We start from the raw sequence: 57,671 nt of genomic DNA on the forward strand, positions 1-57,671 counted from the left end.
AAGGAAACCCTAAAGAGTGGCGCGTCCTGGAGGATTCGAACCTCCGACCGCCTGGTTCGTAGCCAGGTACTCTATCCAGCTGAGCTAAGGACGCGCAGTAATCTTTATTTTACTTTGTATAACCCGTTTATCAAACGAATTATTAAATAGTGGCGCGTCCTGGAGGATTCGAACCTCCGACCGCCTGGTTCGTAGCCAGGTACTCTATCCAGCTGAGCTAAGGACGCGCAGATCTTCTTGCTAAGAAGTTGTGAAGTAAATCACATTCATTTCTTACGAAACAAAAAAAAGGCCGTTGGGCCAGTCAATGAATGGCGGTGAAGGAGGGATTCGAACCCTCGATACGGGATAAACCGTATACTCCCTTAGCAGGGGAGCGCCTTCAGCCTCTCGGCCACCTCACCGTTTTCATTGTTATATCTCAAAAGAGATATGGCGCGTCCTGGAGGATTCGAACCTCCGACCGCCTGGTTCGTAGCCAGGTACTCTATCCAGCTGAGCTAAGGACGCACTTTTTGTTGATTTCTCAACGTTGCAAGAATGGCGGTGAAGGAGGGATTCGAACCCTCGATACGGGATAAACCGTATACTCCCTTAGCAGGGGAGCGCCTTCAGCCTCTCGGCCACCTCACCGTCTTGCGGAGGCACATATTACGTTTTACCGAAAATATGTCAAACACTTTCTTTGAAAAAAAACGCAAAAATCGCTTAACCGATGCGGATTTAATCAAAGTGACTATTAAACAAACTTTACCACCCTATTATGATGAAAAAAAGAGAGTCTTCTCTTAAAAAATGACATTAATCAGAAACTAAAAAGGCTAGCCCTTCGGCTAGCCTTTTTCATTCAAACTAAGCTCTGTAAACAGGAGCAGCTTAGTAGTTACCAGAAGCAACGTTACCATTGCCTTTTTCAGCTTGAATGCGCATGTAGATTTCTTCACGGTGAACAGAAACCTCTTTCGGAGCGTTAACGCCGATACGTACTTGGTTACCTTTAACACCTAGTACAGTTACAGTCACTTCATCACCAATCATAAGTGTTTCGCCTACGCGGCGAGTCAAAATTAGCATTCTTTGCTCCTTGAGTAATCTCTAAATTTTCTTGCTACAAAGCTATTATCCAACAAAAGTTATATTTTCGTAAACTACCTTGTCACTGAAAATTAGCCCAAAAAGGCATGTTTTTGCTGAATGTTCAATGCTTCACTAGATGTAACGTAAGCATCATGAAGAATGTTTGCTGCTGCATCCACACACATAGGTGGTAAGACTAGCATCATAGTGAGTGCATTCGTTGAACAGAAATTGATTGCAATATCTTGCTGTGCCAACAATTCACAGGCATGGTCAACCATTCCATTGGCTTCTAGCCCCACAGCGGTCAACAGGCTTACAGCTTCACTATTACGGATTTTATCGCTGAACACCAGATCCAACTTGGCACATGCATCTTGTTTTATCATGATACCTGTTCGTTCTGTTTCCTCGATCACATTCCAAATGTCGATACCCAACATCTGACATTGCTTTGTAATGCTAGACAAATGTTCGTTGTCGACTTCAATAATGGCAAGGTCACGTTGAATAGCTATACCAGAGACGGCTTTTGAGCCTACTTCCCCTTTTACCAAACTGCCTTCGTTCAAATCAAATGTCGAAAGCACGCGTAGCGGTACATTGTTCTTCCACGCATACTGCACAGAAGGAAGATGTAATACCTTTGCTCCGCGGCTAGCCATCGCTTCCATCGAAGGAAAATCAATAACTGCCATCTTTTGAGCGTTTTTTACTACACGTGGGTCACAAGTATAAATACCATCAACGTCGGTAAAGATTTGACACTCATCAGCGCTTAACGCGCCAGCCAGTGTCACTGCGCTCGTATCTGAGCCACCTCGACCTAATGTGGTGATATCCCCATTTTCATTCACACCTTGGAATCCTGCTACGATCACGATTTGGTCTTGTTCAAGTAAATCCAGAATCGTAGAAGTATCAATGTGTTTAATCGTCGCGTCATTGTGTTGATTGTCCGTCACAATGTTCGCTTGTGCTCCGGTAAGTGAGCGTGCAGCGTAACCCAATTTATTCAGAGTCATTGCTAGCAGTGCCATCGACACTTGCTCACCAGCAGAGAGCAAAACATCAAGTTCTCGAGCAGTTGGAACGCTATCTACTTGCTTAGCCAGTTCCATTAGTCGGTTTGTTTCGCCTGACATTGCAGACACAACAACGACAACTTGATTACCATCATTCTTCGCCTTAATGATGTGTTCAGCTACCTGGTGGATTCTTTCAATTGAACCCACAGAGGTTCCACCAAACTTTTGCACGATAAGGGGCTTTTTCACCAGTCTTCACCTTCCCAAGACCAAAGTCTCATTAGGACCACTCATACTCCATTGAGATAAATTATATAAGCGGTAGTTACAATAAAAACCAAGCGGCGTAAATGACCTGGTTAAAATACGGTCAATTAAACCACTTGGTTACCATAAAAAAATTACGCCCAATCAAAGAAGCTTGATTGAGCGTAAATCATTTTTTAAAAGCTTATAGGCGTTCTTCTAGCCAAGGCTGTACAGATTGAATCGCCGCAGGTAGCGCTGCAACATCAGTACCACCTGCTTGCGCCATGTCAGGACGACCACCGCCTTTACCGCCAACTTGCTCAGCAACCATCTTAACTAGGTCACCCGCTTTCACTTTGCCGATAAGGTCTTTGGTTACACCTGCAATCAGACCGATCTTGTCATCGTTCACGTTTGCAAGAAGGATAACGCCGCTACCGACTTGGTTTTTGATGTCATCAACCATAGTACGTAGGTTCTTGTTATCTGCGCCTTCTAGAGCAGCAATCAGTACTTTAGTACCGTTGATATCCTGAACTTTACCCATGATGTTTGCGCTTTCTGCCGCAGCCATCTTGTCTTTCAGTTTCTGGATTTCTTTCTCTAGAGATTTTGCTTTCTGTGCTGATTCAGCCAGTTTCTCTTCGTACTTAGCCGCTTGAGCTTCGATTGCATCTAGTGCACCTTCACCCGTTACCGCTTCGATACGACGGATACCTGCTGCGATACCACCTTCAGATGTGATCTTGAATAGACCGATATCACCTGTGTTTGAAGCGTGGATACCACCACAAAGTTCAGTAGAGAAGTCGCCCATAGACAGTACGCGTACTTCGTCGTCGTACTTCTCGCCGAATAGTGCCATTGCGCCTTTCTTCTTCGCAGACTCAATGTCCATCACGTTAGTTTCAATCGTGTGGTTGCGACGAATTTGCGCGTTGACTAGACGCTCTACTTCTTTCAGCTCTGCTGCCGTTACGGCTTCTAGGTGTGAGAAGTCGAAACGTAGGCTGTCAGCTTTCACTAGAGAGCCTTTCTGCGTTACGTGCTCACCAAGAACTTGGCGAAGTGCTGCGTGTAGCAAGTGCGTTGCTGAGTGGTTTAGAGAAATAGCTGCGCGACGCTCTGCGTCAACGATAGTTGCTACTTCGTCACCTTTCGCTAGAACGCCTTCTGCCATTACACCGTGGTGTGCGATTGCGTTACCTAGTTTTTGAGTGTCTTCAACACGGAATACACCAGACTCAGTGCGGATTTCACCAGCGTCACCACACTGACCGCCTGACTCTGCGTAGAATGGTGTTTCACCAAGCACGATGATTGCTTTGTCGCCTGCAGATAGAGATTCTACTTCGTTGCCTTCAACGAACATCGCCGCTACAGAGCTAGAGCCTTTAGTGCCTGCGTAACCACAGAATTCTGTTTGCGTATCAACTTTGATTGCTGCGTTGTAGTCAGTACCAAAGTTACCAGCTTCACGCGCACGTTGACGCTGCTCTTCCATCGCTTTCTCGAAACCTTCTTCGTCGATTGCAAACTCACGTTCACGTGCAACGTCGTTAGTTAAGTCAGCTGGGAAGCCGTAAGTATCGTAAAGTTTAAATACGGTTTCGCCGTCTAGAACTTTACCGTCTAGGTTATCTAGCGCTTCGTTTAGAATCGCCATACCGCGCTCAAGTGTACGACCGAAGTTTTCTTCTTCGATACGCAGTACTTTTTCAACCACAGCTTGTTGACGCTTCAGCTCTTCACCAGCCGTACCCATGATTTCCGCTAGTACACCAACCAGTTTGTGGAAGAATGCACCTTGTGCGCCTAGCTTGTTACCGTGACGAACTGCACGACGGATGATACGACGTAGAACGTAACCACGACCTTCGTTTGAAGGCATAACGCCATCAACGATCAGGAATGAACATGAACGGATGTGGTCAGCGATAACGCGTAGCGATTGGTTTGATAGATCTTCGTAACCAATCACTTCAGCAGCAGCTTTGATAAGAGCTTGGAATACATCGATTTCGTAGTTTGAGTGAACGCCTTGCATGATTGCAGAGATACGCTCGATACCCATACCAGTATCTACCGATGGTTTTGGTAGCGGTTCCATAGTGCCGTCTGCGTGACGGTTGAACTGCATGAATACGTTGTTCCAGATCTCGATGAAACGGTCACCATCTTCTTCAGGTGTGCCAGGACGGCCACCCCAGATGTGCTCACCGTGATCGTAGAAGATTTCAGTACATGGACCACAAGGACCCGTGTCACCCATTTGCCAGAAGTTATCTGACTCGTATGGTTTACCACCTTTCTTGTCGCCGATGCGAATAATGCGGTCTGCTGGAACGCCTACTTTTTTGTTCCAGATATCGAATGCTTCGTCGTCTGTCTCGTAAACTGTTACAAGTAGACGGTCTGCTGGCAGCTTAAGGGTTTCTGTTAGGAATTCCCATGCGAAAGAAATTGCGTCTTCCTTGAAGTAGTCACCAAAGCTGAAGTTACCTAGCATTTCAAAGAAAGTGTGGTGACGAGCTGTAAAGCCAACGTTTTCCAGGTCGTTGTGTTTACCACCAGCACGTACACAACGTTGAGCCGTAGTCGCTCGAGTGTAGGCTCGTTTTTCTAAGCCTAAGAAACAATCTTTAAATTGGTTCATACCCGCGTTTGTGAACAGCAGGGTTGGGTCGTTATGTGGAACTAACGATGAACTTTCTACGATTTGGTGTCCTTTGCTCTCAAAGAACTTGAGGAACGCGTTACGAACCTCATCAGTGCTCATGTACATGCAGCTCTTCCTGAAAATAGTCGAGTTAGAATTTTGCCGTATTGTAGATCATGCAATCAGCTACGACTAGTTTTCTTGCGGAAAAGAGGCATTAGAAGAAAAAATTTGAAGCAAAACAAAAAACAGTGCGAACGACTGACCGTTAATCTTCGTCCTCAAAGCTCAGCGCATAGCTAATTTGGTCAAAACTGTAGCCACGATATTGCAGAAATCGCACTTGTTTAGCGTACTCTTTCTGGTCTTTGGCTTTTATTCCTTTGAATTTCTTCTCAGCAGCCATTCTTGCCAGTTCAAACCAGTCTTGTGGCTCTTCTGCCATTGCCATATCGATGATGGATTCTGCTACACGTTTTTGGTTCAATTCTTGACGAATTCGGCGCTCGCCATGCCCTTTGTAAACATGTTGACGCACTTGGCTTTTGGCATAGCGCAGGTCATCCAAATAGTTGTGGTCGAGACAAAAATTGATTGCCGATTCTATGTCTGCCTCTTCATAGCCTTTTAGAGCCAGCTTTTGGTATAACTCGTATTGCCCATGGTCTCGACGGCTCAATAATTGAATAGCCGCTTCTTTGCTAGATAGAGTCGGCGCTTGACGCTTTTGGTACATGGTGATCCTAAAACTATTTTTGCTGTACAGGATTTATCTCAATCGTAGTAAATAACCGCTTACTCTAACCTACTAACACGCTAGTTCTGATCGCTTGCCTACCCTAATTGATATAAGCCCAGCCTTTGTTTTTTCGATTTTTATTTCAGCAGATACAACAAAGCCCCGCATAGCAGGGCCTTGTTCAATATGACTCAGTAAGAAGATTAAAACTCTTCTTCTTGCTCTGATTTTTCACCTGATTCTGGTGCTTCAGGTAGTGCTGGTGAAAGTAGCATTTCACGCAGTTTAGTATCGATAGTCTTACCGATTTCTGGGTTTTCGCGTAGGTAGTTACAAGCGTTTGCTTTACCTTGACCAATCTTGTCGCCTTGGTAGCTGTACCATGCACCTGCTTTTTCAACTAGCTTGTGCTTCACGCCTAGGTCAATCAGCTCACCTTCACGGTTGAAACCTTGGCCGTACATGATTTGCGTGTTTGCTTCTTTAAACGGTGCAGCAATCTTGTTCTTAACAACTTTGATGCGCGTTTCGTTACCTACTACTTCGTCACCTTCTTTGATTGCGCCAGTACGACGGATATCTAGACGAACAGAAGCGTAGAACTTAAGTGCGTTACCACCAGTCGTTGTTTCTGGGTTACCGAACATCACACCAATCTTCATACGGATTTGGTTGATGAAGATACACATACAGTTAGATTGCTTTAGGTTACCCGTTAGCTTACGCATCGCTTGAGAAAGCATACGTGCTTGAAGACCCATGTGGCTGTCACCCATCTCGCCTTCAATTTCTGCTTTTGGTGTCAGTGCTGCAACTGAGTCGACAACCATAACGTCGATAGCACCAGAACGTGCAAGTGCGTCACAGATCTCTAGCGCTTGCTCACCCGTATCAGGCTGAGAAACCAATAGTGCGTCGATATCAACGCCAAGTTTCTTCGCGTATACAGGGTCTAGCGCGTGCTCTGCATCGATAAACGCACAAGTTTTGCCTTCACGTTGCGCAGCAGCAATAAGCTCAAGAGTTAGCGTTGTTTTACCTGAAGATTCTGGACCGTAGATTTCTACGATACGACCCATTGGTAAACCACCAGCACCCAAAGCGATATCAAGAGAAAGAGAACCCGTTGAGATGGTTTCTACGTCCATTGCGCGGTTATCACCAAGGCGCATGATAGAGCCTTTACCGAATTGCTTTTCAATTTGACCTAGCGCAGCGGCGAGCGCTTTCTGTTTGTTCTCGTCCATTACTTTCTCCGATTTATTCATCTTGTTTTGGGCGACGAATAGTAATTCATTTTTCTTAAGCAGAAGAACTGCTCAGCAATGAAAGTTATTATACTGTTGATTCATACAGTGTCTATACCTGTATGAAAAAAATTTGACTGGCCTAAAGTCATGATTTGCTCTAGCCCTTATCAAATCTGGGCTAAGGCAATTTCACAAATTCTAAATCAGATGTTGATACAATTGAGTCAGTGCGTGTTCGACCGCTTTTTTGCGAACTTGAGCACGGTCACCAGTGAAATGCATGATATCCACTTGCTGCCAGTTTTGGTTATCAGCGAAGGCAAAACAGACCGTACCGACAGGTTTCTCTTCACTGCCTCCTCCTGGTCCAGCAATACCACTGATGGACACGCCGATAGTAGCATTCGAATTACGAATGGCACCTTGTACCATTTCAATCACGACAGGTTCGCTCACCGCACCATGTGCTTCCAACGTTGAAGCTTGTACACCAAGCATCTCCATTTTGGCTTCATTACTGTAAGTGACAAACGCCCGGTCAAGCCATGCAGAACTGCCAGCAATATCAGTAATAGCAGTTGCAACACCGCCACCCGTGCATGATTCTGCCGTCGTTAAAACATGTCCATGCTTAGCCAATAATGCACCTAAATCGGCACTCAATTTTGTTGCTCGTTCCATAGCCAAAAATGCCCTTTGTCTCTTTTTACTTGATAGGGATTCACGTATCCTAAGCCGCTACGGAAATAAACAAAAGTACTTACCTGTGAAAGCTGAACAAAAACACACTCCGATGATGCAGCAATATCTCAAGCTAAAGGCTGAGAACCCAGAAATCTTGCTGTTTTACCGCATGGGCGACTTCTACGAACTCTTCTACGACGATGCTAAACGCGCATCTCAATTGCTTGATATTTCGTTGACTAAACGTGGTGCATCGGCAGGTGAACCTATCCCGATGGCTGGCGTTCCATTCCACGCCGTTGAAGGTTATCTAGCCAAACTTGTTCAGCTTGGTGAGTCTGTCGCGATCTGTGAACAGATTGGCGATCCTGCAACAAGCAAAGGTCCAGTTGAACGTAAAGTAGTACGCATTGTTACACCAGGTACAGTAACCGACGAAGCATTGCTGTCAGAGCGTATCGACAACCTGATTGCGTCTATTTACCATCACAATGGTAAGTTCGGTTACGCGACATTGGATGTGACTTCGGGTCGTTTCCAATTAGTTGAGCCTGAAACCGAAGAAGCAATGGCTGCTGAACTGCAACGTACTGCACCTCGTGAATTACTCTTCCCTGAAGATTTTGAACCCGTACATCTGATGTCGAACCGTAACGGTAACCGTCGTCGTCCTGTCTGGGAATTTGAGCTAGATACCGCTAAGCAGCAGTTGAACCAACAATTTGGTACGCGCGACTTGGTAGGCTTTGGGGTTGAGCACGCTTCACTGGGTCTGTGTGCTGCGGGTTGTTTGATCCAGTACGTAAAAGATACTCAGCGTACTGCCCTACCACACATTCGTTCATTGACGTTTGATCGCCAAGATCACTCAGTCATTCTTGATGCGGCAACACGTCGCAACTTAGAGTTGACGCAAAACCTATCTGGTGGGACCGATAACACGCTAGCCGAAGTACTCGATCACTGTGCGACCCCAATGGGCAGCCGTATGCTGAAGCGCTGGTTACATCAACCAATGCGCTGTGTCGATACTCTTAACAACCGTCTTGATGCAATTGGTGAGCTCAAAGATCAGAGCTTGTTCACCGACATTCAACCAATTTTCAAACAAATTGGTGACATCGAGCGTATCCTAGCCCGTTTGGCGCTGCGCTCAGCACGTCCGCGTGATATGGCTCGTCTACGCCATGCGATGCAACAGTTGCCAGAGTTGGAAGCAGTCACTTCTTCTCTAGCTCACCCATACCTTAAAAAGTTGGCTCAATTTGCTGCGCCAATGGATGAGGTATGCGACTTACTTGAGCGCGCAGTCAAAGAAAACCCGCCAGTGGTTATTCGCGAGGGAGGCGTGATTGCAGAAGGCTACAATGCGGAACTTGATGAATGGCGAAAGCTTGCAGACGGCGCAACCGAGTATCTTGAAAAACTCGAAGCAGACGAGCGTGAACGTCATGGTATCGACACCCTAAAAGTTGGCTACAACGCTGTACACGGTTTCTTCATTCAGGTTAGCCGTGGTCAAAGCCACTTGGTTCCACCACACTATGTACGTCGCCAAACACTGAAAAATGCAGAACGCTATATCATTCCAGAGCTGAAAGAGCACGAAGATAAAGTTCTGAATTCAAAATCAAAAGCGCTAGCAGTTGAGAAAAAACTGTGGGAAGAGCTATTTGATTTGTTGATGCCAAACCTTGAGAAGATGCAAAACCTTGCTTCGGCGATCTCTCAGTTGGACGTACTACAAAACCTAGCCGAGCGTGCAGATTCACTTGATTACTGTCGCCCAACATTGGACAAAGAAGCGGGCATTAGCATTCAAGCGGGTCGTCATCCTGTCGTGGAGCAAGTAACAAGCGAACCATTTATAGCTAACCCAATTGAACTGAGCTCAGATCGTAAGATGCTGATCATCACCGGTCCAAACATGGGTGGTAAATCGACCTACATGCGCCAGACTGCATTGATTGCTTTGATGGCTCACATTGGTTCATACGTTCCTGCAGAATCAGCTCATATTGGCTCTCTAGACCGCATCTTTACTCGTATCGGTGCATCTGATGATTTGGCATCTGGCCGTTCAACCTTCATGGTAGAAATGACTGAAACAGCCAACATTCTTCACAACGCCACTAAGAACAGCTTGGTGCTGATGGATGAAATTGGTCGCGGTACCAGTACTTACGATGGTCTGTCTTTGGCATGGGCAAGTGCAGAATGGCTTGCAACTCAGATTGGGGCAATGACTCTGTTCGCAACGCACTACTTCGAGCTGACTGAGCTGCCAAACTTGCTGCCAAATCTCGCTAACGTTCACCTTGATGCGGTAGAACACGGTGACAGCATTGCCTTTATGCATGCAGTTCAAGAAGGCGCGGCAAGCAAGTCTTATGGTCTAGCGGTTGCTGGTTTAGCGGGCGTTCCAAAACCAGTCATCAAGAATGCACGTCACAAACTGTCGCAGCTTGAACAATTAGGTCAAGGTAATGACTCACCTCGTCCGAGTACCGTTGATGTGGCAAACCAACTCAGCCTGATCCCTGAACCTAGTGATGTTGAACAAGCATTGTCGAATATCGATCCTGATGATTTAACGCCACGTCAGGCACTGGAAGAGCTATACCGCTTGAAGAAGATGCTCTAGTTCTTGGGCTAACTGGTATAGTAAAACGCAAAAAGGCTATGGTCACCCATAGCCTTTTGTTTATTCTGATCTAGCCTCTATCGCTGCCTACGTTTAGTCGTCTTCTACGTTGAACAAGTTTTCCATGTTCAGACCTTGTTTAATCAAGATCTCGCGTAGTCGACGTAAGCCTTCCACTTGGATCTGGCGAACACGTTCGCGTGTTAAACCAATTTCACGTCCCACTTCTTCAAGCGTTGATGGCTCATAACCAAGCAGACCAAAACGACGTGCCAGCACTTCTTTCTGTTTTGGATTCAGCTCTTCTAGCCAATGGATCAATGAAGATTTGATGTCATCGTCTTGAGTGGAAACTTCAGGATCCGAGTTGTTTGCATCAGGAATAATATCCAGTAACGCTTTCTCGCCGTCACCACCGATTGGAGTATCGACAGAGCTAATACGCTCGTTAAGGCGAAGCATTTTGCTTACGTCTTCTACTGGGATATCTAACTGTGCAGCAATCTCTTCTGCTGTTGGTTCATGGTCGAGCTTCTGAGAAAGTTCACGCGCTGTACGCAGATAAATGTTCAGCTCTTTAACCACATGAATTGGCAGACGGATTGTACGAGTTTGGTTCATCAACGCACGTTCGATCGTTTGGCGAATCCACCACGTCGCGTAAGTTGAGAAACGGAAGCCTCGTTCTGGATCAAACTTCTCGACCGCACGGATCAAACCTAGGTTACCTTCTTCAATAAGATCAAGAAGCGCAAGACCACGATTGCTGTATCTGCGAGAGATCTTCACTACAAGACGCAAGTTACTTTCGATCATGCGTTTGCGAGCGGCTTCATCGCCACGCAGTGCACGTCGTGCATAAAGTACTTCTTCTTCTGCAGTAAGTAGAGGTGAGAAACCAATTTCACCTAGGTAAAGCTGAGTCGCGTCTAGGCTCTTGCTGCTCGCATCAAACTCTTCGCGTGCTGCTGTTTTGGTTCCGTTAGATGGTTTTTCAAGTCCGTTAGAAATGCCTTCCGATTGTGCATTATCATATTCGAACTCTTCAACTTTGGTTACTGTGTTGCTGATACTCATAACGCCTCCCCCTGGCGAGTTAGCAAGACATGACAACTCAATATGTCGCTAAATGATGTCGCAAGTTGTTATTCAAAGTTCTACGGTAAATAGCGCTTTGGATTCACTGATTTACCTTGATAGCGAATTTCAAAGTGAAGTTTGACGGATTTAGAACCAGAACTACCCATGGTCGCTATTTTTTGTCCGCTCTTAACACTTTGTCCTTCTGAGACCAGCAATCTGTCATTGTGTGCGTATGCGCTTAAATAATTGTCGTTATGCTTCACTATAATTAGGTTGCCATAACCTCGTAGCGCATTACCTGAGTACACGACTGTGCCGGCTGCGGTTGAAACGATTGGCTGACCACGCTGTCCTGCGATGTCTATGCCTTTATTTCCTTGTTCTCCCGCTGAGAAGTTCTTGATTACTCTCCCTTTTGTTGGCCATAACCACTTCGATACTTTATCGTTTTTCGCGGTAGTTACTGGCGGTTTCGGTTTAACATTCTGATTACCTTTTGACCCAACATACTCCTTTGGTTTGGATTGTTCAACCTTCTTTGGAGGCTGTTTTTGTGCAACTTGAGTCTTAGTCGGTTTAGGTTTTTGAGTAGAGCTTTTACTTGAATTTGACGGCTTTGACGCTGTTGATGTTTTAGTCACTGGAACAGGTTTCGCCGCAACTACAGGAGCAACAACGGGTTCCACTTTATGACCATATTTAGGCGCAACATATTTCGGAGCCCAAAGTTTTAACTTCTGCCCCGGGAAAATCGTGTAAGGCGCAGACAATTCATTGTAACGAACAAGATCATTTACATCCTTATCTGTGACGTAGGCAATAAAATAAAGGGTATCACCTTTCTTTACTTCGTAATAACTCCCTCTATAACTACCACGCTCAACCGTCGAGTAATCTTTATTTAGGCTTGAAACAGGTGCAGGTGAATGAGCCGCGCAACCAACCAGTCCCGCAGCCAATAAACAGCTAATACCAAAACGACGTAATAACTTCTTCACCTAGTCTTTAACCCTTAAGCTAAATCACCTGCAACTAATGGCACAAATCTTACCATTTCTACCACGGTCGACAGATATTGTTCACCCTGACGTTCAATTTTTAATAGTTGTTGTTCATCTTCACCAACAGGAATGATCATCTTACCGCCCTCTTTCAGCTGGGATAGAAGTGCTTGGGGAACACTTTCCGCTGCCGCAGTGACAATAATCGCATCGAATGGACCTTTCGCTTCCCATCCAAGCCAACCATCTCCATGTTTGGTAGAGACGTTATAAATATCCAGTTGTTTCAGACGACGCTTAGCATCCCATTGCAAAGACTTAATGCGTTCAACGGAATAGACATGATCGACAATTTGCGCAAGCACTGCAGTTTGGTAACCCGAGCCCGTGCCGATTTCTAAAACATTACTGTCCGATTTTAGATCAAGCAGCTCTGTCATTTTTGCAACGATATAAGGCTGAGAAATAGTTTGTCCCTGACCAATCGGCAGCGCATTGTTGTCGTACGCTTGGTGCATCATTGCTTGTGAGACAAAGCTCTCACGCGGTAGTCGATAAATCGCATCCAACACACGTTGATCACTGATGCCACTGGAGATAAGAAACGCTATCAACCTGTCAGCATGTGGGTTACTCATTAACTCTCTTCCTTTAACCAACTGTCCATTGCGCGCAGCGACTCATGAGCGGTGAGATCGACTTGCAGCGGCGTGATTGAAACAAAACCATGTTCAATGGCATAAAAGTCCGTACCGATGCCAGCATCTTGCTCTTTACCCGGAGGACCAAGCCAATAAATATCATGTCCGCGTGGATCTTTCTGCTTAATCATATTCTCAGCGTGATGACGCGCACCCAAGCGAGTCACTTCTATCTCACCAAGTTCTTCAAACGGAAGATCAGGAACGTTTACATTCAATAGACGGTTAGTTGGGATTGGGCGAATCAGATGCTGCTCAACCAACTGGCGAGCAATTTTAGCAGCAGATTCAAAATGTTGTTTACCGACTAGAGAGAAAGCAATCGCCTGCACGCCAAGGAAGTGTCCTTCCATAGCAGCTGCCACCGTGCCGGAGTACAAAACGTCATCACCTAGATTTGCGCCATGATTGATGCCTGACAACACAAGATCTGGCAAATCATCTTTCATCAACTCATTCAGCGCAAAGTGTACACAGTCTGTTGGCGTACCTTGCACAGAGAATGTCTTTGACGCAATCTCGGTGACACGCAGCGGTTGCTCCAGCGTCAATGAGTTAGATGCACCAGAGCGGTTTCTGTCTGGTGCGACAATCGTTACTTCGGCAATGCTTCTCAGCTCATCAGCAAGCGCATGAATTCCTTGAGCATGAACACCATCATCATTGCTGAGCAGTATTCTTAATGGCTTCGCGTTGTGTGAATCCATTTCCATTAATATTCTCTTTCTACCTTTTCTTCGATGACCAGCTCACGCACGATTGAGGTCGCAAATGAACCCGCATCCAGCGAGAATGTCATCGTGATGTTATTACCATCGACCGTCCAAGCTAGGTCTTGTGGCTTGAGTGCGATATCGCGGCGGTCGTGACGCATACGGTTACCGCGAATCAGTGCCATCAAATCTGGTTCTTCATCTAAGAACGGTTGTTCTAAGGTTAGCGCATCCGCTTGAGTTGGTAGTGCGTTATCGCCCGCCATTGCCGCGGTGATCGCCACTTCGCCTTGAGCAAATTGTGCTTGTAACTCGGCGATGTTGCTTGCATCAACTAACTGAGTGCCAGAAGCTGTCTGCGCAACATCACCGTCGATGAACTTGTCAAATACACCATTCTCTAGGCGAGCTGAAACAATGCGGTTGAAGATCCACGAACGAGCCGCTGACAGATACATGCTGCGTTTGTTTTGATTGCGAGTACGAACGTTCTCGCGTCCCCATCGACGTGCTTCTTCAAGGTTGTTGCCATCGTTACCAAAACGCTGACTACCAAAGTAGTTTGGTACACCCACTTGTTTCACTTTTTCAAGACGTTGTTCAACATCCGCTATATCTGTCACTTCAGACAAAGTAACCACGAACTCGTTCCCTACTAAGTCACCAGGGCGCAGTTTTTTATTGTGACGATCCGTTGCTAGGATCTCGATGCTCGGGTATTGCGCCAAAAATGCTGAAAAATCTGGCGTTTCACCTTTTGGTAAATGCACACTTAGCCACTGTTCAGTCACAGCATGACGGTCTTTAAGACCCGCCCAGCTAACGTCTTTCGACTTAACACCACAGGCTTTTGCTAGTTCGTTAGCAACGAAACTGGTGTTCTCACCTGTTTTACGGATACGAACCATTAAATGCTCGCCTTCACCCGTAAAGGCAAAACCTAAATCTTCGCGAACCTGAAAGTGCTCTGGCTGCGCTTTGATTTTTGCAGATGCAACTGGCTTACCTGTTAGGTAAGCCAATGAAGATAAAATGTCTGACATGATGTATTTCCGCTGATATCACAGCTTAGAGGAGCAAATTGCTAATTATTGCTTAAACAGAAGTACAACTGCTTCCGTTGCAATGCCTTCTTTGCGTCCAGTAAAACCAAGACGTTCTGTCGTCGTTGCTTTTACGTTAATGTTGCTAATGTCGGTTTCAAGGTCTTCGGCAATAGCAGCACACATTGCGTCAATGTGCGGTGCCATCTTCGGCGCTTGTGCCATGATAGTGACATCGGCATTACCAAGACGGTAGCCTTGCTCTTTGACTCGGCGATAAACGTCTTTCAGTAGTTCACGACTGTCTGCACCTTTCCATTTTTCGTCCGTATCAGGGAAGTGACGACCAATATCGCCTGCAGCAATAGCGCCAAGCAGGGCATCCGTTAACGCATGCAGCGCTACATCACCGTCAGAGTGTGCAATCAAACCTTGTTCGTAAGGGATCGCTACACCACCAATGATTACCGGACCTTCACCACCGAATTTATGTACGTCGAAACCATGACCAATTCGAATCATTTTCTATCCTTTCTTTATTCGCCGCGCTCACGGCTTAGATAAAACTCGGCTAACGCAAGATCTTCTGGCTGAGTAATTTTTATATTATTCGCATTCCCTTGAACAAGTGCCGGCTTTTCACCTAACCATTCCAAAGCCGAGGCTTCATCAGTGATGGTTGCACCTTGTTCTAATGCGTCAGTCAGTGCTTGAGTAAGCTGCTGAGTTTTAAACATTTGTGGAGTTAATGCATGCCACAATGCTTCTCTATCTACCGTATGATCAATATCTTGTGCTGCGTTTGCTCGCTTCATTGTGTCTCTCACTGGAGATGCGAGGATGCCACCCGTTGGGTGCGCGCTACAAACGTCGATCAAATGGTCAATGTCGGATGTTAATACACACGGTCTTGCAGCGTCGTGGACTAATACCCACTCGCTTTCCAGATGTGTACTTACATAGTTTAGCCCTGATAACACAGAGTCTGCCCTTTCTTTACCACCAGCCACACGAATCACATCAGGGTGCTGAGCAATGGAGAGTTCAGGGTAGTATGGGTCGCCGTCGGTAATAGCCACGACAACCTTAGAAATTTTTGGGTGAGAAAGCAGTTTCTCTACGGTATGTTCCAGTACCGCTTTGCCGTCAATCAACAGGTATTGTTTTGGGCGATCTGCCTTCATGCGGCTGCCAACACCTGCGGCTGGCACGATAGCAATATGGGTTGGAGTGTTAGTATCCAACATATTAATGCTCTTCCTCATCGACAATTCGGTAGAAGGTTTCGCCATCTTTAACCAAACCAAGTTCATGACGTGCACGTTCTTCGATTGCATCAAGACCTTGTCGTAAGTCATCAATCTCAGCGAACATCTCGTTATTACGAGCTTGCAGCTTGCTGTTTACTTGCTGCTGCACTTCAATTTCATCTTCTACTGTGTAGTAGTCAGACACCCCGTTTTTGCCAAACCAGAGGGTATATTGAAGCCAGCCAAACAGTAACGTAAGGGCTATAACAAAGATTCGCATATCGTTGCTAACATTCTGTACCGGAAGGGATTAGATAATGTGACATATATAGCATAAATGCGTGGTTGGCTCTAGGGTAGAAAAAGAGACTCACACGCTCCTTACAGGAAAAAAGCAGCAAAATGAAACAAAGAGATTCCCTACTCTCTCCTTCGTCGTTCTTGGGAATGACAAATCAACGCAAGCGAAAGACATCCAAAAGCAAAGCCTGTTCTCATGTATCCAAGTGAAGTGCTCTCGAAGGGCGAAGCCCGTTCTCATATCTCAGATACAAAAACACCCCGCCAAGGCAGGGTGTTTTAAAAGCTTTAAGCTAAGCGGTTAATTCAGTTAAGAATTAAGCTTGACCTTTAACTTCTTTGAGACCGCTTCCTTGAAACATGGAGGAGCGCGCTCACTTAGAGCTTCCGCCATATAAAAAAACACCCCGAAAGTGCGAGGCGTTTTCAAAAGCTTTAAGTTAAACAGTTAACTCAGTTAAGAATTAAGCTTGACCTTTAACTTCTTTGAGACCGCTTCCTTGAAATATGGAGGAGCGCGCTCACTTAGAGCTTCCGCCATATAAAAAAAACACCCCGAAAGTGCGAGGCGTTTTCAAAAGCTTTAAGTTAAGCAGTTAACTCAGTTAAGAATTAAGCTTGACCTTTAACTTCTTTGAGACCGCTTCCTTGAAACATGGAGGAGCGCGCTCACTTAGAGCTTCCACCATATAAAAAACGCCCCGCAAGTGCGAGGCGTTTTCAAAAGCTTTAGGTTAAGCTGTTAATTCAGTTAAGAATTAAGCTTGACCTTTAACTTCTTTAAGACCGTTGAAAGGAGCGCGCTCACCTAGAGCTTCCTCGATACGGATTAGTTGGTTGTACTTAGCAACACGGTCAGAACGGCTCATAGAACCAGTCTTGATTTGACCTGCAGCTGTACCTACCGCTAGGTCAGCGATAGTTGCATCTTCAGTTTCGCCAGAACGGTGAGAGATTACTGCTGTGTAACCTGCGTCTTTAGCCATCTTGATTGCAGCTAGAGTCTCAGTTAGAGAACCAATTTGGTTGAACTTGATAAGGATAGAGTTAGCTACGCCTTTCTCGATACCTTCAGCAAGGATCTTAGTGTTAGTAACGAATAGGTCGTCACCTACTAGTTGAAGCTTGTCACCTAGTAGTTCAGTTTGGTGCTTGAAGCCAGCCCAATCAGACTCGTCTAGACCGTCTTCGATAGAAACGATTGGGAATTGGTTAGCTAGCTCAGCTAGGTAGTGGTTGAACTCTTCAGAAGTGAAAGTTTTACCTTCGCCTTTCATGTTGTAGATGCCAGCTTCTTTGTCGAAGAACTCAGATGCTGCACAGTCCATAGCTAGAGTAACGTCTTTACCTAGTTCGTAACCAGCAGCTGCAACAGCTTCTGCGATAACTTCTAGAGCTTCAGCGTTAGACTTAAGGTTTGGAGCGAAACCACCTTCGTCACCAACTGCAGTGCTGTAGCCTTTAGACTTAAGAACTTTAGCTAGGTTGTGGAATACTTCAGCACCGATACGTAGACCTTCTTTAAGAGTCTTAGCACCAACTGGTTGGATCATGAACTCTTGGATGTCAACGTTGTTGTCTGCGTGCTCACCACCGTTGATGATGTTCATCATTGGTAGAGGCATAGAGAACTGACCAGCTGTACCGTTTAGCTCAGCGATGTGCTCGTATAGAGGCATGCCTTTAGCCGCTGCAGCAGCTTTAGCGTTTGCTAGAGAAACAGCTAGGATAGCGTTCGCACCGAACTTAGATTTGTTTTCAGTGCCGTCTAGTTCGATCATTACTGCGTCGATTGCAGCTTGGTCTTTAGCGTCTTTGCCAACTAGAGCTTCAGCGATTGCGCCGTTTACAGCTTCAACAGCTTTAAGAACACCTTTACCTAGGAAACGTGCTTTGTCACCGTCACGTAGCTCAAGAGCTTCGCGAGAACCAGTAGATGCGCCAGATGGAGCTGCCGCCATACCTACGAAACCGCCTTCTAGGTGTACTTCAGCTTCTACAGTTGGGTTACCACGTGAGTCGATGATTTCACGACCTAGAACTTTAACGATCTTAGACATTAATGTTTCCTCTCGTTCAAATATAAATGTCAATTTTAAAGGGCAGCAGCACAACCTTCGCCGCCGCCCGTATCCTTTTACTTCTCGAATTCGCCGCGAGCGTTTTGACCAGCAGCTTTAACGAAACCTGCGAATAGTGGGTGACCATCGCGAGGAGTCGAGGTGAATTCTGGGTGGAATTGAGCCGCTACAAACCATGGGTGAGCTGGGTTCTCAATCATTTCCACTAGTTTCTTGTCCGCTGATAGACCAGATACTTTCAGACCTGCTTTTTCGATTTGCGGACGAAGAACGTTGTTTACTTCGTAACGGTGACGGTGACGTTCGTGAACTGTCGCGCTACCGTATAGTTCACGAGCTTTCGTCCCTTTCTCTAGGTGACATAGCTGTGAACCAAGACGCATCGTACCACCTAGGTCAGACGTTTCAGTACGTTCTTCAACTTTACCTTCGCCGTCTACCCATTCAGTGATCAAACCTACCACAGGGTACTTAGTGTCTTTGTTAAATTCTGTTGAATGTGCACCTTCCATACCCGCTACGTTGCGCGCGTATTCGATCAGTGCTACTTGCATGCCTAGACAGATACCTAGGTAAGGTACTTTGTTTTCACGAGCGTATTGTGCTGCGCGAATCTTACCTTCGATACCACGGTCACCGAAGCCGCCAGGTACTAGGATTGCATCTAGACCTTCAAGTACTTCTACGCCTTTCGTCTCAACATCTTGAGAGTCTACGTATTTAATTGTGACGTTTAGACGGTTTTTCAAGCCTGCGTGTTTAAGTGCTTCGTTTACTGACTTGTAAGCATCTGGTAGTTCGATGTATTTACCGACCATACCGATAGTTACTTCGCCAGTTGGGTTCGCTTCTTCATAGATAACCTGTTCCCATTCAGACAGGTCAGCTTCTGGTGCGTTGATACCAAAGCGAGCACAAACTAGGTCATCTAGACCTTGAGACTTAACAAGTTGAGGGATCTTGTAGATTGAATCTACGTCCTTCATTGAGATTACCGCTTTCTCAGGAACGTTACAGAATAGCGCAATTTTCTTACGCTCGTTCGCTGGGATCATACGATCAGAGCGGCAAACAAGAATATCTGGTTGGATACCGATAGATAGCAGCTCTTTAACAGAGTGCTGAGTTGGCTTAGTTTTCACTTCACCAGCAGCGGCTAGGTAAGGAACTAGCGTTAGGTGCATGAACATTGCGCGCTCACGACCTAGTTCTACAGCAAGCTGACGGATAGCTTCCATAAATGGTAGTGATTCGATATCACCTACCGTACCACCGACTTCAACGATAGCAACATCATGGCCTTCAGAACCTGCGATTACGCGGTCTTTGATAGCGTTAGTGATGTGAGGGATAACCTGAATGGTTGCACCTAGGTAATCGCCGCGACGTTCTTTACGTAGTACGTCTGCATAAACACGACCAGCAGTGAAGTTGTTACGCTTAGTCATCTTGGTGCGGATGAAACGCTCGTAGTGACCAAGGTCAAGGTCAGTCTCTGCGCCATCTTCCGTAACGAACACTTCACCGTGTTGAGTTGGGCTCATTGTGCCTGGATCAACGTTGATGTAAGGGTCAAGCTTCATCATAGTCACTTTAAGACCACGAGCTTCTAGAATAGCTGCAAGAGATGCTGCTGCAATACCTTTACCTAGAGAGGATACAACCCCGCCAGTAACAAAAATGTAATTTGTCGTCATGTTTAACCTGAAATTGGTTGAATGAGGGAAATGGAGTGCTTCTGGACGGGACGTAAATATACCAGAAGCTCCTAACCGCCACAACGTGAAATCTATCACACCGTAATTTTTTATTTTTTGCTTCAAATCAAAGTCGAGTATTCATGCAATTTCAGCTTCGCTCTTCTCGTTTCACTTCATCCCACATGGAATCGAGTTCATCTAGAGTAAAGTCTGTCAGCTGTTTACCGTGCGCTGCAACTTTAGTTTCCACGCCTTTAAAGCGTTTCGAGAACTTTAAGTTGGCTTTTGCCAGTGCCACTTCAGGGTCTTTCCCTAGGTGACGAGACAGGTTCACGGTAGCAAATAAAAGATCGCCTAATTCGAGTTCAACTTTCTCCTCATCCGGAGTACTTTGAAGCACTTCTTCCATTACCTCTTCAATTTCTTCCTGCACTTTTCCGACAACGGGACCAAGCGAGTCCCAATCAAAGCCGAATTTTGCGCACTTTTTCTGGATCTTTGTAGCACGCGAAAGCGCAGGTAGAGAGTTTGGTATTGAGTCTAGGATACTTTCTTCAGCTTTGCCTAATTGTGCTTTCTCTTTGGCTTTTTCCGCTTCCCAGTTGGCGTTAATCGCTTCTTCAGAATCGAATTCTACTTCTGAAAAAACATGCGGGTGACGACGCGTCAGCTTCTCGTTAACGGTTTCCACCACATCAGAAAACTCGAACAATCCCTGCTCTTTCGCCATTTGGCTGTAGAAAATCACTTGGAACAATAAGTCCCCCAACTCTTCTTGCAAGTTCGACCAATCGCGGTTTTGAATCGCATCCACCACTTCGTAGGTTTCTTCAATAGTGTGAGGAACAATGGTGTCGAAGGTCTGCTTTAAGTCCCAAGGGCAACCGCTTTCTGGGTCACGCAACTTCGCCATGATTTGTTCTAACTGTTCAATTGGATGACTCATTTTCTGTTCCTTTAAACCTTTCTATCTAAAGAAAAAGGTGAGCAGCCAAAACCACTCACCTTCTAGATTATTTTATTTTCTCAGCGGCTTTCACTAAGTAATTGTTACTTTGACAAGGCAACAAGTTTTCGCGACTCCTGAGCATAGCTCGCCTATGTGATGGAGCAAGAAAACGCAGTTAACGCAGTAAAAGTGACAAGTACGACGTGAAAGTTAGCCTAAGCGTTTCACCGACATTACATCCTTGATCTGCTCAACACGTTTCGAAACGCGTGAGAACACCTCAAGGTTGGTCACTTCAAGGTCAAAGTCCATGATCGACATTTGCGTGCGGTAATCGACGCGACTCTTCATGCTGGTGACTTTGATTTTCTCGTTCGCAAATAGCGTTGTGATGTCTTTTAGTAGACCACCACGCTCCATCGCTTCAACACGAACCGTCAAGATGTAAGAGCCGACAAAGCCGCTCCCCCAGACGGTATCAATGATACGTTCTGGTGCGTGATGACGAAGTTCTTCTAGTTGCTCACAGTCACTACGGTGCACCGAAATACCACGACCTTGAGTGATGTAACCTGAGATCTCATCACCTGGGATCGGCTGACAACAGCGCGCTAGGTGCGTCATTAAGTTATCGACACCTTCTACCACAACCGCATCTTTCTTCGGACGGCTTTGCGCTGGCGCGCGATTTTCTGCTTCTTGCAGTTTTTCCAGCGCTTGCTGGTCTTCCTCTTCCGCGGTTGGCTTGTTCACTAACGCGTTGATGTGGTTGATGATCTGGTTAATGCGCAAGTCACCACTACCAATACCAACATACAATTCATCGGCGCTATTAACGTTAAAGCGTTTTAGTGCGTAGTGATCTGCGTCTTTCAGTGTCGCGCCGATTTTCGCCAATTCGTGCTCTAGGATTTCACGACCCGCTTCTAGGTTCTTCTCACGACTTTGTTTGCGGAACCATGCGTTGATTTTCGCACGTGCTCGGCTCGACGTCACAAAGCCCAGAGTCGGGTTCAACCAGTCACGTGAAGGGTTTGGTTCTTTCTGGGTGATGATTTCAACCTGATCACCCATTTGCAGTTTATGGGTGAACGGTACAATACGACCCGCAACTTTAGCGCCGATACAACGGTGACCCACTTCGGAGTGAATGTGGTAAGCGAAATCGAGCGGTGTTGCGCCCATTGGTAGGTCGACAACATCGCCACGTGGGGTAAAGGCATACACGCGGTCATCAAATACCTGACTACGTAGCTCGTCCAACATCTCGCCAGAGTCAGACATCTCTTCTTGCCAATCGAGTAGCTTACGTAGCCATGTTATCTTCTCATCGTAACCGCTGCGGCTGCTTGCACCTTCTTTGTATTTCCAGTGCGCAGCAACACCTAGCTCAGAATCTTCGTGCATCTCTTTAGTACGAATCTGGATCTCAATGGTCTTGCCTTCAGGACCAAGAATCACGGTATGGATAGACTGGTAGCCGTTTGGTTTCGGGTTCGCTACGTAATCGTCGAACTCGCTTGGTAGGTGTTTGTATTTGGTGTGAACCACACCTAGAGCGGCATAACAGTCTTGAAGTTTGTCAGCGATGATACGTACTGCTCGTACGTCAAATAATTCATCAAACGCCAGACTCTTCTTCTGCATTTTGCGCCAGATACTGTAGATGTGCTTTGGACGACCACTGACTTCTGCGTTGATGCCGCATACGGTCATTTCTTGGGTAAGGTCGTCGACAAAGTCTTTGATGTATTGTTCACGGACAATACGACGCTCAGCCAATTGCTTCGCGATTTGCTTGTAGGTTTCTGGTTGTTGGTAGCGGAAGGCGTAATCTTCGATTTCCCACTTCAACTGACCAATACCAAGGCGGTTTGCCAGAGGCGCATAGATGTTTGCACACTCTTTTGCCGCAGCACGACGAACTTCGTCCGGCGCTTTTTTTACTTCAATCAGGTTGCAGATACGTTCCGCCAGCTTGATGACCACGCAGCGGAAATCATCCACCATTGCCAACAGCATGCGACGAACGTTATCTACTTGAGACGAGGCAGCACCACCATCCATTGTTACATTTAGTTGACCAATTGCCGCCATTTCGTCGACACCATCGATCAGCTTAATGATTTCTTTGCTGTATTTTTCCTCAAGGAGCTCTCTATCAAAAGCACCGCTTGAGACCAAAGGGAACAGTTGCGCCGCGACAAGTGTCGCTTTGTCCATCGACAAGGTGATCAAGATTTCGATCATCTCTCGTCCACGCCACAACAAAAGCTCCGCCTGTTCGTTATCCGCCAACACAGATTGGCAGTCACGATACACTTCGGTTAAGCGTTTCGCTGTGTTCTTCTCTTGACCTAGGCTAGCCACCCAGTTTTCAAGTTCAAACTGTTCATCTTGGTTTAAATGCGCGCTTCTTACCGCAACCATCTCATCATCCTAATTATTATATTTGTGTGGTTTGACTAACACCATCCAGGTTAGTTCTTTCGCCAAGCTTTAAGCGTTGGCTTATTGACCCCCCACCACGTGTAAGTGATCAACAAAGTCCCAATTATCAGGACTTTTCAAACAGTGCCATCGATTCTAGATGGCTGGTATGAGGGAACATGTCCAGCATACCTAATTTGGTCAATTGGTAGCCTTGCTCCAGCAAGCTCTGGCTATCCCTTGCAAGGGTAGCAGGATTACACGAAACATAAACTACACGCTGTGCGCCAAGCGCAGAAACTTGATCGATGATCCCACTCGCGCCCGCACGTGCCGGATCAAGCAGCACTTTGTCGAATTGTTCAGCCGCCCAAACTTGCCCTTCAAAATCCTGCTCAAGGTTAGCGTGATAAAATTGCGCGTTATTGATTTGGTTCAAAGATGCATTATTTGCCGCCTTTTCCACCATTTCTGCCACGCCTTCTACGCCAACCACGTGTTTTGCACGTTTTGCGATTGGCAAACTGAAGTTACCTAAACCACAGAACAAATCTAACACTCGCTCGTCACTTTGTGGGTCTAACCACTCCACTGCCTGAGCGACCATTTTCTGGTTTACCGCTTGGTTCACTTGAATAAAGTTATTTGGCGTAAATGGTACGGTGACACCTGCTTCTTGATAGAAAGGCACTTCACCTTCAATCAAATCAAGCTGATCCGTTTCTGGCATCAGGTAGAGCGATGCATGGTGACGCTTCGCTAATTCCACCAAGGTGTTGGTTTCTTTTTCAGTCAATTTGCTCAGATGACGCAATGTTACGCATGGACCATTGTCGCCTAGCACCAACTCTACGTGACCAAGTTGCTCTGGCTTCTTAAACGCTTTTAACGTCGAGTAGATTTCTGGCAATAGCACATTCAACTCAGGCGCGAGCACTGGGCAGTCTGTCACTTGCGCGATTTGCTTACTCTGTTTCTTACGGAAACCAAAGTGCAACTGACGAGTCTTTTTATCCACGAACAAGCTCACACGAGCACGGCGACGGTAGCCAAGAGATTCACCCAACACAGGCGCATCCAACTCGATATCACTGCCGGCAAATTTTCTCATCAACTGACGAAGCGTTTGCTGCTTGTGCGTCAATTGTTGGTCATAGTTCAGATGCTGCAGGTCACAGCCACCGCATTCATGGTAATGCGGACAAAATGGCTCCACGCGAGCTTCACTCGGTTTAAGGATTTTAATCAACTTACCGCGAGCGAACTTGCTCTTTTCTTCCACCAATTGGGTTACCACTTCCTCACCCGGTAGCGCACCATCGATAAACAATGGTTTCTTCTTAAGGTAAGCAATGCCTGCGCCGTGGTGATCCAAACGCTCTACTTGTACCGCTTGGTGACGGGTATTCAGTTGCGTTTTCTTTTTAGGTTGAAAGATACGTGCCATGCTCTGTGCCTGATTTGTGTCTAATTGCTCTACTGCTTCACTATTCTTGATTGCAGCCGTTGTGTGATTCGAGTGACTTGATTATGCTTACCATTTATCCGGTGACGTCACTTCTTTGCTCAAGGCTTTATCGTGCGCTTGAGAAATAATGCGTTATTTTCCCATATCCAGACTCCGATGTAATTAGATAACATGACCAGATATGGCTTAAGAGCACGTGTAATTACACTAACTCTCGCTCCCACTCTCATTATTGGTTTATTACTGAGCGGCTTTTTCTCATTTAACCGCTACCAAGACCTCGAGAAACAAGTTATCACCACAGGCAATAGCATTATCGAACCGCTTGCGATTGCCAGTGAAACTCACCTACTTTCCGAAAGTCGCGAAGCCGTTCGTCGCCTTATCAGTTACGCCCACCGCAAGAACTCAAAACTGGTTCGTAGTATCGCGGTGTTCGATGAAAATCATGAGCTTTTCGTCACTTCTAACTTCCACCCCAATTTTGAAGCTCTGATGTTCCCGAAGGATAAGCCTATCCCTCAGTTGGGAGACTCGGAAATCTTCGACAACTCGCTTATTCTGCGCGTGCCGATTCTATCTGAAGGTCACTATCTTTCGGAGCTCTCAAATGAGAATCAGGGCACAAAAGCCATCGGCTACATCGCAGTGGAAATGGATCTTTCGTCACTTCGATTGCAGCAATACCAAGAAGTGTTCTCTGCGTTCTTGGTGTTGATCCTCGGTCTTGGTCTCGCGAGTGTGTTCGCCTCTCGCCTCATGCATGACGTAACCCAACCGATCACCCACATGAAGAACGTGGTTGACCGCATTCGTCGTGGTCACCTTGATGTGCGTATCGAAGGCAAAATGCACGGTGAGTTAGACCAGCTGAAAAACGGTATCAACGCCATGGCGGTCTCGCTGTCGGAATACCACGTTGAGATGCAGCACAGTATAGACCAAGCGACTTCAGACTTGCGTGAGACTCTGGAACAGCTAGAGATTCAAAACGTGGAGTTGGACATCGCGAAGAAGCGTGCCCAAGAAGCAGCCCGTGTGAAATCCGAATTCTTGGCGAACATGTCTCACGAGCTTAGAACCCCATTGAATGGCGTAATTGGCTTTACCCGTCAAATGCTGAAAACACAGCTTTCAAACAGCCAAACGGATTACTTGCAGACTATTGAGAAGTCCGCAAACAACCTATTGAACATCATCAACGACATCCTCGATTTCTCGAAACTGGAAGCCGGTAAGCTGGCACTGGAAAACATTCCGTTTGAATTCCGCGAGAGCTTAGAAGAAGTAATCAACCTACAAGCTACCAGCGCACATGAGAAAGGTTTGGAAATCACCTTGAAAGTGGATCCGAAGATCCCGCAAGGCTTGGTGGGTGACCCACTTCGTATCCAACAAATCCTCACTAACTTGGTCGGCAACTCCATCAAGTTTACTGAGCGCGGTAACATCGACATCAGCGTTGAGATGCGCTCACAATCTGGTGACTCGGTCGAACTGCAATTCATGGTGCGCGATACTGGTATTGGTATCTCCGAACGTCAGCAAGCGCAGTTGTTCCAAGCGTTTAGCCAAGCGGATGCGAGTATTTCACGTCGCTATGGTGGTACCGGTCTGGGTCTGGTTATCACTCAAAAACTGGTAAGCCAGATGGGCGGCGAAATCAGCCTAACCAGTCGCCTACACCAAGGTTCAACCTTCTGGTTTACGGTTCGCTTGCACTCAACTGAAATGCCAATGAGCGATCTGATTGAAGTCGAACTACTAACTGGTAAGCAATTGCTGTTGGTTGAACCAAACATGCAAGCGGCGTCAGTGACACAGCAGATCCTGAGCCAAGAAGGCATTCTGGTGACCTACCGCTCTTCGTTGCCAGAAAACGACGAGAACTACGACTACGTATTGTTGAACTTGGCTGCCAACCAAACCTACGACGATCAATCGGTAGCAGCTTGGATTGAGCAAGCCAAACGCATGGCGCCGAGTGTGATCATGGGAACGCCGAGTACCGAACTGGCACTGGCAGATCAAGTGATGAACGACCATCAGATCCAATGTCTGACCAAGCCATTATCGCGTCGCAAGCTTCTACAAAGCCTCATCACGGACCATGTTGAAACACCACAAGCAGTAATTGCACCAATTGAGGCAGTGGTGAATGAACGCTTACCACTGACGGTGCTTGCGGTTGATGATAACCCGGCCAACTTGAAACTGATCTCTGCGCTACTAAAAGAGCGTGTAGAAACGGTAACGGCGTGCAGCAATGGTCAGCAAGCAGTGAATCTCGCGACTGAGAAAAAATACGATCTCATCTTCATGGACATTCAAATGCCGTTGATGGACGGCGTGACCGCTTGTCAGCACATTAAAGAGCTAGAGCTGAACAAAGACACCCCAGTAATTGCGGTGACCGCGCATGCCATGGCGGGTGAACGTGACCGACTACTGGCAGCGGGTATGGATGACTACCTAACCAAGCCAATTGAAGAGCATGTACTGCAACAGGTATTAGTTCATTGGAATCCAAATACCTGTACTGAAAGTGTCGACAAGATCGCGCCTTCTTATGTCGAACCAGTTGTGGAAACTGCGCCACCAGCACCAGAAAAACCACAGCAAGATGTCATCATCGACTGGCAAGCAGCGTTAAAGCAGAGTGCCAACAAAGAAGACTTAGCCAAAGACATGCTGCGCATGCTGATTGATTTTATTCCTGAGGTGGAAGAAGTGGTCGATCAAGCACTAGAGCAAGAAGACTTCTCGCGTGATGACCTTATCCATGTGGTGCATAAACTTCACGGCAGCAGCTCTTACTGTGGCGTGCCGAGATTAAAGTCTCTGTGTGCAACCTTGGAACAAGCACTGCGCTCGGGCGCTGACATCGAAGACATCGAACCGGAAATGTTCGAACTGCAAGATGAGATGATTAAAGTCACCACGACGGCGAAACTCTATCTTGAACAGTAGAAAATAACGGATTAAATCAGAGACATAAAAAAGCCAGAGCATCGACTCTGGCTTTTTCGTATTCGGTTATTAATCCGTAATCAGGCTAAGTTAGGATTCAAAAATCACCGTCGCGACCGCGTAATGACGTTCATCCGAAATCGACAGATGAACATGATTGACGCCCATCGACTCGGCGATTTGCTTCGCCACACCGGATAAGGTCAATATCGGTTTACCGAACTCATCATTCGAAACTGTAAAATCATGGAAGGTCACGCCTTTTGCGATGCCTGTACCTAGCGCTTTTGAGGCAGCCTCTTTTACTGCGAAACGCTTCGCAAGGTAGCGCCCTTTTTGCTTCAATTCAGCAAACTTTACCATTTCATCTTGCGACAAAATGCGTTTTGCGAAGGGCTCACCCGTTCGACCGAGCGCTTTTTCAATGCGCTCAATCTCTGCGATGTCAGTGCCTAATCCTAAAATTGCCATGCTTAAATCTGATTACTTACGAGCCGCAACCATGATGGCTTTCATTTCTGCCACAGATTTTTCTAAACCATCGAAAACCGCACGACCAATGATCGAGTGACCGATGTTAAGCTCGTAGATTTCTGGCAGTGCCGCGATTGGTGCAACGTTGTGGTAAGTCAGACCGTGACCTGCGTTTACGATGATACCTAGGTCATCTGCGTAGCTTGCGCCAGCTGCGATCTTCTTCAGTTCATCTTGCTGATCTTCTTCTGTTATCGCGTCTGCGTAGTGGCCTGTGTGAAGCTCAATGTAAGGTGCGCCACAAGCTTTTGCCGCATCGATCTGTTGACGGTCAGCATCGATGAATAGAGAGACTTTAATGCCCGCTTCAGTTAGCTTTTGCGTTGCCGCTTTCACTTTCTCAAGTTGAGCGACAACATCCAGACCACCTTCTGTTGTCAACTCTTCACGTTTTTCAGGAACCAGACAAACGAACTCAGGCTTAGTTTGTAGCGCAATCTCAACCATCTCGTCCGTTACTGCCATTTCAAGGTTCATACGAGTTTGAATGGTTTCACGTAGGATACGTACGTCACGATCTAGAATGTGGCGACGGTCTTCACGTAGGTGGATGGTAATACCGTCAGCACCGGCACGCTCTGCGATCTCAGCAGCATGAACTGGATCTGGGTATTTAGTACCACGTGCATTACGTAGAGTGGCAATATGGTCGATATTAACGCCTAAGTAGATTGAGCTCATTTTCCGTTACTCCGTGCTCGATATGTCTGAATAAATAATTCGCGACTTTTTAAAGGTTTGCCGCCAAGATACGGCTTTAATGCCATACGTGTAAAGCGTTTCGCCGCTTTTAATTGCTCTTTAGTGACGAATCGCCGTTCACTAATCGCAATCAATTCATTACCTAAAAATGTCAGATTGTCGCGCCTTACTGAAGCTATGAATCCCTTTTGTTCACGATAACGGTAAGTCATCTCAGGATCGACAGGCTCACCCGTCCCGGCACAATGCAAGAAATCAACGCCATAGCCCATTGAAGACAGCAGAGCCAGTTCAAAACGACGCAAGCCCGGTTCAGGGTTATCACTCTGAGCCAATTCCGTTAGTGCATGCAGGTAATCATGAAACAGCGCAGGCATCGGCACTTCCGCCATTAACACGCGCCCGACTAATTCATTTACGTACATTGCGGAGTAAAGGTTTATCCCAAACAACGGCAAACCCAAACTGATTGGCTCAGCCTGACGTAAGGTTTTCATTGAACCTTTGCCGGACCATTTCAGCAATAGTGGCGTGAAGGGCTGTAATGCCCCTTTAAGATTAGAGCGTTTGCTGCGCGCACCTTTCGCCATCAACGTGATACGACCATACTCCTCGCTGAATACATCAAGGATCAAGCTCGATTCACTGTAAGGGCGTCGGTGCAATACAAAGCAGCGTTGGAAGCCTTCTGAAGACTGGTTGCTCATTTCAATCTGTGTGCCTAAGTCGGTAATAAAAAATAAGGAGCCAAGCGGCTCCTTATTCTAATCGATATTATATTTTAGTCGATGTTGGAACGAAGTGTCTTCGTTACCAAACTTACAAGCAACCAAGCTTATAGATCGTCAATGTAACCTAGTGAGCGCAGTGCACGTTCGTCGTCTGCCCAACCAGATTTCACTTTTACCCAAGTCTCTAGGTAAACCTTACGACCGAATAGCTCTTCCATATCTAGGCGCGCTTCACGACCAATTGTCTTGATCTTCTCGCCGCCTTTACCAATCACCATTTTCTTCTGACCATTACGTTCAACAAGAATCAGGGCGTTGATATGGAAACCGTCCGTTTCTGGGTTGTAATCGAAACGCTCAATCTCAACCGTTACCGAGTATGGCAGCTCTTCACCAGTAAAACGCATCAGTTTTTCACGCACGATTTCAGACGCCATGAAACGCTGAGAACGGTCTGTTACGTATTCTTCTGGGAAGTGGTGCGTTGCTTCTGGCAAGTGATCGCGAACGTGCTTACGCAGTACGTCGATGTTCTTACCTTGCTTTGCAGAGATTGGCACAACGTCAACGAAGTCCATCTTCTTCGACATCTCGGCCATGTGCATCATCACTTCGTTACGATCTTGCACGTTGTCTACCTTGTTCACACAAAGCACAACAGGGAAGTTCGACTTTTGAAGCTTAGTCAGCACCATCTCGTCGTCTTTGGTCCAATGCGTACCGTCGACCAAGAAGAATACTAGGTTCACATCACTTAGAGATGAGTTGGCTGCACGGTTCATCAAGCGGTTAATCGCACGCTTCTCTTCAATGTGAAGTCCCGGCGTATCTACGTAGATCGCTTGGTAATCACCATCTGTATCCACACCCATGATGCGGTGACGCGTCGTTTGCGGTTTACGAGACGTGATCGAAATCTTCTGACCCAAGATTTTGTTCAGAAGCGTCGATTTACCTACGTTTGGACGACCAACAATCGCAATGAAGCCACAGTGTTGGTTCTCTGGTGAACTTACTTCACCGTGTGATGCGAAAAACGCATCAATGTCGAATTCGTTATCAGCCATTCGTTAATTGCTCAAGTGCCGTTTCTGCAGCCGCTTGTTCTGCCTTGCGGCGGCTGGTGCCTTTACCGATTACAGGCTTATCCACACCTGCTACGTCACACTCAACCGTGAACTCTTGGTTGTGCGCTTCACCTTTAATATTAGTCACTGTGTAGACAGGCAGCGGTTTTCTTCTGCCTTGCAGGAACTCTTGTAGGCGAGTTTTTGGATCTTTTTGTGATACACCAGGCTTAATCGCCTCAAGACGCGAGTTGTACCAGCTCAGTACGATACCGCGAACTTGTTCAATATCACTATCAAGGTAAATCGCACCAATAATGGCTTCTACCGCATCGGCTAGAATAGAGTCTCGGCGGAATCCGCCACTCTTCAATTCACCTGGACCTAATTTTAAATAATCTCCTAGATCGAATTCACGACCCAGTTCCGCCAATGTGTGCCCACGAACCAAGGTCGCGCGCATACGGCTCATGTCACCTTCGTTCACTTTCGGGAAACGATGGTACAGATCATCAGCGATGACAAAACTTAAAATTGAATCGCCCAGAAACTCAAGACGTTCATTGTGCTTACTATTGGCGCTGCGGTGAGTCAGCGCCAAGTTGATAAGCCCAGCATCCTTAAATTGGTAGCCGAGCTTTCTCTCTAGTTTCTCAATTGGAGAATTCATACTCTCTCGATATGTAATGGTTAGTGAATGCCACCGACGCGGTTAAAACGCACACCAGTTGGAATCCATGAAGGTAGAACACTATCTGCGCCACGATCAAACTCGAAGCTGATCCAGATCGCAACAGCTTTACCGACTAAGTTTGCTTCTGGAACAAAGCCCCAGTAACGGCTGTCAGCACTGTTGTCACGGTTATCACCCATAACGAAGTACTGACCTTGTGGTACAACCCACTCGTTAACACCTGGACGTGGTTGGTAGTTCTGCACGCGGTCACGAGTTAATGGGTTCACCAAAATTTGGTGCTCAACTTCACCCAGTTTTTCATTCATCTGAATCAGAGGAATACCGTTTTGGATGAATTGACTTTCTTCAACATTGTTCAGCTTAACTGGCTTACAAGATGACTCACCTTTCGATTGAATACATACCTGCTTATCCGCAGAGTAACGAACGGTATCACCAGGCAAACCTACCACACGTTTAATGTAGTCAACGTTTGGCTGTGGTGGGTACTTGAATACCACGATGTCGCCACGCTCAGGCTTGCCAGTTTCCACTAGCTGCGTGCGCCATACCGGATCTTTCAATCCGTACGCGTATTTCTCCACCAAAATGAAGTCACCTACTAGTAGGGTTGGCATCATTGAGCCTGAAGGGATTTGGAACGGTTCATAGATAAAAGAACGTAATACCAATACAAATGCAATCACTGGGAAGATAGAAACGCTGTTCTCTACCCACCACGGTTGGCTTTCTACTTTTTGTAGCGTCACCGCATCCAGACCATTGGTTGTTTGCGCTTGGATCTCCGCTACTTTCGCTTGACGTTTTTTCGCAAACACCAGCTTTTCTAGTAGCCAAACTACGCCAGTTACCAAAGTCACGATAACTAGAATCAGTGAGAATGTATTCGCCATTAAATTCCCTTATCTAAAAATACGAAAGTGAAAGAGCCGAAACCCTTTCACTTATTTTACTATCTAACGTCTTATGACAGACAAGAGCACGAGATAGTTCAACTCTAGTCTTTACCAACGTGAAGAATTGCTAGGAACGCTTCTTGAGGCAGCTCTACGTTACCGATCTGCTTCATACGTTTCTTACCTTCTTTCTGTTTCTTCAGAAGTTTCTTCTTACGGCTCACGTCACCACCGTAACATTTCGCGATTACGTTCTTACGTAGCTGTTTCACTGTAGAACGTGCGATGATGTGGTTACCGATAGCCGCTTGGATCGCGATGTCGAACATCTGACGAGGAATGAACTCTTTCATTTTCTCAACAAGCTGACGACCACGAGTCTGAGACTGATCTTTATGCGTAATCAGCGCTAGCGCATCCACTTTGTCGCCGTTCAGTAGTACGTCTACACGTACCATGTTCGATGCTTCAAAGCGTTGGAAGTTGTAATCCAGAGACGCGTAGCCACGTGATGTCGACTTCAAACGGTCGAAGAAGTCCAGTACCACTTCTGCCATTGGGATGTCGTAAGTGATCGCAACTTGGTTACCGTGGTAAACCATGTCCACCTGTACGCCACGCTTCTCAACACATAGTGTGATTACGTTACCTAGGTAGTCAGCTGGTACTAGGATGTTACAGCGCGCGATAGGCTCACGGATCTCTTCGATGTCGTTAACCGCTGGCAGTTTTGCAGGGCTATCAACGTACAGAGTCTCACCGTTAGTTTGTTCTACTTCGTAAACTACCGTTGGTGCCGTTGTAATTAGGTCAAGATCGTATTCACGCTCTAGACGCTCTTGGATGATTTCCATGTGCAGCATACCAAGGAAACCACAACGGAAACCAAAGCCAAGTGCTGCTGAGTTTTCTGGCTCGTAGAATAGCGATGCATCGTTTAGGCTAAGTTTACCTAGTGCGTCACGGAAGTTTTCGTAATCATCAGAAGATACTGGGAACAGACCCGCGTATACCTGAGGTTTTACTTTCTTAAAGCCTGGAAGTGGCTTCTCGCTGCCGTTTTTCGCTAGTGTCAGCGTATCACCTACTGGTGCGCCTAGGATGTCTTTGATACCACAAACTACCCAGCCTACTTCGCCAGTACGCAGAACATCAGTGTCCACTTGCTTAGGCGTGAAGATACCTAGACGATCCACACCCCAAGTTTGACCTGTGCTCATTACTTTGATCTTGTCGTTTTTCTTCAGTGAACCGTTTTTAATTCGAACCAAAGAAACAACGCCAAGGTAGTTATCGAACCATGAGTCGATGATCAGCGCTTGAAGTGGCGCGTCTGGATCACCTTCTGGTGCTGGAATTGCTGATACGATGTTTTCTAGAACGTCGTCAACACCTAGACCTGTCTTCGCAGAACAGCGGGTTGCTTCCATTGCATCGATACCAACGATCTCTTCAATTTCTTCCGCTACACGCTCGGGATCAGCAGCTGGTAGGTCAATCTTGTTCAGGATTGGCACAACCTCTAGATCCATTTCGATTGCGGTGTAACAGTTAGCTAGGGTTTGAGCCTCTACACCCTGACCTGCGTCAACCACCAGTAGCGCGCCTTCACAAGCAGCTAGAGAACGTGATACTTCGTACGCAAAGTCAACGTGTCCCGGAGTATCGATGAAGTTCAACTGGTACGTTTCGCCGTCTTTAGCGGTGTAGTTCAGCGTCACACTCTGAGATTTGATGGTGATACCACGCTCACGTTCAAGATCCATAGAATCCAGAACCTGTGCGGCCATTTCACGATCGCTTAATCCACCACAAACTTGGATTAGACGGTCAGATAGGGTCGACTTACCATGGTCGATGTGGGCGATAATCGAAAAGTTACGAATGTGCTTCATAGATTTAGGGTGACTAACTCTTTACAAATAGGGACAGTAAGAAAGCCGTCTGTTGACGGCATTTCAATCAAGTTGGCAGATTCTACCCAATTTCGTTAACGGGCGCACCTTATTTAAAGTCTAGAACTTATTGAATAGGTTCACCGAGAACTCGAATGAGGGTGACTTGGCGTTTTGACTCATCTTCTAGTGGGCGTGACACACGTTTTGCGAGCCACATACCACCAGCTGCGAACAATACCGAAGCTAGGATGGTAATGACCTCACCGCCTGCGGTTAAAGGTACTAGCAGGAAGTTGCCAATTACAGCACCGAGAATCAAACCAAACAAAGGAAGAAGGTAGACCGCCATAGCTGATTTGATCAGGCTTGCTTCGGGGAAACCAATTTCCACGACCTGACCAACTTTGACGGATTTTGGGGTACGCAAATGCCACGACAGCGTTTTGTTACCGATCGCTTTGGTAACCACGCCTGTGCCGCAGCTTTTTTGCGATGAACAGCTGCTGCAACTGGTCTGTTGCTCGCAGCTGATATCGACATCATATTGCTGACCGTGACGGTGAACGCCCGTCACGGTAGCCAATGCAGTCATCATTGCACTTCACTCTTTGTTACATTAAAAGTGACCGATTGTGCGATACGCTGAGCCGTTGCCGGCGGAATATCACCAACAACTGAGATTTCATGGTTTCCGCTGACAAAGCTGTGCAATGTACGGCGACCTTGACGAACCAGTTGACCTTTCAACGAGTGCTCGTCTTTGTCAGCTACATACACTGAAAAGCTAAATAGTCCATCAGAGTAAAGTTGGCTTTCTACCATTTGGTCAGTCACTGCCATGCGGTAACGGTTCAGTTCATTTGGATGGAACCCTTCCGGTGTCCAACCCACGGTCCAGTTACTGGTACCGATATCGCCTTTTGGCATTGTCAGAACCGCGGGTAATTGAACCTCTTCCAAACCACTCATCAGTTCACCAATCTTAGGGTTCACTGAGTAAGAAATAGTACGGTACTGCTCAAGCATTTCACCATCACGATCAACGAGATCAGCACGCAGTGGCAGTTTACTCTTCTCATCAATCCACAATACGTAAGAGTAACGTAGCCCATCTTTTGGCACGATGCGCAGCACTTGTGTTGGAACACCAGCCTCACGGGCACGACCTACTTTTACGTAGTCGTAGTACAAGTTTAGCTCGTCGATGTTAGCGTTCAGCATCGGCATGATTGGAGCAACCATTTTACCCGATTCGATGGTAAACGGTTCTGCGCCAGTTTCGATATAGCTTACTTCTGTGCCGCGACGGATCACTTCACGTACAGGACCACTCAAATACACAAGATGTGCGTACTGGTCTTTGTCGTGAGTCGCGTGACGATACAGCAAAGGTTCAATGCTGTTCTTTTTGATAAGGATATAAGAGAGTTCGTAGCTTAAATTCTTGCTCGCCTCGCTCATTTGATGCAATAAAGCCTCCGCTGGCTTATCACCAGCAAAGGCTTGCGAAGACATCAGACTGAACAGAGCGCAAGCGCTGATCAGAAATTTTTTCATTCAATATCCGGTGTCAGATGTGCATCTTGTTGAGACGCATCACTGTTAATTCTTAGCTGCAGTTCGTAGTCACGAAGCATAGCATGAACGCGTTTGCGTTGCTCTTGCATATTTGCTTCACCAACGGAACGCTCTACGGATTCACGCGTCAAGCTTACTGGTTCAGCGCTGCCCGCAAATGGCACAGTCTGAAGCACAGGAAGTTGGTCAGCTTGCGGCGACATTGGGTCGCTACCGCCGTACTGTTGAACGCCTAATATCACAACAAGTGACACACACGCAGCAACGGCAACTTGACCAAACTGAGTCAACCATGCAGGCAACTGGCGTTTCGCTTTTTGTGGCTCTGGTTGCGACTCTTTTGGCGCGTCGTTAATTGAAATTACGTTAGCACTGCGCGAATCGATAGCACGATGCACAGGCTCGTCTTCTAACGCTAACGCTACGCTTTCAGCAATATTCCACTCAGGCTTTGCTGGCGCTTCGCCTCGCATCACATCACCAATCAGGTGATAGTTCTGCCAAGCATCACGGCTCTCTTGGTCTTGCTCTAATTCTTGAATTAAAGCCTTATCGACCAATTCTCCATCCATGAGAGCTGAAAGTTTTTCTTTGTCAGCCATTATTTTCACCATAGTTATCACTTGTACTAGCGCTGCAAAAGAGGTTTGATTTTCTTTTCCACCGCCTCACGAGCACGGAAGATACGCGATCGTACCGTTCCTACCGGGCAATCCATTACTTCAGCAATTTCCTCGTAGCTCAAGCCATCAAGCTCGCGCAGAGTCATTGCGGTTTTTAAATCTTCAGGTAAGGCTTCGATTGCACTGAACACTACCCGTTGCAATTCTTTGGACAACGTTAAGTTCTCAGGGTTCGAAATTTCTTTAAGTGCATTACCTGTTTCGTAAAATTCAGCTTCTTCAGCATCAACGTCTGTTGCAGGTGGTCTACGACCTTGAGCAACGATGTGATTTTTCGCAGTATTCACTGCAATGCGATACAGCCACGTGTAAAACGCACTCTCCCCACGAAAACTAGGGATAGCTCGGTAAGCCTTGATAAACGCTTCTTGTGCTACATCTGGAACATCGCCAGGATTACTTACGTATCTGGAGATAAGGTTACATACCTTGTTCTGGTACTTTGTTACCAGCAGGTTGAATGCTTGCTTATCGCCATTCTGAACTCGCTCAATCAATACTTGATCGGTCAGCTGCTCGTTCATTCGAGCGGATACTCCTATTTGTTATGCCCCTACTCTTCTCAGATATGGGTACTAATTATGCAAAACGTAGTATTGACACCACTGCTTACTTGAGCACTATTGTGACCCTGACGTGAATGAGAAAGTTCCATGGTTTCTCAAATTTTTTGTCATTGTTTTTTCACAGTGTGATGTCACTAGCCAAATCCCGCTCCTCGTCCGACTTAAGTCTCGTTTTGACAAGCGAGCATACTGGTGGGGAAATGGGTATAATGGATGATCTCTGTCCCAGATTGTGCTGGGTAGAGCATAGAAAAGCAATGGCATTGACAAACTATTACTTTTCATTTGCATGGCTAATGGCTATCAGAACATCGCGTTACAAACAAAACTCAGGAAGCATCTGCATGCCCAAGGCATGGCAAAATAAGAGTGGCTGAAGTCACCAAGGTAACGCCGATTTCGATACGTCTCCCAACTTAGCCCTTAGCGACGGATGTCGCGTTAATGGAATGCACATGGTGTGCAAAATATACACAAGGTAGCCTTGTTACCTTAGCTTGGGATTGTAAAAGTAATATGAACACAAATCGTGAACATGAATGTGATGTGTTAGTGGTAGGGAGTGGCGCCGCGGGCTTGTCGTTGGCTTTGCGTGTCGCAAACCACTGTAAGGTAATGGTTCTAAGTAAAGGACCGCGCAGCGAAGGCGCAACGTATTACGCGCAAGGTGGTATCGCTGCCGTATTCGATGAGTCGGACACTATTGAGTCTCACGTTGAAGATACGCAAATTGCCGGGGATGGAATCTGTGATGAAGAGACAGTTAAGTTCATCGCGGAAAACTCAAAAGAGTGTGTACAGTGGTTGATTGATGGTGGTGTACCATTCGATCGTGAAGATGATGATTCTGACGATGAGCCACGTTATCACTTAACTCGCGAAGGCGGTCACAGCCGTCGACGTATTTTGCACGCTGCTGATGCCACTGGCATGGCAATGCAAACCTCTCTACAAGACAATGCACACAGCCACCCAAACATTCATGTTCTTGAGCGCCATAATGCTCTGGATTTGATCACCGAAGATAAAATCGGCGGCGACAAAAACAAGATCATTGGCGCTTATATTTGGAACCGCAACGAAGAACAAGTTGAAACTGTTCGCGCTAAATTTGTTGTTCTCGCAACGGGCGGCGCTTCCAAAGTTTACCAATACACTTCTAACCCAGACGTGTCATCTGGTGATGGTATCGCAATCGCGTGGCGTGCAGGTTGTCGTGTTGCGAACCTAGAGTTCAACCAATTCCACCCAACCTGTCTTTACCACCCAGAAGCACGTAACTTCTTGTTGACTGAAGCATTGCGTGGTGAGGGGGCGTATTTACGTCGTCCAGACGGTTCACGTTTTATGCCGGATTTCGACGAGCGTAAAGAGCTTGCTCCACGTGATGTCGTGGCTCGCGCTATCGACTTCGAAATGAAGCGCTTAGGTGCTGACTGCATGTATCTCGACATCAGCCATAAGCCAGCAGATTTCATTACTAAGCATTTCCCAACCATCTACTCTCGTTTGATGGATTTGGGTATCGACATGACTAAAGAGCCAATCCCAATCGTACCTGCGGCGCACTACACGTGCGGCGGCGTCATGGTCGATCAAAACGGCCATACCGATCTGAAGAACCTCTACGCGATTGGTGAAGTGAGCTACACGGGCTTACACGGTGCGAACCGTATGGCATCGAACTCACTACTTGAGTGTGTGGTTTACGCATGGTCGGCAGCCAAAGACATCCTAAAACATCACAACGAAGTAGAACTCGCACCGCAGGTTCCATGTTGGGATGAAAGCCAAGTGACCAACAGTGATGAAGAAGTGATCATCCAACACAACTGGCATGAGCTGCGCCTATTTATGTGGGATTACATGGGCATCGTTCGTACCGATAAACGTCTTGAACGCGCACTGCGCCGTATCCAGATGCTGCAACAAGAAACGCACGAGTACTACAGTCACTTCCGCGTATCAAACAACTTGCTAGAGCTACGTAACCTTCTGCAAGTCGCAGAGCTAATGGTGCGTTGCGCGATGCAGCGTAAAGAGAGTCGCGGTCTGCACTACACCTTGGATTATCCAAACCAGCTAGAAAACAGCGGTCCAACGATTCTTACGCCAAACAAATAGCTCTGACACTAAAAGTAACAGTCAGATATAAGATCAAATGGGAGCTTCGGCTCCCATTTTCCATTGTCGTAATATCAAACACAGTTGACGATATGCCACGTCTTCACAACTGTCTCGCCAAATCGTGACTTTCTCACCCGACACTAATTCAAACGTGACTTTGAACGCCGCCGCCGACACATCAACACTCGATATTGTCGAAGTTTGTTTGTCATTGCGTACTGTGCCATCACGATGCAAATACCAACCGCCGCAGGCTGAAGGCACGACAAAGCCACCTTGCAATTGGCAACGGATAATCAGTAGTAACAGATAAGTTGATAAGACGAGTGGGATATCAGAGCAGATAACCGCCCAAACGCAACCTAGGAGAAGAAGTTGGTTGGCAATTTGGGCGTATAAAGAAGTGTTAACCTTAAGATTAACGAACCTTGCTGAGGTTGTGTGCGACAATTTTATCGACCATCGAAGCGTGACCTAGATTTTCGCTACGACCGTGGCCCATCACCCAAGTAAACAGATCGGGGTCATCGCATTCTAGTAGTGAGACGAAATCACGCTGCTCTTGCTCATTTAGTGCATCAAAGCACTCTTCAAAAAACGGCATAATCACCACGTCAAGCTCAAGCATGCCACGACGACAAGCCCATTTAATACGCGCCTTTTCTTCCGCAGTGTACATTCAGTATTCCTTCATAGATGTCTTGTTCTTAGTGCGGAGTGTAACAAGGGATGTGCAACGTCACTAGTGTGCGGGTCACAATATGTAGCCAAGTCGCCGCAAATCCTGAACGCATTTAATAAACAAACGTTCAGCAAAGCCAAACACCTTAAAATTGAGTGGATATATTGAGTGCTGACAAATGCCGATTCTGCATTTAACATATCTGAAAAATATCTTCAAAAGGCATTGTAATCATGGAATGGCAAACTCGCTTTTCACCGCTGAACCTATCGACACAAGACGCACTACCTGAGCTGTCTATCTCGCTATTGGATAACCTGGGTATGATCACCATGATTGGAGACGACAAAAAGTCGTACCTACACGGTCAAGTTACCTGCGATGTGGTTTCTCTTGAGAAAGACCAATCAATGTTGGGTGCACATTGTGATGCGAAAGGTAAAGTGTGGAGTGTCTTCCGCCTATTCCACCATAACGATGGCTATGCAATGGTTCAGCCGAAATCTGCGATTGAAGTGGAACTAAAAGAAATCAAAAAGTACGCGGTGTTCTCGAAAGTGACCATCGAAAAGTCTAGCGACGTTGTGCTGGGTGTTGCTGGTGAGAATGCTGATGCGTTCATCTCAACCCTAAATGCTGATTCTGGCGACGTGCGTACAGTTGAAGGAGGCACTGCAGTCAAAGTGGCTTCAAACCGCTGGTTGCTTGCGCTTACAGCAGAAGCAGCACAATCGTTAGTGGAAGATAGCCAAGCAACACTAACAACCCATGAGCTTTGGACCCGTTTCGATATTGAAGCAGCACTACCATACGTGGCAGCAGACGCGCAAAACGAGCACATTCCACAAGCACTAAACGTACAAGCGCTTGGGGGCATCAGCTTTACGAAAGGCTGCTACACAGGTCAAGAAACCGTAGCGCGCGCGAAATACCGCGGTACCAACAAACGTGCAATGTACATTGTTAAAGGTGCAACCGCTGAAGCCTTAGGTGAAGGTGCAATCGAACTGGAACGTAGCGTCGGTGAAAATTGGCGTTCAGTGGGTGCGTTGCTCACGCATTACCAATTCAGCGACAACCAAGCGATGGGACTCATTGTACTGCCAAACAACCTAGACGATGACACTCGTTTGCGCTTGGTTGCTCAACCTGAGTGTGAATGGGAAATCGCAGCATTGCCGTACAGCCTTGACGATGAGTAATACCATTCATACCCCTTTGATGCAGTTTTTGGCGGACCAAAACATCGAGTACCGCCTTCTTCCTCATCAAAGGCCAGCAACAACCATTGAGGATGCCGCACAACAACGCGGCATTCGCCCCTCTCAAATGGTCAAAGCGATTCTTTTGCGCGATATGGGGAACCAATATGCGCTTGCTTGTACACCAGGTGATCGTAGCGTTGATCCAAAGAAGGTGCGCGCATTACTGCAGTGCCGTCGTATGACGTGCGTTGATCAAGCGGACGTAGAAGCGATTACCGGATACAAGATTGGTACTGTCACACCACTCCTCCTAAAACGCTACATGCCGATCGTATTTGACCCAAGTTTGCTTGAAGAAAAAGAAATCACCATTAGCAGCGGAGATCGTATGGCTGGCTTAGCGCTATCCATCGATGATCTAATCCAATTATGCCAACCAACCATGGCTGATATCTGTCGCTAACATGTAATCAAGCGCAGGATTCTCACTCCTGCGTGATCTCACTCATATCTCTCCGATTACACTTGAGAATTTTTAATCATTTTTAAAACATAAATAGTCACACATAAAAAACTCGTATATGCTGAATTCGTTGGTTAAGTTTTCAACAACGACTTAGCTAACGTAAAGTGAATCTGCTGACTTGTATGACAGCGTTCATTAAGTCAGTCGTCCACTTTTGTGTAATGCATCTGTGACTATTCGCCCGCCGAAGCGGGCTTTTTTTTGCGTGGAACTTTTTCCCTTTTCTTTCCTCTAACTCAATGAAAGCAATGCATTTGAGGTTTCAACCTCGTCAAAACGAACAAAATGCAACCCATTGAGTAAAAACATTTAGCAAACAATCATTTTCCTTCTATTCTTATTTCTGTAACAAAACTGATGCTTAATGCACCACGTAAGAACAGGAGGACTCAAGGACTGGTTCCTTCGATAATGATTTTTTGAGGTAATCCTCACGCTATTTGAGATATGACTCTGTCAATTTGTCTAAGGCAGCACAAATCTCTAAAGCCAAGTACCTCAACTGCACTTAATACTATTGCTGTCACAATAATTTTTACGCGAAAAACGTAGAATAACTGGGCTAGGTAAGAGATAAGGAAGAGTAAATATGAGACTGTTTAAGCGCTATACACCAGGTATGATTGCTAAACACATAAGTCGTCTTTTTAAAGGAAGAATTTATATTTACGGAGTCGGTAAGTTCGAGTTTGATAACGGAAAATTGATGTTGCCAGAGAAAGCTGAGAAACGTCACTTTCAGGCAGTAAAAGAGATTAACCAAGAGATTATGAAGCTCAGATGCGCATACGCTTAGCTTAAACATCGATGTAAAAAGAAAGGCTGGATTAACCAGCCTTTTTTGTATCTTTTGTTTGCGAAGCGAAGAACGTATTTATTGACGCGCTAGTTCCGGCAGGTTGCCTTTCAAACCTAATGCACGCTTCATGATTTCATCTTTCGCACCCGGCAGTTGTCCTGCTAGGCTCAAACCAATACCACGAACCAACTTCTTGGCAGGATTCTCACCAGAGAACAGATCACGGAAGCCTTGCATTGCCGCTATCATCTTCGCCGCTTCGGCTTTACGCCAACGCTCGTAACCACGTAGATTACGTTTGGTGCCAATGTCTTGCCCTTGCTTCCACAGTGCCAACACTTCTTGCGCTAAGCTTGCTGCATCTAATAAACCAAGATTCACACCCTGCCCTGCCAGCGGATGAATGGTATGGGCAGCATCGCCAACTAACGCCACGCGTTCAACCACAAAGTCACGCGCATAACGCATCTTAAGTGGGAATGCTGCACGTTCGCCAACTACTTCACACAAGCCTAAACGCGCATCGAATTCGCTAGTCAGTGCTTTATTAAACTCTTGCTCGTTCATCGCCAGCAGTTGCTCTGCGCGATTTGGATCGGTAGACCAAACAATCGAACACATGTGAGGATCAGACATTGGAAGGAAAGCTAATGGACCTTGCGGTGTAAAGATCTGACGCGCAACACTGTTGTGTGGGTCAGCGTTTTTCACGTTCGCAACAAGCGCGCTATGACCGTAATCCCAATGCGTTAGTGGGATATCCATTTGGTTACGCAGCCAAGAATTTGCACCATCAGCGCCAACCACTAACTTCGCTGTCATAGCTTGACCATTATCGAGCGTTAGCCAGCTTTCTTGCTCACCCACCGCAAGCGTTGCACAACGAGCAGGCATAAACAGCGTCACGTTATCGAGCTTTTGAACTTGCTCTAGCAGCGCCAATTGAATTACGCGATTTTCAACGATATGACCAAGATCCGGTTGAGCCATGCTCTGCGCATCAAATGCGATATTCGCGAAGCTGTCTTGCTCCCACACTTCCATCGCATGGTATGGTGAAGCGCGACGCTGCTCGATACCTTGCCAAGCACCAAGCTTGCGAAGGATGGTTTCACTTGAACGGCTCAACGCCGACACACGTACATCTGGCAGTTCATTTAGGGTGTCGTTTGGCACTGCACCTTCGATAACGGCTACTCGCAGGTCACTGTCCTTAAAAGCGGCAGCTAATGCTAAACCCACCATTCCACCACCGATGATGGCGATATCTACACTTTGCATCATTGCTTTTGTTACCTAATTCGTTGCCGTTTATCGTTTCACTAGACCAAGTGTATGGCGTAGCAGCGGCTGCTTAAAAGTAGAAAGGTTATCCATCGTTGCGAGAGCAAGGTTACGCCCAATTCGCATCGCCGGTAAATCATTTGAGAAAATATGCACGAGAGAGCTAGTTAACCAAATCGTTTCGCTGCGATCATCTTCACGGCGCTGGCTAAATCGCATCAAACCTTGGTAGCGACCGGCATCTTCAGCTTGCTTAACCACCTCTTCCGCTAATGATGCCACATCACGAATACCAAGGTTGAAGCCTTGCCCAGCAATCGGATGAAGCGTTTGTGCAGCATTGCCGACAATAGCAAAGCGGTGCGAAATGTTCTGCTTACGATGACGCAGAAGAAGCGGATAGCTCGCGCGTTGTCCGACTTTCTGCATCGCACCTAGTCGCCAACCAAAATCGTTCTGCAAGCGCTCAAGAAACTCTGCGTCAGACAAGTTCACGACGCTTTGCGCTTCTTCAGGACGCAGACACCATACTAACGACATACGGTTATCACTCATCGGCAACAGTGCGACTGGACCATTCTCTGTAAAGCGTTCAAAAGCGCGACCTTGATGAGGCTCTTGCGTCACAATATTCGCGATCACTGCCACTTGGTCGAAATCATGCTCAGACAACTCTAAACCGATTTGCTGGCAACATTGCGACACAGCGCCATCAGCAGCCACTAGCAACTTAGCTTCCAGCTTCTCACCGCTGCTTAACTCAATGTGTGCTTTGTCTTTCTCACGCTCGATGTTCGCAACCGAATCAGGGCAAAACAGAGTGATTGCTTTGCTCTTATCCAAGAGTTCTTGGTAGACACGACCTACATCGGCAAGTTCCACTACGTAGCCAAGGGCTTCAACGCCAACTTCGTGCTTGGTAATCTCAGTCATGCCCGCATGAGAGCGGTCAGAAACATGAATATGTTCAATTGGAGTTGCACAAGGCTCGATAGCAGACCACAACTGCAAGTGACGCAGAATGTTAACGGTACCGTAGGACAAAGCAATCGAGCGCGAATCAAAGCCCGGATGTTGATCCGATTGAGCTTTAAAAGGCTCAACAACCGCAATTTGCAGCGCGCCTTTAGATAAACGGTCGATTGCCAACGCAAGTGTGGCACCTGCCATGGCTCCACCAGCAATTACAACGTCATATTGCCTCATGCTAACCTCTAGAAGCTATTCGATAATGGGAAACAAGTGATTAATGAATCGTTGGTTTGTTTTCGTTGCTTTCAGGACGAGCACCAAACTCTGCATGAATAGTTAATACGCAGGCTTTAACGTGTTCGATTACTTGCTCTAACAATAGTGCTTGCTCGCCTAGATCATCATCTTCATCAATGCCCAGTTTGGCAATTTCTTCTAGATCCGCTAAGGCTTCTTTTGCATCGTCTGACGCTTTATCAATCGCAATACCCGCTAAACCCATTCCTGAGATAAAGTGGTTCACAAAATCAGACACACCATCTGCTAGTGCGAACAAACCTTCTTCACCCGCTTCATCAGGAAGCAGCAAAGACAACTCCATAGAAGTGCCAGTTAGCTCGTTAACGGTTACTTGGAACACGCTTTGTGCCAGTGCTAATGCGCTTGATGGCCAGCCCATACCTTCGTTGGTGTAATCAAACAGAATTGGTTGCCAGGTTTGGTCGTTAATCGCCAATCCACCACTGAGCATGCCAACAAGTAGACCATGCAACTCTGCTGGTGTCACAGCAAGGCTTGCAGATTTCAATTCGGCAGCAATAGATTGGTATTCAGGAAGGGTGATTTCACTCATAATCTTGGCTCATTCTTGCGTAATAATGTATCGACATATCCTACCATCAAGCCTAGTCGGCTGAAACGGCTATCAAATTCAATTTTGGACACCATTTGAGCAATTTGCCCAATTCCTGTGTGATCACTTCACCATTTTTCTTTCTGTGAAGGGAAATGCTTGAATCTTAATAGCGGTTTTCCTATAGTTTCCTCCTCGGTAGTTGTATAACGCAACGCCTTAGATAGCGCGAATATAGAGTTTATTCATCATGAGCAATCAAGCGATCGACGTTGAAATCCTTGGCAAAATGACACGAGTGAATTGTCCTGCGGGGCAAGAAGAGTCACTAATTACAGCGGCTAAAGATCTTGATCGTCGATTGAAAGAGATGAGCGAGCGTACTAAGGTAACCAATGAAATTCAGCTACTGACCTTTGCTGCATTGAACATTTGCTATGAATTGCATACCAAATCATACGAATCTAACGGTCAGCAACAAGAAATTACTGAGCGAATGGAAAAGCTCACCGCGTCTTTAGAAAGCGCGCTTAGTAAAGTGAAGCAAGGATAGCAGTAGATACCAAATTTACCCTGGGGTGTGCGTCAGTTGGATTTAAGTCCCTGAGCCGATAAGCAATACCAAAGGGTTAGTACTTGATAGCTATTGAGCAAGCTTGGCATGCACCGAGAAGCCTACGGTTATCATTGCTGATCCGCCTTGAACCAGCTGGTTCAAGGGCCACAATCCTCAACGGCACCCTGGGGTATCCTCTCTATGTCTGACCTATCTCGACAAGAATTCCGCAAACTTATCCGCGAAAAACGCAACGCACTTTGCAGCGATACTCAGTTTCAAGCTGGACTCGATCTCGTTCACCAGTTTTCGCAGTTACCGGAAATCAAAAGCGCACAGCACATTGCTATCTATTTGTCTGCCGATGGCGAGTTAGACACCAAACCTCTGATTGAATCACTATGGCAGCAAGGTAAGTCGATTTACCTGCCCGTCATTCATCCTTTCTCTAAAGGTCAATTGCTCTTCTTGCAATACATCGATGATGAACAGTTGATATACAACAAATACGGAATCTTAGAACCTGCGCTTGATATCCGCTTCCTCAAACCAGTTCGTGAGCTTGATGTCATTTGCACGCCACTAGTCGGATTTGACAGTGTTGGGCATCGCCTGGGAATGGGCGGAGGCTACTACGACCGGACGCTTTCACGTTGGTTTAGTACTGGAGAAGGCGCAAAACCTATCGGCATCGCCCATGATTGTCAGCATGTCGAGCATCTTCCCGTCGAAAGTTGGGATATTCCATTACCTAAGATCGTGACTCCAAGCCAAATCTGGCAATGGGAAAAGTAACGCTTAACCGCTATAATCACGCCGCAAACGTTAACGAACATCTATTCAGGAGATTGGCATGACTCAAGATGAAATGAAGAAAGCGGCTGGTTGGGCAGCACTTAAATATGTTGAGAAAGGCAGCATTGTCGGTGTTGGTACTGGCTCTACCGTGAATCACTTCATCGATGCCCTAGGCAGTATCAAAGATGATATCAAAGGCGCAGTGTCTAGCTCTGTTGCTTCTACTGAGCGTCTAAAAGAGCTTGGTATCGAGGTTTACGAGTGTAACGACGTAGCAATGCTAGATATCTACGTTGATGGTGCAGATGAAATCAACGCAGCGCGTGAAATGATCAAAGGTGGCGGTGCTGCACTGACTCGTGAAAAGATCGTTGCGGCTATTTCAGAAAAATTCGTATGTATCGTTGACGGCACAAAAGCCGTTGACGTACTTGGTCAGTTCCCACTTCCTGTAGAAGTTATCCCAATGGCACGCTCTTACGTGGCTCGTGAATTGGTAAAACTAGGTGGTGACCCTGCATACCGTGAAGGTGTAACAACAGACAACGGCAACGTGATCCTAGACGTACACAACATGCAAATCACTAACCCGAAAGAACTTGAAGACAAGATCAACGGCATTGCTGGCGTAGTAACGGTGGGTCTATTCGCTCACCGCGGTGCAGACGTGGTTATCACTGGCACACCAGAAGGTGCGAAAATAGAAGAATAAATCATTAGATGATTTAAATTTTCTGTTATTTCATTACAGACGGCGCCCTAGGGCGCCGTTTTTTCTTCCTTTTTCTAAGAAAAGCATGCCTTATTCCGTAATTTTCTTACCCAAAGCAAAAATTTTTTGTTACTTTATTGAACAGAAGACGCACAAGGAAACGTTTGTCTTCCGACAAAACTGTTAATTATCCCCTTTTTAATAGTTTTGCTTTATGTGCGCCACATTAGCCCACCTTTCCATTTTAAGGACGAGAAAAATGGCCAAAGTTTCACTGGAAAAAGAAAAGATTAAGATCCTCTTGCTAGAGGGACTCCACCCTTCTTCAGTTGAAGTTCTTCAAGCAGCTGGCTACAGCAACATTGAATATCACAAAGGTTCCCTTCCGGAAGAAGAACTGATTGAAGCAGTAAAAGACGTGCACTTCATCGGTATCCGTTCTCGAACGAACTTATCGGAAGAAGTGATCAATGCAGCGAACAAGCTAGTTGCAATTGGCTGTTTTTGTATTGGTACCAACCAAGTTGATTTAGGCGCGGCAGCAAGCCGTGGTATTCCTGTTTTTAATGCACCATTCTCAAACACGCGCAGTGTTGCTGAACTAGTATTAGGTCAGATCCTACTCCTTCTTCGTGGTATTCCGGAAAAGAACGCACTAGCGCACCGTGGTATTTGGAAGAAGAGTGCAGACAGTTCTTACGAAGCACGTGGTAAGCGTCTGGGCATCATCGGTTACGGTCACATCGGTACTCAGTTGGGTATCATTGCAGAAAACTTGGGGATGCGCGTTTACTACTACGACATTGAAAACAAATTGTCGCTAGGTAACGCTACGCAAGTGTTCACTATGAGTGAGCTTTTGAACAAGTGTGACGTGATTTCTCTACATGTACCAGAAACACCAGAAACCAGGAACATGATGGGCGAAGAAGAGTTTGCTCGCATGAAGCCGGGCGCTATCTTTATCAACGCCGCGCGCGGTACCGTGGTAGACATCCCTGCTCTATGTCATAGCTTAGAATCTGGTCATATCTCAGGAGCAGCGATTGACGTGTTCCCTGTAGAGCCGAAAACTAACGCCGATGCGTTTGAGTCTCCACTGCAGAAGTTCGACAACGTAATCTTAACTCCGCACGTCGGTGGTTCAACGCAAGAAGCGCAAGAAAACATTGGTGTTGAAGTTGCTGGTAAACTAGCGAAATACTCTGACAACGGTTCAACCTTATCAAGTGTGAACTTCCCAGAGGTATCATTGCCTGAGCATCGTGAATGTTCACGTCTATTACACATCCACAAAAACCGCCCTGGTATCCTGACGCAAATCAACACCATCTTTGCTGAAGACGGCATCAACATCGCAGGTCAGTACCTACAAACTGCCGCTGAGATCGGTTACGTAGTTATCGACGTTGAGACTTCTCGCGCAGAAGAAGCACTAGTGAAACTAAAAGGCATCGAAGGCACAATCCGTGCTCGTATCCTTCACTAATCTATTTGAACAAACACAAAAGGCAGGGATTCCCTGCCTTTTTTCGTTTTATTCGTCCGTATTTACTTAAGCATTATTTCAGCCTGTAAACCACATCCACTTGGTCACGAATCACGAGTGTAGAGTCTTGGTAACTGTTTGTACTTTCTCTTGCATCCATTGCCATTGAACGCATCAATACCGGGCGAGCATGCATTTGGTTATAGTTGATCTGCCAAACGTCTCCTAACTTCTTATCAAATCCGGTCGCTAATGAGGCAGCTTTACTCTGCGCGTCTTTAATCGCTGCCATGCGTGCCTTTTGCTGATATTCAGACTGGTTGCTCACTTTTAACTGAATATTGTCGACTTGGTTGATGCCGGCTTTCAGCGCCATGTCCAAGTACTCATTCAAGTTCGCAAGATCATTGACCGTCACGTCAATGCTACGTGATGCACGGTAACCCACAAGTTCCGCCTTGCCCGATTTTGGGTAGTGATATTGTGGAGCCAAGTATAAGTTTGAGCTAGTAATGTTATCTTTTGATAAACCTGCATCTGCAAGGCTCTTAAGAAACGCATCAACTGTATTGTCGACCGATTGCTTCGCTTGCTCTGCTGTCATTGTCGTATCAACTACCTTCACAGAAAAAGTAGCCATATCTGGTGTTGCAACTACCTCACCGTAACCAGTGGTTGATACATGGGCAAAACTTGGTACATCGCTCGCAAACACAGAAATACTGGTAAGGCTTAATGCAGACGCCAATAAACATGAAGACAGTTTCATTCGACAAATCCATCCGTTTTGAAAGATTAAGGTCACTCCAGTGCCAGATCTCATCTCGAGAGATTCGGTGAATACTGTAGCAACTGAGTTGGTATCCTAGCTTCAACGAGGAGAGACACCAATAAACTGGAGTGTATATAGACTCATCATAGAAACTTCTGTCAATTATCCAAGCGCCCTACGCGACTTCTAACACAACTTTGACTGTGTTACTTCACAGTAATTTCAACTTAAAACGCGAGCCAACTGGGAACTTATTGCGGTAAATGTTGTTGAGCGTAACCAATAATCGCTTGTGAAATTTCTTGAAGAACCCCCGTTTCTAACTGCCAGTGGTGCCAGTAAATTCGATAGGACATCAAAAAACCCGGCGTAATATCAATCAACTTACCATTTTCTAATTCATCGGTGATCTGTAATCGAGGAATCAAACAATAAGCCACACCTGCTAACGCCATCTTGAGGAAAGCTTCTGAGCTACTAATGTTGTGATGAATGACACTGTCAGGTCTTACGTTGAAATGTTCAGTCAAAAACTTCTTATGCAGATCATCATATTGGTCGTAAGACACCGCCGGCGCTTTCGCGAGTGTTTGATTGTTAACCCCTTCAGAGAAATAGCGTTGATAAAATTCTGGGTTGGCGACACAGACATAATCGATGCGACCGAGATAGTCGGCACGACAGCCCGGGATGGCTTGAGATTCCAAACTGAGAGCCCCTGCAACCTCACCACTTCTTAGCTTTTCAATTGAGCGCGATTCACCGTAGATGGTTAACTTAAGCTCCACTTGGCGATGCTTCATTACATCCTGCAGCGCAGGTAACAACCATGTTGCGAGGCTATCTGCATTAGTCGCCAAGGAGAGTTGTACAGGGCGAGTGGTAGTGTCGTTCTTCAGTTCAGGGAGGATTTCATGCTCTAGAAGTCTAACGCGGCGATATAGTCCAAGTAACTTCTTACCAATCGGTGTCGGCTTTGGTGGTTGCTCACGGATAAGTACAGGTTGAGCAAGATACTTTTCGAGCTGTTTAATTCGCTGGGAAATAGCTGATTGTGAAACAAATAAGTGTTCTGCTGCTCGGTCAAAACTGCCTTGATGCACGACGGCATCTAAAGCTTCTATCCATTTATAATCCAATCCTCGCACGTGCTTTTCCTCCCTAACAAACGTCAAACACACAAGATAAGTAACACTAATAATATATTAAAATCATTAATTATACTTATTTCAATAAAAGCTTTATCTTCCATTTCTCTGTTGTTCTATTGCTAATTTTTGAGGTGTGTTGTGAGCTTTTGGGTGTTATTACAAGGATTCGGTTTAGGTGCGACGATGATCATTCCAATCGGTGCGCAGAATGCGTACGTCCTTAACCAAGGTATTAAGCGTCAACATCACCTGACGACTGCGACTATCTGTAGCATCCTAGATATGATCTTCATTTCGCTCGGTATTTTCGGTGGCGGTGCGATCCTGTCGCAAAATGAAATCCTACTGACATCGGTGACATTAGGTGGTATCGCTTTCTTGAGCGTTTACGGTTTGCTGTCACTAAAGAGCGCATTCAAACCATCTGATGCATCGGAGTCAAAAAGTGAAGTGGTCGCACGCGGTCGTCGCACTGTAATTCTTGGCGCACTTGCCGTCACCGTTTTGAACCCACACCTATACTTGGATACTGTGGTGATCTTGGGATCCATCGGTGGTCAGTTCGAAGGCAACGATCGCATCGCATTTGCAATGGGAACCATCATGGCATCATTTGCGTGGTTCTACACGCTGTCATTAGGTGCGGCGAAATTAGGTCCGACGCTCTCAAAACCAAAAGTGAAAAAAGGCATCGATATTGCGGTTGCCGTTATGATGTTTACTATCGCTTTTGCTCTCGCAAATGAGCTAATCACCCAATACTGGTAAAGAAAAATAGGAAAGAAATACGACATGGAGTCACCCCAGAAAATCTACCAACTCAATCGAGAGCGGTTTAGTGCGCTCTCCATCCCCTTTCGAGAATGGCAGCATGAAGCCATTCTCGACTTTGAAACCGATATCAAAGTTGCCGCTGAACTCGGCTGGACAGGCACTCACACCAAGAGCCTTTTTCTCAAACTGAAAGGGTTAGGTTACGCCATATACTTGACCGACAAAGACTCGCGTTTAGACTCTAAACAAATCAAAACCATTACCGGCAAACGACCTTCAATTTGTAGTGATGATGAAATGATCGAACAACTAGGCTGCGTACCCGGTGCGGTTTGTCCGATAGGGTTACCAGAGCATGTCACTATCATTGTGGATACTGCACTTTATCAACATGAAGAATTGCTCTATACCCCGGGTTTACCCGAATCGACTTTCGGTTTTGCAGGCAAAGAACTCAAGCGACTACTCCTAGCCGGCAGTAATACTTTATTAGAAATATAAAAGCGCTAGAGATAAAAAAAGCGAGGCAAACGCCTCGCTTTTTATGTTCTCAATCGAAGTGATTAAGCTTCTACTTTGTTCAAGTGAACATCCATTTGTGGGAATGGAATTTCGATGCCTGCTTCGTCTAACGCTTCTTTGATTGCTTGAGTAGAATCGAAGTAAACGTCCCAGTAATCCGCTGTTTTACACCATGGGCGAACCACAAAGTTTACTGAAGAGTCAGCTAGAGCCAGCACACCAATTTGGATTGCTGGATCTTTAAGGATACGCTCATCTTTTTCTAGCACATCACGGATAACTTGCTTAGTTTGTTTAAGGTCAGCGCTGTAAGAAACACCGATAACTAGGTCTACACGACGCGTAGCGTGGCGAGAGTAGTTAGTGATTGCACCACCGATAACTGATGAGTTCGGTACAACAACCATTTTGTTGTCAGGTGTTTTTAGTACAGTTTGGAAGATTTGAATTGCTTCAACACTACCCGCTACACCGCCAATTTCTACGTAGTCACCAGACTTGAATGGACGGAATGCAACAATCAGTACGCCCGCAGCGAAGTTAGATAGTGAACCTTGTAGAGCAAGGCCAACAGCGAGACCTGCCGCACCGATTACCGCAACTACAGATGCAGTTTGAACACCGACACGACCTAGTGCCGCGATAAGTACGATAACGAATAGAAGGTAACGAACTAAACCATTGACGAATTCAACAACAGCTTTGTCCATCTTTTTCTTTTCAAGCACTTTTGAAACGCTGTTTGCTACCGCTTTAACGATAATGTTACCGATAAATAGGATCAGCAATGCAGAAATGATGTTCACACCGTATTGAATAAGAAGATCTGAGTTGTTATTTAGCCATGTTTCAGCTTTGCTCAAACCATCTGTTAAAGAGGTATCGATACCCATCGATTCACCTGCCATAATTCGTATCCTCAAAATAAAGATATTAAATCTAATTGCCGTTAATTTATGAACCTTGTTTTTTATAGGTTCTTATTCACAACAACATCCCTATTGTTTTCCTGAACAGTGTCAGATTTTTGGCACAATATCTCAAAACTGAAATTTTGCAAAGTCAGAGTTTAGCAAAGACCTACAAAACAAAGCTTTATCAGAATTTTCTGATACCGGCATGTTACAGAGTACGCAATGGATTTACATTCCGCCACACTTTTTACTTGGTTTTCTGCCACTTGATGCGGAAATGCGCTGAGTTTCGAAATTTGTACCAACATGAAGGGATATGAAGTGAGGCGATCATATAGCAGCTGACTAAGTTATCAATTGCACGCAGAGGAAGAATAGGATTTGTCTCATTGTTTAGACATAAAAAAACCCGCTCTAAGAGCGGGTTTTTAGAAACTCAGTTGAGACGAATTATAGTACGTCTACTGCGTTTAGGTCAGCAAATGCTTTCTCTAGGCGAGCTACCATTGAAGCTTGACCAGCACGTAGCCATACGCGTGGATCGTAGTACTTCTTGTTTGGAGCGTCTTCGCCAGTTGGGTTACCGATTTGACCTTGTAGGTAATCGTGGTTGTCAGCTTCGTACTGACGGATACCATCCCAAGTTGCCCACTGTGTATCAGTATCGATGTTCATTTTGATAACACCGTAGCCGATAGACTCTTGGATTTCTGCTTCAGTAGAACCAGAACCACCGTGGAATACGAAGTTTAGAGCGTTTGGTGCGATACCGAACTTCTCTGCACAGTATGCTTGAGAGTCACGTAGGATAGTTGGAGTTAGAACAACGTTACCTGGCTTGTAAACGCCGTGTACGTTACCGAAAGAAGCTGCGATAGTGAAGCGGTGTGAAACAGCGCTTAGTTTCTCGTATGCGTAAGCAACGTCTTCTGGAGAAGTGTATAGCTCAGATGCGTCCATGTGAGAGTTATCAACGCCATCTTCTTCACCACCAGTACAACCAAGTTCGATCTCGATTGTCATGTTCATCTTAGCCATGCGCTCTAGGTACTTAGCACATGTTTCGATGTTTTCTTCTAGAGACTCTTCAGAAAGATCTAGCATGTGAGAAGAGAATAGAGGTTTACCAGTTTGAGCGAAGAACTCTTCACCAGCGTCTAGTAGACCGTCGATCCATGGAAGAAGTTTCTTAGCAGCGTGGTCAGTGTGTAGGATTACTGGCACACCGTAAGCTTCAGCTACAGTGTGAACGTATTTAGCACCAGCTACAGCACCAAGGATTTGAGCACCTTGACCTTCAAGTTTCACGCCTTTACCAGCGAAGAAACCAGCACCGCCGTTAGAGAACTGAACAACAACTGGAGCTTTAACTTTTGCAGCTGCTTCTAGTACTGCGTTTACAGAATCAGTACCAACAACGTTTACTGCAGGAAGAGCAAATTTGTTTTCTTTTGCTACTTCAAATACTTTCTGAACGTCATCGCCAGAGATAACACCTGGTTTTACGAAGTCGAAGATCTTAGACATGGATGTAATCCTATTTATCTGTCGTTTTTTAAACAAAACTTGTTAAATTGAAAAATCTTGCAAACGTTTGCTCACAACTGAGGCTATTCTAGCAGAGTTCCACTCTCGTTGCAGCAAACAAGAAAGCGGGAGATGACTCCCCCGCTTTGCGATTATTACTTAGCGCGTGCTTCTAGCATTTCAACTGCTGGAAGTACTTTACCTTCTACAAACTCAAGGAAAGCGCCGCCGCCAGTAGAGATGTAAGATACGTCAGCTTTGATACCGAACTTGTCGATAGCTGCTAGCGTGTCACCACCACCTGCAACAGAGAAACCTTCAGAAGCTGCGATAGCTTCAGAGATACCTTTAGTACCTGCTTCGAAGTTCTTGAATTCGAATACGCCTACTGGACCGTTCCAAAGGATAGTCTTAGCGTTCTTAAGGATTTCTGCTAGTTCAGCAGTTGAATCTGGACCAAGGTCGAAGATCATGTCGTCGTCTTGTACTTCAGAAACGTGCTTGATTTCAGCTTCTGCGTTCTCATCGAATGCTTTCGCACATGCAACGTCAGTTGCTACTGGAATTGCACACTCGTCCATTAGCTTCTTCGCTGTTTCAACTAGGTCTGCTTCGTATAGCGACTTACCAACGTTGTGACCAGCAGCTGCGATGAATGTGTTAGCAATACCACCGCCAACAACTAGTTGGTCAGCGATTTTAGATAGAGACTCAAGAACAGTTAGCTTAGTAGAAACTTTTGAACCACCTACGATAGCAACCATTGGACGAGCAGGCTTGTCCATTGCTTTACCTAGTGCTTCTAGTTCGTTTGCTAGTAGAGGACCAGCACATGCTACGTCTGCGTGCATACCAACACCGTGAGTAGATGCTTGTGCACGGTGAGCTGTACCGAATGCGTCCATTACGAAGATGTCACATAGAGAAGCGTACTGCTTAGATAGTTCTTCTTCGTTTTTCTTCTCGCCTTTGTTAAAGCGAACGTTTTCAAGAACGACTAGTTCACCAGCGTTTAGCTCTAGACCGTTTAGGTAGTCTTTCGCTAGTTTAACTTCGCAGTCTAGTGCGTCGTTTAGGTAGTTAACTACTGGTTGTAGAGAGAACTCTTCTGCGTATTCACCTTCAGTTGGGCGACCTAGGTGAGAAGTAACCATAACTTTAGCACCAGCTTCTAGACAGTGCTTGATAGTTGGAAGAGATGCGATGATACGTGCATCTGAAGTTACTTTACCGTCTTTTACTGGCACGTTTAGGTCAGCACGGATAAATACACGTTTACCTGCAAGATCCAGGTCAGTCATCTTGATTACAGACATGATGTGTCCTCTCAAATATTAAATAATTAAAGTTTTTAAAAACTCGGCAATCCTGCCAAGCCCGTTAATTCTTCAAACTGGTTATTGATATGGAGATACGTCAGATTTATTTCAAGGCTTGAAATAAAAATTTTCTCCATCGCTTATTCACTCTTATTGCTCCACCTGTGAAGAAGCTTGCATTGCTAAAGCGGTATCCAGCATCCGGTTAGCAAAGCCCCATTCGTTATCGCACCAAACGAGCATTTTTACGAGTTGCCCGTTACTCACTCTTGTCTGAGTTCCATCCACAATTGCACTATGGGGATCGTGATTAAAGTCGATGGAAACGAGTGGCGATTCAGTATAGTCAACAATGTCACGTAATGTACACTGAGATGCGTTAACAATGGTTTGATTTACGTCATTAACTTTCACATTTGTACTAATTGTGACACTTAAATCCATCGCAGTGACGTTAACTGTTGGAACTCGAACCGAAATTGCTTCAAATTTGTTAGAAAATTTCGGGAAGATTCTTTCAATTCCTTTATGCAACTTAGTGTCCACCGGAATAATCGATTGACTGGCAGCACGAGTGCGACGTAAATCATTGTGATAAGCGTCGATAACCTGCTGATCGTTCATTGAAGAGTGAATCGTTGTGATAGTACCCGACTCTATGCCGAACGCCTCGTCCAAAACTTTGATGATAGGGACAATACAGTTGGTGGTGCATGAGCCGTTCGACACCACGCGGTGTTCGTCTTTGAGAGTTTCGTGGTTCACACCATAGATAATGGTGTTATCGAGATCGCTTGCGCCAGGGTGTGAGAACAGAACTTTATGAGCCCCCGCTTCAATATGGGCTTGTCCGTCAGCTTGTGAGCCGAAGACGCCAGTACAATCCAGTACGATATCGACTTCTAAGTCACGCCATGGCAAAAGTTCGATTTCAGCAAGGTGGAGGATTCTAATTGGATCGTATTCGCCACTGTCGTGGTGAACGTAGAGGTGTTCTTGGTCATGCGAGATTTTCTTTCCGAAGCGACCATGACTAGTATCATACTGAAGAAGATGTGCCATCGCTTCTGGTTGAGCCAGTTCATTAACTGCAACAACCTTGATCTGCTGGTGCTTACCGCTCTCGTATACTGCTCGCAGTACATTACGACCGATACGTCCAAATCCATTGATCGCAACTTTTAGCATTTATCCTTCGCCTCACCAAAAATTCGTGTCACAGATAGTACCTGATACGAAGACTGAACGCATTAAGTAAGTGATCTCCCTCGCGGTAAACTATCTTTTCACTTCCCGAAATATTCATTTCACTAATATA

53 protein-coding genes, 5 tRNA genes and 1 other RNA gene are annotated in these 57,671 nt (G+C 46.1%); 13 read left to right on the forward strand and 46 right to left on the reverse strand.

Annotation, left to right across the window (positions count from 1 at the left end):
• Positions 1-17 precede the first annotated feature (17 nt).
• From MHO32_RS19555 to pncC, 11 genes are all read right to left on the reverse strand, one after another.
• Positions 18-94, reverse strand: a tRNA-Arg gene (locus MHO32_RS19555).
• A 56-nt stretch (positions 95-150) separates the two neighbouring features.
• Positions 151-227, reverse strand: a tRNA-Arg gene (locus tag MHO32_RS19560).
• A gap of 85 nt (positions 228-312) precedes the next feature.
• Positions 313-404, reverse strand: a tRNA-Ser gene (locus MHO32_RS19565).
• 29 nt (positions 405-433) lie between these two features.
• Positions 434-510, reverse strand: a tRNA-Arg gene (locus MHO32_RS19570).
• Between the two features lie 31 nt (positions 511-541).
• Positions 542-633 (reverse strand) — tRNA-Ser (locus tag MHO32_RS19575).
• Positions 634-876: 243 nt separating this feature from the next.
• Positions 877-1,074 (reverse strand): carbon storage regulator CsrA, encoded by a 198-nt coding sequence (gene csrA / locus MHO32_RS19580; protein WP_004415691.1) that lies wholly within the window; start codon positions 1,072-1,074, stop codon positions 877-879.
• Positions 1,075-1,166: 92 nt separating this feature from the next.
• Positions 1,167-2,354, reverse strand: a complete 1,188-nt coding sequence (locus MHO32_RS19585; protein ID WP_239213541.1) for an aspartate kinase — start codon at positions 2,352-2,354, stop codon at positions 1,167-1,169.
• A 202-nt stretch (positions 2,355-2,556) separates the two neighbouring features.
• Positions 2,557-5,139, reverse strand: a complete 2,583-nt coding sequence (alaS, locus tag MHO32_RS19590; protein ID WP_005452121.1) for an alanine--tRNA ligase — start codon at positions 5,137-5,139, stop codon at positions 2,557-2,559.
• 142 nt (positions 5,140-5,281) lie between these two features.
• Positions 5,282-5,749, reverse strand: a complete 468-nt coding sequence (gene recX / locus MHO32_RS19595) for a recombination regulator RecX (RefSeq protein ID WP_005452120.1) — start codon at positions 5,747-5,749, stop codon at positions 5,282-5,284.
• A gap of 206 nt (positions 5,750-5,955) precedes the next feature.
• Positions 5,956-6,999 carry a recombinase RecA gene (gene recA / locus MHO32_RS19600; RefSeq protein WP_005436413.1) on the reverse strand — a complete coding sequence of 348 codons (1,044 nt, stop codon included), beginning with the start codon at positions 6,997-6,999 and terminating at the stop codon, positions 5,956-5,958.
• A 201-nt stretch (positions 7,000-7,200) separates the two neighbouring features.
• Positions 7,201-7,683 (reverse strand): nicotinamide-nucleotide amidase, encoded by a 483-nt coding sequence (pncC, locus tag MHO32_RS19605; protein WP_101904481.1) that lies wholly within the window; start codon positions 7,681-7,683, stop codon positions 7,201-7,203.
• An 85-nt stretch (positions 7,684-7,768) separates the two neighbouring features.
• On the opposite strand from pncC, the gene mutS reads away from it, so the two are divergent.
• Positions 7,769-10,330 (forward strand): DNA mismatch repair protein MutS, encoded by a 2,562-nt coding sequence (mutS, locus tag MHO32_RS19610; protein WP_239213551.1) that lies wholly within the window; start codon positions 7,769-7,771, stop codon positions 10,328-10,330.
• A 93-nt stretch (positions 10,331-10,423) separates the two neighbouring features.
• On the opposite strand, the gene rpoS is transcribed toward mutS, so the two are convergent.
• The 13 genes from rpoS to rlmD all read right to left on the reverse strand — a co-directional run bounded on the left by rpoS (position 10,424) and on the right by rlmD (position 25,028).
• Positions 10,424-11,407: an RNA polymerase sigma factor RpoS gene (gene rpoS / locus MHO32_RS19615; protein ID WP_005452115.1), complete on the reverse strand. Its 984-nt coding sequence runs from the start codon at positions 11,405-11,407 to the stop codon at positions 10,424-10,426.
• An 80-nt stretch (positions 11,408-11,487) separates the two neighbouring features.
• The gene (locus MHO32_RS19620) at positions 11,488-12,411 is read right to left on the reverse strand and encodes a peptidoglycan DD-metalloendopeptidase family protein (protein WP_009698767.1); all 924 of its coding nucleotides are present in this window, start codon (positions 12,409-12,411) and stop codon (positions 11,488-11,490) included.
• Positions 12,412-12,425: 14 nt separating this feature from the next.
• Complete coding sequence (locus MHO32_RS19625; protein ID WP_005452113.1) at positions 12,426-13,052, reverse strand: protein-L-isoaspartate(D-aspartate) O-methyltransferase; 627 nt, start codon at positions 13,050-13,052, stop codon at positions 12,426-12,428.
• Positions 13,052-13,828: a 5'/3'-nucleotidase SurE gene (gene surE, locus MHO32_RS19630; RefSeq protein WP_239213553.1), complete on the reverse strand. Its 777-nt coding sequence runs from the start codon at positions 13,826-13,828 to the stop codon at positions 13,052-13,054. Before surE ends, MHO32_RS19625 begins: the two co-directional genes overlap by 1 nt.
• The gene (truD, locus tag MHO32_RS19635; protein WP_038899661.1) at positions 13,828-14,871 is read right to left on the reverse strand and encodes a tRNA pseudouridine(13) synthase TruD; all 1,044 of its coding nucleotides are present in this window, start codon (positions 14,869-14,871) and stop codon (positions 13,828-13,830) included. Before truD ends, surE begins: the two co-directional genes overlap by 1 nt.
• Before the next feature lie 45 nt (positions 14,872-14,916).
• Complete coding sequence (gene ispF, locus MHO32_RS19640) at positions 14,917-15,393, reverse strand: 2-C-methyl-D-erythritol 2,4-cyclodiphosphate synthase (protein WP_009698769.1); 477 nt, start codon at positions 15,391-15,393, stop codon at positions 14,917-14,919.
• Positions 15,394-15,407: 14 nt separating this feature from the next.
• Positions 15,408-16,118: a 2-C-methyl-D-erythritol 4-phosphate cytidylyltransferase gene (gene ispD, locus MHO32_RS19645; RefSeq protein ID WP_038899663.1), complete on the reverse strand. Its 711-nt coding sequence runs from the start codon at positions 16,116-16,118 to the stop codon at positions 15,408-15,410.
• A 1-nt stretch (position 16,119) separates the two neighbouring features.
• Positions 16,120-16,401, reverse strand: coding sequence for a cell division protein FtsB (gene ftsB / locus MHO32_RS19650; protein WP_005452106.1), 282 nt, complete (start codon positions 16,399-16,401; stop codon positions 16,120-16,122).
• 778 nt (positions 16,402-17,179) lie between these two features.
• Positions 17,180-18,481: a phosphopyruvate hydratase gene (eno, locus tag MHO32_RS19655; RefSeq protein WP_005425372.1), complete on the reverse strand. Its 1,302-nt coding sequence runs from the start codon at positions 18,479-18,481 to the stop codon at positions 17,180-17,182.
• A gap of 77 nt (positions 18,482-18,558) precedes the next feature.
• Entirely contained in the window at positions 18,559-20,199 is a 1,641-nt protein-coding gene (locus MHO32_RS19660) for a CTP synthase (RefSeq protein ID WP_005449808.1), read from the reverse strand.
• Between the two features lie 151 nt (positions 20,200-20,350).
• Positions 20,351-21,148 (reverse strand): nucleoside triphosphate pyrophosphohydrolase, encoded by a 798-nt coding sequence (gene mazG / locus MHO32_RS19665; RefSeq protein ID WP_239213565.1) that lies wholly within the window; start codon positions 21,146-21,148, stop codon positions 20,351-20,353.
• 213 nt (positions 21,149-21,361) lie between these two features.
• Entirely contained in the window at positions 21,362-23,581 is a 2,220-nt protein-coding gene (gene relA, locus MHO32_RS19670; protein WP_005449804.1) for a GTP diphosphokinase, read from the reverse strand.
• 127 nt (positions 23,582-23,708) lie between these two features.
• Positions 23,709-25,028 carry a 23S rRNA (uracil(1939)-C(5))-methyltransferase RlmD gene (rlmD, locus tag MHO32_RS19675; protein ID WP_017817666.1) on the reverse strand — a complete coding sequence of 440 codons (1,320 nt, stop codon included), beginning with the start codon at positions 25,026-25,028 and terminating at the stop codon, positions 23,709-23,711.
• Between the two features lie 192 nt (positions 25,029-25,220).
• Between rlmD and barA the strand changes: the two genes are divergently transcribed.
• The gene (gene barA, locus MHO32_RS19680; RefSeq protein ID WP_239213567.1) at positions 25,221-28,019 is read left to right on the forward strand and encodes a two-component sensor histidine kinase BarA; all 2,799 of its coding nucleotides are present in this window, start codon (positions 25,221-25,223) and stop codon (positions 28,017-28,019) included.
• A gap of 90 nt (positions 28,020-28,109) precedes the next feature.
• Here barA and acpS read toward each other — a convergent pair whose 3' ends face one another.
• From acpS to rpoE, 11 genes are all read right to left on the reverse strand, one after another.
• Entirely contained in the window at positions 28,110-28,490 is a 381-nt protein-coding gene (gene acpS / locus MHO32_RS19685) for a holo-ACP synthase (RefSeq protein WP_005449797.1), read from the reverse strand.
• Positions 28,491-28,502: 12 nt separating this feature from the next.
• Positions 28,503-29,234 carry a pyridoxine 5'-phosphate synthase gene (gene pdxJ, locus MHO32_RS19690; protein ID WP_239213569.1) on the reverse strand — a complete coding sequence of 244 codons (732 nt, stop codon included), beginning with the start codon at positions 29,232-29,234 and terminating at the stop codon, positions 28,503-28,505.
• Positions 29,231-29,962, reverse strand: a complete 732-nt coding sequence (gene recO / locus MHO32_RS19695) for a DNA repair protein RecO (protein WP_005426504.1) — start codon at positions 29,960-29,962, stop codon at positions 29,231-29,233. Before recO ends, pdxJ begins: the two co-directional genes overlap by 4 nt.
• 128 nt (positions 29,963-30,090) lie before the next feature.
• Entirely contained in the window at positions 30,091-31,053 is a 963-nt protein-coding gene (gene era, locus MHO32_RS19700; protein WP_009698775.1) for a GTPase Era, read from the reverse strand.
• The gene (gene rnc, locus MHO32_RS19705; RefSeq protein WP_005449793.1) at positions 31,046-31,723 is read right to left on the reverse strand and encodes a ribonuclease III; all 678 of its coding nucleotides are present in this window, start codon (positions 31,721-31,723) and stop codon (positions 31,046-31,048) included. Before rnc ends, era begins: the two co-directional genes overlap by 8 nt.
• 20 nt (positions 31,724-31,743) lie before the next feature.
• Complete coding sequence (gene lepB / locus MHO32_RS19710; protein ID WP_005449792.1) at positions 31,744-32,643, reverse strand: signal peptidase I; 900 nt, start codon at positions 32,641-32,643, stop codon at positions 31,744-31,746.
• Positions 32,644-32,747: 104 nt separating this feature from the next.
• Positions 32,748-34,541 carry a translation elongation factor 4 gene (gene lepA / locus MHO32_RS19715; RefSeq protein WP_005449790.1) on the reverse strand — a complete coding sequence of 598 codons (1,794 nt, stop codon included), beginning with the start codon at positions 34,539-34,541 and terminating at the stop codon, positions 32,748-32,750.
• 127 nt (positions 34,542-34,668) lie between these two features.
• Positions 34,669-35,139: a SoxR reducing system RseC family protein gene (locus MHO32_RS19720; protein ID WP_038898663.1), complete on the reverse strand. Its 471-nt coding sequence runs from the start codon at positions 35,137-35,139 to the stop codon at positions 34,669-34,671.
• Positions 35,136-36,101: a sigma-E factor regulatory protein RseB gene (gene rseB / locus MHO32_RS19725; RefSeq protein ID WP_005449786.1), complete on the reverse strand. Its 966-nt coding sequence runs from the start codon at positions 36,099-36,101 to the stop codon at positions 35,136-35,138. The genes MHO32_RS19720 and rseB overlap by 4 nt, the downstream gene beginning before the upstream one ends.
• Positions 36,098-36,724, reverse strand: a complete 627-nt coding sequence (locus tag MHO32_RS19730; protein WP_005449785.1) for a sigma-E factor negative regulatory protein — start codon at positions 36,722-36,724, stop codon at positions 36,098-36,100. Before MHO32_RS19730 ends, rseB begins: the two co-directional genes overlap by 4 nt.
• Before the next feature lie 26 nt (positions 36,725-36,750).
• Positions 36,751-37,329: an RNA polymerase sigma factor RpoE gene (gene rpoE, locus MHO32_RS19735; protein WP_005449784.1), complete on the reverse strand. Its 579-nt coding sequence runs from the start codon at positions 37,327-37,329 to the stop codon at positions 36,751-36,753.
• 558 nt (positions 37,330-37,887) lie between these two features.
• Here rpoE and nadB point away from each other — a divergent pair.
• Positions 37,888-39,495, forward strand: a complete 1,608-nt coding sequence (nadB, locus tag MHO32_RS19740; RefSeq protein WP_239213581.1) for an L-aspartate oxidase — start codon at positions 37,888-37,890, stop codon at positions 39,493-39,495.
• Between the two features lie 33 nt (positions 39,496-39,528).
• On the opposite strand, the gene MHO32_RS25855 is transcribed toward nadB, so the two are convergent.
• The gene (locus MHO32_RS25855) at positions 39,529-39,948 is read right to left on the reverse strand and encodes a protein YgfX (RefSeq protein ID WP_336246176.1); all 420 of its coding nucleotides are present in this window, start codon (positions 39,946-39,948) and stop codon (positions 39,529-39,531) included.
• On the reverse strand, positions 39,917-40,177 hold the full coding sequence (locus MHO32_RS19750; protein WP_005429937.1) for an FAD assembly factor SdhE: 261 nt from the start codon (positions 40,175-40,177) through the stop codon (positions 39,917-39,919). Before MHO32_RS19750 ends, MHO32_RS25855 begins: the two co-directional genes overlap by 32 nt.
• A gap of 236 nt (positions 40,178-40,413) precedes the next feature.
• On the opposite strand from MHO32_RS19750, the gene ygfZ reads away from it, so the two are divergent.
• The 3 genes from ygfZ to MHO32_RS19765 all read left to right on the forward strand — a co-directional run bounded on the left by ygfZ (position 40,414) and on the right by MHO32_RS19765 (position 42,707).
• A complete protein-coding gene (gene ygfZ, locus MHO32_RS19755; protein WP_239213583.1) occupies positions 40,414-41,382 on the forward strand; it encodes a tRNA-modifying protein YgfZ in 969 nt (322 codons plus the stop codon).
• Positions 41,375-41,848, forward strand: a complete 474-nt coding sequence (locus MHO32_RS19760) for an aminoacyl-tRNA deacylase (RefSeq protein ID WP_045480204.1) — start codon at positions 41,375-41,377, stop codon at positions 41,846-41,848. The genes ygfZ and MHO32_RS19760 overlap by 8 nt, the downstream gene beginning before the upstream one ends.
• Before the next feature lie 652 nt (positions 41,849-42,500).
• Entirely contained in the window at positions 42,501-42,707 is a 207-nt protein-coding gene (locus MHO32_RS19765) for a DUF1107 domain-containing protein (protein ID WP_005449772.1), read from the forward strand.
• Between the two features lie 78 nt (positions 42,708-42,785).
• Here MHO32_RS19765 and MHO32_RS19770 read toward each other — a convergent pair whose 3' ends face one another.
• Genes MHO32_RS19770 through MHO32_RS19780 form a run of 3 tightly spaced genes read right to left on the reverse strand, consistent with a single transcriptional unit; the run spans position 42,786 to position 45,819 of the window.
• The gene (locus MHO32_RS19770) at positions 42,786-43,994 is read right to left on the reverse strand and encodes an FAD-dependent 2-octaprenylphenol hydroxylase (protein ID WP_101960236.1); all 1,209 of its coding nucleotides are present in this window, start codon (positions 43,992-43,994) and stop codon (positions 42,786-42,788) included.
• A gap of 27 nt (positions 43,995-44,021) precedes the next feature.
• Positions 44,022-45,200, reverse strand: coding sequence for a 2-octaprenyl-6-methoxyphenyl hydroxylase (ubiH, locus tag MHO32_RS19775; protein WP_239213585.1), 1,179 nt, complete (start codon positions 45,198-45,200; stop codon positions 44,022-44,024).
• A 40-nt stretch (positions 45,201-45,240) separates the two neighbouring features.
• Positions 45,241-45,819 (reverse strand): YecA/YgfB family protein, encoded by a 579-nt coding sequence (locus MHO32_RS19780; protein ID WP_009699857.1) that lies wholly within the window; start codon positions 45,817-45,819, stop codon positions 45,241-45,243.
• A 250-nt stretch (positions 45,820-46,069) separates the two neighbouring features.
• Here MHO32_RS19780 and MHO32_RS19785 point away from each other — a divergent pair, with 250 nt between their 5' ends.
• The 5 genes from MHO32_RS19785 (at position 46,070) to serA (ending at position 49,374) form a co-directional block, all read left to right on the forward strand.
• Positions 46,070-46,372 (forward strand): cell division protein ZapA, encoded by a 303-nt coding sequence (locus tag MHO32_RS19785; protein WP_005449766.1) that lies wholly within the window; start codon positions 46,070-46,072, stop codon positions 46,370-46,372.
• Positions 46,373-46,386: 14 nt separating this feature from the next.
• A non-coding RNA gene (gene ssrS, locus MHO32_RS19790) (6S RNA) lies at positions 46,387-46,571 on the forward strand.
• A 5-nt stretch (positions 46,572-46,576) separates the two neighbouring features.
• Complete coding sequence (locus MHO32_RS19795) at positions 46,577-47,170, forward strand: 5-formyltetrahydrofolate cyclo-ligase (protein WP_239213587.1); 594 nt, start codon at positions 46,577-46,579, stop codon at positions 47,168-47,170.
• A gap of 58 nt (positions 47,171-47,228) precedes the next feature.
• Positions 47,229-47,885, forward strand: coding sequence for a ribose-5-phosphate isomerase RpiA (gene rpiA / locus MHO32_RS19800; RefSeq protein WP_005436473.1), 657 nt, complete (start codon positions 47,229-47,231; stop codon positions 47,883-47,885).
• A gap of 259 nt (positions 47,886-48,144) precedes the next feature.
• Complete coding sequence (gene serA, locus MHO32_RS19805) at positions 48,145-49,374, forward strand: phosphoglycerate dehydrogenase (protein ID WP_239213589.1); 1,230 nt, start codon at positions 48,145-48,147, stop codon at positions 49,372-49,374.
• Between the two features lie 73 nt (positions 49,375-49,447).
• Here serA and MHO32_RS19810 read toward each other — a convergent pair whose 3' ends face one another.
• Both MHO32_RS19810 and MHO32_RS19815 read right to left on the reverse strand, forming a co-directional pair.
• Positions 49,448-50,143 (reverse strand): oxidative stress defense protein, encoded by a 696-nt coding sequence (locus MHO32_RS19810; protein WP_009698785.1) that lies wholly within the window; start codon positions 50,141-50,143, stop codon positions 49,448-49,450.
• Between the two features lie 254 nt (positions 50,144-50,397).
• Positions 50,398-51,294: a LysR family transcriptional regulator ArgP gene (locus tag MHO32_RS19815; protein ID WP_239213592.1), complete on the reverse strand. Its 897-nt coding sequence runs from the start codon at positions 51,292-51,294 to the stop codon at positions 50,398-50,400.
• Positions 51,295-51,435: 141 nt separating this feature from the next.
• Between MHO32_RS19815 and MHO32_RS19820 the strand changes: the two genes are divergently transcribed.
• Positions 51,436-52,065: a LysE/ArgO family amino acid transporter gene (locus MHO32_RS19820; RefSeq protein WP_017189102.1), complete on the forward strand. Its 630-nt coding sequence runs from the start codon at positions 51,436-51,438 to the stop codon at positions 52,063-52,065.
• Between the two features lie 24 nt (positions 52,066-52,089).
• The gene (locus MHO32_RS19825) at positions 52,090-52,572 is read left to right on the forward strand and encodes a YbaK/EbsC family protein (RefSeq protein ID WP_239213594.1); all 483 of its coding nucleotides are present in this window, start codon (positions 52,090-52,092) and stop codon (positions 52,570-52,572) included.
• Positions 52,573-52,634: 62 nt separating this feature from the next.
• Here MHO32_RS19825 and mscS read toward each other — a convergent pair whose 3' ends face one another.
• From mscS to epd, 4 genes are all read right to left on the reverse strand, one after another.
• Positions 52,635-53,501 (reverse strand): small-conductance mechanosensitive channel MscS, encoded by an 867-nt coding sequence (gene mscS, locus MHO32_RS19830; RefSeq protein WP_005436480.1) that lies wholly within the window; start codon positions 53,499-53,501, stop codon positions 52,635-52,637.
• Positions 53,502-53,957: 456 nt separating this feature from the next.
• Positions 53,958-55,034 (reverse strand): class II fructose-bisphosphate aldolase, encoded by a 1,077-nt coding sequence (gene fbaA / locus MHO32_RS19835; RefSeq protein ID WP_005449757.1) that lies wholly within the window; start codon positions 55,032-55,034, stop codon positions 53,958-53,960.
• Positions 55,035-55,189: 155 nt separating this feature from the next.
• Complete coding sequence (locus tag MHO32_RS19840) at positions 55,190-56,350, reverse strand: phosphoglycerate kinase (RefSeq protein ID WP_005436484.1); 1,161 nt, start codon at positions 56,348-56,350, stop codon at positions 55,190-55,192.
• A 153-nt stretch (positions 56,351-56,503) separates the two neighbouring features.
• A complete protein-coding gene (gene epd, locus MHO32_RS19845) occupies positions 56,504-57,541 on the reverse strand; it encodes an erythrose-4-phosphate dehydrogenase (protein WP_009698787.1) in 1,038 nt (345 codons plus the stop codon).
• Positions 57,542-57,671: the final 130 nt, after the last annotated feature.

This window comes from Vibrio sp. MMH1-50 (assembly GCF_022347645.1).
In the GTDB taxonomy this organism is placed as follows: Bacteria; Pseudomonadota; Gammaproteobacteria; order Enterobacterales; family Vibrionaceae; genus Vibrio; species Vibrio harveyi.

Excerpts from the sequence above, each read along its gene's own strand:
- csrA (WP_004415691.1), bottom strand. The coding sequence starts at position 1,074 with ATGCTAATTTTGACTCGCCGCGTAGGCGAAACACTTATGATTGGTGAT.
- alaS (WP_005452121.1), bottom strand. The coding sequence starts at position 5,139 with ATGTACATGAGCACTGATGAGGTTCGTAACGCGTTCCTCAAGTTCTTT.
- recX (WP_005452120.1), bottom strand. The coding sequence starts at position 5,749 with ATGTACCAAAAGCGTCAAGCGCCGACTCTATCTAGCAAAGAAGCGGCT.
- recA (WP_005436413.1), bottom strand. The coding sequence starts at position 6,999 with ATGGACGAGAACAAACAGAAAGCGCTCGCCGCTGCGCTAGGTCAAATT.
- pncC (WP_101904481.1), bottom strand. The coding sequence starts at position 7,683 with ATGGAACGAGCAACAAAATTGAGTGCCGATTTAGGTGCATTATTGGCT.
- rpoS (WP_005452115.1), bottom strand. The coding sequence starts at position 11,407 with ATGAGTATCAGCAACACAGTAACCAAAGTTGAAGAGTTCGAATATGAT.
- MHO32_RS19625 (WP_005452113.1), bottom strand. The coding sequence starts at position 13,052 with ATGAGTAACCCACATGCTGACAGGTTGATAGCGTTTCTTATCTCCAGT.
- surE (WP_239213553.1), bottom strand. The coding sequence starts at position 13,828 with ATGGAAATGGATTCACACAACGCGAAGCCATTAAGAATACTGCTCAGC.
- truD (WP_038899661.1), bottom strand. The coding sequence starts at position 14,871 with ATGTCAGACATTTTATCTTCATTGGCTTACCTAACAGGTAAGCCAGTT.
- ispF (WP_009698769.1), bottom strand. The coding sequence starts at position 15,393 with ATGATTCGAATTGGTCATGGTTTCGACGTACATAAATTCGGTGGTGAA.
- ispD (WP_038899663.1), bottom strand. The coding sequence starts at position 16,118 with ATGTTGGATACTAACACTCCAACCCATATTGCTATCGTGCCAGCCGCA.
- ftsB (WP_005452106.1), bottom strand. The coding sequence starts at position 16,401 with ATGCGAATCTTTGTTATAGCCCTTACGTTACTGTTTGGCTGGCTTCAA.
- eno (WP_005425372.1), bottom strand. The coding sequence starts at position 18,481 with ATGTCTAAGATCGTTAAAGTTCTAGGTCGTGAAATCATCGACTCACGT.
- MHO32_RS19660 (WP_005449808.1), bottom strand. The coding sequence starts at position 20,199 with ATGACGACAAATTACATTTTTGTTACTGGCGGGGTTGTATCCTCTCTA.
- mazG (WP_239213565.1), bottom strand. The coding sequence starts at position 21,148 with ATGAGTCATCCAATTGAACAGTTAGAACAAATCATGGCGAAGTTGCGT.
- relA (WP_005449804.1), bottom strand. The coding sequence starts at position 23,581 with ATGGTTGCGGTAAGAAGCGCGCATTTAAACCAAGATGAACAGTTTGAA.
- rlmD (WP_017817666.1), bottom strand. The coding sequence starts at position 25,028 with ATGGCACGTATCTTTCAACCTAAAAAGAAAACGCAACTGAATACCCGT.
- barA (WP_239213567.1), top strand. The coding sequence starts at position 25,221 with ATGACCAGATATGGCTTAAGAGCACGTGTAATTACACTAACTCTCGCT.
- acpS (WP_005449797.1), bottom strand. The coding sequence starts at position 28,490 with ATGGCAATTTTAGGATTAGGCACTGACATCGCAGAGATTGAGCGCATT.
- pdxJ (WP_239213569.1), bottom strand. The coding sequence starts at position 29,234 with ATGAGCTCAATCTACTTAGGCGTTAATATCGACCATATTGCCACTCTA.
- recO (WP_005426504.1), bottom strand. The coding sequence starts at position 29,962 with ATGAGCAACCAGTCTTCAGAAGGCTTCCAACGCTGCTTTGTATTGCAC.
- era (WP_009698775.1), bottom strand. The coding sequence starts at position 31,053 with ATGGCTGATAACGAATTCGACATTGATGCGTTTTTCGCATCACACGGT.
- rnc (WP_005449793.1), bottom strand. The coding sequence starts at position 31,723 with ATGAATTCTCCAATTGAGAAACTAGAGAGAAAGCTCGGCTACCAATTT.
- lepB (WP_005449792.1), bottom strand. The coding sequence starts at position 32,643 with ATGGCGAATACATTCTCACTGATTCTAGTTATCGTGACTTTGGTAACT.
- lepA (WP_005449790.1), bottom strand. The coding sequence starts at position 34,541 with ATGAAGCACATTCGTAACTTTTCGATTATCGCCCACATCGACCATGGT.
- MHO32_RS19720 (WP_038898663.1), bottom strand. The coding sequence starts at position 35,139 with ATGATGACTGCATTGGCTACCGTGACGGGCGTTCACCGTCACGGTCAG.
- rseB (WP_005449786.1), bottom strand. The coding sequence starts at position 36,101 with ATGAAAAAATTTCTGATCAGCGCTTGCGCTCTGTTCAGTCTGATGTCT.
- MHO32_RS19730 (WP_005449785.1), bottom strand. The coding sequence starts at position 36,724 with ATGGCTGACAAAGAAAAACTTTCAGCTCTCATGGATGGAGAATTGGTC.
- rpoE (WP_005449784.1), bottom strand. The coding sequence starts at position 37,329 with ATGAACGAGCAGCTGACCGATCAAGTATTGATTGAGCGAGTTCAGAAT.
- nadB (WP_239213581.1), top strand. The coding sequence starts at position 37,888 with ATGAACACAAATCGTGAACATGAATGTGATGTGTTAGTGGTAGGGAGT.
- MHO32_RS19750 (WP_005429937.1), bottom strand. The coding sequence starts at position 40,177 with ATGTACACTGCGGAAGAAAAGGCGCGTATTAAATGGGCTTGTCGTCGT.
- ygfZ (WP_239213583.1), top strand. The coding sequence starts at position 40,414 with ATGGAATGGCAAACTCGCTTTTCACCGCTGAACCTATCGACACAAGAC.
- MHO32_RS19760 (WP_045480204.1), top strand. The coding sequence starts at position 41,375 with ATGAGTAATACCATTCATACCCCTTTGATGCAGTTTTTGGCGGACCAA.
- MHO32_RS19765 (WP_005449772.1), top strand. The coding sequence starts at position 42,501 with ATGAGACTGTTTAAGCGCTATACACCAGGTATGATTGCTAAACACATA.
- MHO32_RS19770 (WP_101960236.1), bottom strand. The coding sequence starts at position 43,994 with ATGATGCAAAGTGTAGATATCGCCATCATCGGTGGTGGAATGGTGGGT.
- ubiH (WP_239213585.1), bottom strand. The coding sequence starts at position 45,200 with ATGAGGCAATATGACGTTGTAATTGCTGGTGGAGCCATGGCAGGTGCC.
- MHO32_RS19780 (WP_009699857.1), bottom strand. The coding sequence starts at position 45,819 with ATGAGTGAAATCACCCTTCCTGAATACCAATCTATTGCTGCCGAATTG.
- MHO32_RS19785 (WP_005449766.1), top strand. The coding sequence starts at position 46,070 with ATGAGCAATCAAGCGATCGACGTTGAAATCCTTGGCAAAATGACACGA.
- MHO32_RS19795 (WP_239213587.1), top strand. The coding sequence starts at position 46,577 with ATGTCTGACCTATCTCGACAAGAATTCCGCAAACTTATCCGCGAAAAA.
- rpiA (WP_005436473.1), top strand. The coding sequence starts at position 47,229 with ATGACTCAAGATGAAATGAAGAAAGCGGCTGGTTGGGCAGCACTTAAA.
- serA (WP_239213589.1), top strand. The coding sequence starts at position 48,145 with ATGGCCAAAGTTTCACTGGAAAAAGAAAAGATTAAGATCCTCTTGCTA.
- MHO32_RS19810 (WP_009698785.1), bottom strand. The coding sequence starts at position 50,143 with ATGAAACTGTCTTCATGTTTATTGGCGTCTGCATTAAGCCTTACCAGT.
- MHO32_RS19825 (WP_239213594.1), top strand. The coding sequence starts at position 52,090 with ATGGAGTCACCCCAGAAAATCTACCAACTCAATCGAGAGCGGTTTAGT.
- mscS (WP_005436480.1), bottom strand. The coding sequence starts at position 53,501 with ATGGCAGGTGAATCGATGGGTATCGATACCTCTTTAACAGATGGTTTG.
- fbaA (WP_005449757.1), bottom strand. The coding sequence starts at position 55,034 with ATGTCTAAGATCTTCGACTTCGTAAAACCAGGTGTTATCTCTGGCGAT.
- MHO32_RS19840 (WP_005436484.1), bottom strand. The coding sequence starts at position 56,350 with ATGTCTGTAATCAAGATGACTGACCTGGATCTTGCAGGTAAACGTGTA.
- epd (WP_009698787.1), bottom strand. The coding sequence starts at position 57,541 with ATGCTAAAAGTTGCGATCAATGGATTTGGACGTATCGGTCGTAATGTA.